This is a genomic window from Paenibacillus sp. P5_B5, from assembly GCF_056400365.1.
On the sequence record NZ_JBFULK010000016.1, the window covers coordinates 1 to 57,671 of the forward strand.

Below are 57,671 nucleotides of genomic sequence, written 5' to 3' on the forward strand. Positions count from 1 at the left end.
CGGTTCGAAAGCCTGACATCACTTCCGCTACCAATTCCTTCTTCGTTGTTACAGGGCACCTAAATCTTCTCTTCATGGACTTCTTCCCCCACTATTATATTGTATCTGAAGTAGATAGAGTGTCCAAGTGGATTAGGGGGCTAAATAGTAATAGCCCCTAGCGGGCTGTTTTCATTCTATTGCGGAACTTTTGGTCACTAGAACGGAACTCGCTTCCGTTCTAGCGTCGTTTTCTTCCGCTTTGTACAAGTTACAGCCTTCTACAGGCTGTTGTTTATATGAGTTGTTTACGAGTTGTTTACAATAGTTAACGAGTTATTTAGTCGGGCTGTTACGTCGGGGGGGGGCTATGTATCTTTATTGTGGAACTTTGATCACATCGGGCCAAATAGCCAAACAGATATTTTCTGGCTGCAGAGATTTCACTAGCAAGATTTTACTAGCAAGATTTTACTAGCAAGATTTTACTAGCAGGATTTCACTAGCAAGATTTCACTAGCAAAATTTCAGTAGCAAGATTTCACTAGCTTGTCGGGGGCTGGGGCACCAACGTCACAAAACAAATCATCTCCTCTTTCAATACTTGATTTTTCAATATTCATCTTTCATTACTCATCTTTCATTACTCATCTTTCATTACTCATCTTTCATTACTCATCTTTCATTACTTATCTTTCATTACTCATCACTCATCTTTCAATACTGACTTATCCCTACCAACAAAAAATAAAAAAAATGCACCTGCCTTCAACAGGCGGTGCATCTTTATTTATTTCGGGCCTCAAAATAATGCCAGATTTGCTCTAAGTCCCGGTGTGCGGGAAAGGATTGTAATTGGCCAATAATCGACCAGGCCGTGTCCATGTATTGCCGGCTGAGTTCAGTCGCTTTATCGATCGCATCACTCTGATTAATTAGCGCTATTATCTCCTCGAACTCGGTCAGTGGAGATTGCGCATTAAGCCTCCGTATACGATCTGCGATCGCCTTATCCTCCATAGCATAGAGCACAGGCAGTGTTGCTTGTCCATTGATTAGATCGCTGCCTGAGGGCTTACCAAGCATCTCTGCAGACTGCGTAAAATCAAGTACATCATCGCGGATCTGAAAAGCCATACCTAAATTTTCTCCGAACGCATATAACAAATCAATAACAGCTTGCTCTGCATTGGCTAATCGTGCCCCCTGCTGTAAACAGGTAGCTATGAGCAAGGCGGTTTTATTTTTCGTTTTAAGTAAGTAAGTATCTAAATTCATGTCATAATTGAACCGATTGTTCAATTGCTGGTATTCGCCTAGACATAATTGAGTCGTAACAATTGTAGTTAAATGAGGCAATAAATGTTCATGTTGTTGATAGTGTACGGTAATTAATTCAACAATTCGTGCCATAATGTAATTCGCTATATGAATAGCAGTCGGTACATCTGTCTTAACATGGAGTGCTGGTTGACTTCTTCTGATCTCGGATTGATCAATAATATCGTCATGGATGAGCGAAGCAACATGTATGAATTCAATCAATGCCGCTAAATGTACTATTTGAGTATGATCCGATTCAGGGCCGAACCTACTGCCTACTTCGACGAGTATCGGTCTTATGCGTTTACCACCCGAATTAACCAATTCAATGACACTTTTCGTGATAAACGAGTTTCTTGGCAAATCAGGATCATATTTCACAACTCGGATAATTTCCTTTTCGATCCGTTTCAGATCAATGTTTAACGCTTCATCTAGCTTCATAAGCCTGATACCTGTCTATATTTACGTGTGATAAATTTGTAAAACTGATTATAAAGCATCCGATCTGGAGCTTTTCCTTCAGCCATTCTTATGTGAATTTGTTTGTTTACAGGCGCTAAATAAGCGACCAGCTCTATTTCATGATTACTAAGAGCAAAGTCATAATACATGCTGTTTAAATAATCACCATCTAGAATTTGTTTGGATAACGCATGATTATCATCCGACAATTCACAGTGTTTCTGTTTTGCAAGCTGTAACAACATGTAACAAGCCAGCAAAACTTTCTGACGCTCACGTTCCACACTATAAGTTTGTAACAGCGTAATCATATCTGTAAATGAGTTCATATCCAAATTAATTTGAATTGCCGCATCAGGGGATAATTTATTTTGGAGCATGTCAATTGTCTCTTGAATTAAAAGGTTGTCCATAAATTCACCTACAAATACGGAGAGAGAGTAATATGCGTTGCTATGCACATTACTCTACTCTGCCAGAATATAATGTTTTATGAATTAGTCATTAAAGATATACCAACGTTTCACAATAGGGATTTTCTTCCAAATTCGCTTCAAACGAGGCAATACATAGTAGTCTGCACCTAGTGTGCTTCCGGAACCGCCAATTAGAGCAATACCAGCTGCTAGGTACCATAACATTTCATATGGAGCCATACCCGATGTCCAGATCATTATGCCCATTCCAACTGTTGCGATTGAGGATAATGCTGTGAACAAACCGATAATTAGCAATGCACCAAATACAATTTCACCCAGAACCATAGCTGTTTGGAAAATAGTTGCCATCGCTGTGTAACCACCGTCAGATGTGTAGAACATAAGATCCATGGACCAGTTTACCATATTGTGGATGAATTCTGGAACCGGCAATGCTTGAATCGCAGTTGATGCTCCTTGTACTGCTGATGCCGCAGAAGAGGCATCTACTGTGCTGTGTACATCAGTAACTGCTTGAGATGCTGCTGAAACGCCATCAACCACTTTAGGTGGGATCAAGAAAATGTTTGAAGGATCTTTCATGACCTTCCCAAATTTATCGAGACCTTGAGTCAACCACATAATACCGACATAAATTCGCAGCGGCGTTAACCAGAAATTCGGGGAACGCTTTGCAAAGTGACCACCTACAAAGCTGCGGTTATTCTTCACATGGAAGAATTCATGCATGCTATAAGAGAATACTTTGTTATATCCTGCTACTTGAACAAGATAGAAGCAATTGATGAAATGCTTGATGAACATTGCGAAGAAGCCGCTCATAGCGAACATTTTACCTGGCATACCTACATTGGCAACACCATAACGACTACCGATACATACCATGCAGCCATGGAAGGTTGGCTTGTACTTCTTATGTGCATTATTGCCTTTAATATCAGCCCAGATGTTGTTTGCAACAACAGGTGCTGCTGCCTCAGCATTCTCAACCATCTGTGGTACAGGACGCTCTTCACCTTCTGGAATATAGAAGATGTTATCCCCTACAACATATACATTTTCATGATCAACGCTTTGAAGCTTATCATTGGTTACAATCCGTTTTCTACCTTGTTGCTCTACATCCAATTTACCAACTAAATCAGAGCCCTCAACACCAGCAGTCCAGATTACAGTTCTAGATGCAATCTCGCCTTTGTCACCAAGAACAACACTTCTAGGTGTTACACCCGTGATTTGTGCGCTTGTTACGATTTCTACACCTAGTTTACCCAAATGCTTCTCAGCTTTTTTAATTAACTTGTCCGGAAGGATTGGTAAAATCTTCGGCGCCATATCTGCTACAACGAGACGAACTTCGGATTCGTCAATATAGTTTTCTTTGCATAGTTCTTGCTTAAACTCAGCTAATTCACCAATCATTTCAATACCTGTAAAGCCAGCGCCAACTACTACAAAAGTTAGCATTTCCTTGCGAATCACAGGATCTGTTTGCTGAACAGCCTTCATGAACATACCGCGAATTTGCTCTTTCAAATGCACCGCATTTTCAAATGACCAAAGCGGGAATGCATTCTCTTCTGCACCTGAAATACCAAAGTAGGATGGTTTACAACCAGTACCGATTACCAAGTAATCATAGTCATAGGTTGATTTCTTAGCGTTAAGTTTTTTACCTTCAAAGTCGATTGTATCTACTTCATCCAGTACAACATTTACATTTCTGCCAGCAAAAATCTTTTTAAGATCAACCTTTATTGAATCCTCTTCTACACGGTTAGCCGCTACTTCATGCAGCTCAGTTAGAAGTGTATGGTAAGGTTTGCGATCGATTAATGTAATTTCAACTTCAGAGCATTTCTTGAACTTCTTGGCAAGCTTTTTAGCTGTTAGAACTCCACCGTATCCTCCGCCTAATACGACAATCTTCTTCATATATTCACCTCTAAGTTAGTTTTGTAATTTATGTTGACCTTAACAGAACTGAATTTTTGTAGTACAAACATGTGTCCCCGCCAGAGTACTGACAGGGACATATGCATAGTTGTTAGACAAGAACAAGGCCTTGCATCTACCTAGGATATAATAATTTTATAAAATTACTTTGCTGTGCTTAGTGCTTCTTCAGCTAAAGTGAAGAAATCAGCTACAGTAATAGATACACCAGAGATTGCATCTGTTTTGCCATCTTCTTTAACTACGATTGCCTTTGGATCTTGTTTCTCAAGTAGAGCTTGTTCAGCTTTGATTGCTTGCTCATGCCATTCAGCTTGTGCTTTGCCTTTTTCTTTCATGCCATATTTACCATCAGCTGAAAGTTTTTTCTTAGTGTCACCACCGTCTTTATTCACAGCATCCCAGCCAGCGGCTACGATTTTACCATTTACTACAGTCAAATCCACTGTATATTTCCAGCCATCTTTAAAATCTTTTTGCTCAGCGTGGTATGCACCATCTTTATAAGGACCTTTAGCTACTGGACCAGCAGCTAGAGCTTTCTCAACTAATTTAGCAAAATCGCTAACTGTAATGGAAACACCGGATACAGCATCCGTTTTACCATCACCTTTGACAGTAAGTGCTTTAATATCTTGTTTCTCGATTAGGAACTTCTCAACTTTCTCAGCTTGCTCATACCATTCTGCTTGAGCTTTTGCTTTTTCTTTCATACCGTACTTGCCTGCTTTATCAAGTGCTTTTTTATCCATACCGCCATTTTTGTTTGCAGCTGTCCAATTGACGTTAGAAACTTTACCATCTTTAACATCAAGTTCAACCATATATTTCCAACCATCTTTAGAGAAAGTGTCTTCTTGAGCAAAGTACGATCCATCAGCAAGTTTACTGTTATCAGTTGAAGTTGTTGCTTCAGGTGTTGTTGTTGGAGCTGGAGTCGTAGTTGCATCTTCTTTGGAACCACATGCTGCTAAAACACCAACTAACATTACTGCAACTAATAACATAGATATTTTTTTCATATAGTGTCTCTCCCCTTATTGAGTCGTTTTTCCTGTTTGCTGAGTCATTATATAACGAAAAAAAAAAGTAGTATGTGAATTGCATCACATTTGATTGTGAATTCCATCACTTTGCATCAAAGACAAACACAACAATAAAGAAGCCATCTCTCCGGTATTATCATACCTTGTGAGACAGCTTCTTCATATTGTAATGATGCCGATAGATGAACGCTGCGTGGACGGATTGTCCTTACGATCGCTGCCCACCCCCAGATTTCTTGATCGTATACCGCTTATAGCGGTAGAAATCCGGTGGCAAAGCATACGCTTACGAAGTAGTTTTCCTTCGGAAAACTTGTAGGCGAACGCTTCGTTTCTCCAGAACAATTCCGTCCCCTCCGCTATTCTGCATATGGTTCTGTCATTAGCAAGCACTGATTATGGTTTAGAGCTTCAACTAAATCACCGTATTTAAAGCTACTTCAATCATTTCATTGAAAGTCGTTTGTCTTTCCTCAGATGTAGTTTCTTCTCCTGTAATAATATGATCACTTACTGTCAGGATAGTCAATGCATTTACACCAAATTTAGCTGCTATTGTATATAGTGCCGCTGCTTCCATTTCCACCGCTAATACACCATAACTCGCAAGCTTAATTGTCATATCTGGCGTATTGGAATAGAACATATCCGAAGATAGAACATTACCTACACGAATGTTTAAACCTTTGGCTATACCAGCCTCATAAGACTTTCGCAACAAGTCAAAATTCGCAATAGGCGAATAATCGAAACCAGGGAAAGTATTTCGATTCATAGATGAATCCGTACAAGCGGCTTGTGCCAATAGAACATCACGAACCTTTACATCCTTTTGGATCGCCCCACAAGTACCAACACGAATTAAATTCTGTACTCCATAGCTGCTAATCAACTCATTTATGTAGATAGAAGCCGAAGGAATCCCCATGCCTGTTCCTTGAACAGATACACGTTTCCCCTGATAAGTTCCGGTATAACCATACATTCCGCGAACTTGATTATAGCACTCGACATTTTCTAAGAAAGTTTCTGCAATGTACTTCGCTCTAAGTGGATCGCCGGGAAGTAGCACCGACTCCGCAATTTGTCCTTCTGTAGCCCCGATATGGACACTCATGAAATGACCCCCATTATAAATTAAGAATCTTAATACCCATTTATATTATACACGTACGTCCATTTTTTACCACGTTATGATTTATCATCATCTTTACTCAGTTCCATTTCTTCACGGGTAATAATTTCATTAATTTGAGTCTTAATGATATCTGATTTTGTACCAAATATCGCTTGTATACTGTTACCGACTTCTAGAACTCCCGATGCGCCTAGCTTCTTCAGTTGTTCCTTACCGACCTGATCCTTATTCTTCACCTGAACACGAAGCCTTGTGATACAAGCATCGAGAGAATCAATATTGTCACGACCACCTAATGCTTGCAATATGTTTCTAGGTAGCTCATCGGCACTCGCCGCTTTATTATGAACCTCTGTAGTAGCTTCTGTTACTTCACGACCAGGGGTTTTGAGATTAAATTTGCGGATTGCGAATCTAAAACCAAAATAGTAGATGACTGCAATTGCAAGCCCTACTGGAATGACGAGCCACCATGCAGTCCGATTCTGGAGTACCCCAAACAAAACATAGTCTATAACTCCCCCTGAGAATGTCATCCCGATCTTCACATTGAGAAGCTGCATTGTCATAAATGATAGTCCTGCAAACACAGCGTGGAATGCAAATAATAGAGGAGCTACGAACAGGAAGGTAAATTCAATTGGCTCCGTAATTCCTGTTAGGAATGATGTTAAAGCAGCTGAACCCATAATCCCTGCCACTACTTTTTTATGCTCCGGCCGCGCTTCATGATACATGGCTAGTGCTGCTGCTGGAAGACCGAACATCATGAACGGGTATTTTCCTGTCATGAAGGTACCTGCAGTTAGCTCTACACCATCTTTTAATTGAGCAAAAAAGATTTTTTGATCTCCACGAACTAACTCGCCTGCCTTGTTCACATATTGCCCAAACTCGAACCAGAAGGGAGAATAGAAAATATGGTGCAATCCAAACGGAATCAGTGAACGTTCAACTACTCCGAATATAAATGCTGCTAGCGTTGGATTTGCATCGACCATTAAGTGAGAGAAGCTATTCATCGCATTCTGAATTGGCGGCCACACAAATACCATGATCACACCAAGCAATAGTGCAGAAACCGCAGTAATGATCGGCACGAATCGTTTGCCTGCAAAAAAGCCCAAATAAGCTGGAAGTTCGATTTTAAAAAACCGTTGGTACAAATATGCAGCGAGTATACCAATAATGATGCCGCCAAACACACCTGTCTGCAGGGTGTTGATACCTAATATGTTGGCATAGGCTACATTAGTTTGTACAAGTTCTGGCGTTACGTTCGCAATTACGCTCATTGTAACGTTCAGGATCAAATACCCAATAATGGCAGCAATACCTGCAACCCCATCTCCACCAGCTAAACCAACCGCAACTCCTACTGCAAAGAGCAGAGAGAGGTTAGTGAAAACAATGTCTCCAGCGCCTTCCATGACGGCTGAAATGAGTCTTACTGTGTCGTTATCTAAGAAAGGCATGAACTGTATCAACATATCATTGTGAAGCACGTTACCAAGCGCGAGGAGAATACCAGCTGCGGGCAGAATAGCAACTGGCACCATGATCGCTTTACCAACCTTTTGCAAGACGGCAAATATTTTTTTGAACATGTCCATATCACCTCTACATTAAGTTCCTTATTGAGAGGTTATTTTGTCCGATACTTTCAATAATCATCCAGTTAGCCCAAGAAGCGGACGTCTCTTGAATAAATTTACATTCATATACAAAAGAACAGTCACACACCAATTTCGGTGGTAACTGTTCCTATTATCATCACTATACACGCGGTATATCGACTTTATTCTTGACGGCCTCGATAATTCGCATCTTGTTATTCCAACATTTCTGACTGAGATCAACAGGGTATTCTGCAGGATTAAGCATCCGTTTATATTCATCCCAGAGTTGTCCTAAGTTATCATGTGCATACGATTGAATATCTGTAATTGAAGGTAATTCATAAACCAATTTACCATCAACGAATATGTCCTGATGTAGTTCTTTAGCTTCAAAATTGGTTACCCATTTAGACAAGTAAGTATGAACCGGATGAAACATTTTGATTCGTTCTTCTGCACTCGGGTTCTCATTTCCAAGTGCAATATAATCCCCTTCAGCTTTTCCATTGATCCGATTTATGATTCGGAATATACGTTTCATTCCAGGTGTAGTAACTTTCTCAGGATTGGCTGATATTTTGATCGTATCCTGCATGTTGCCATTCTCATCTTCAATTGAAACCATCTTGTACACGGCTCCAAGTGCAGCTTGATCATAAGCGGTAATCAGCTTGGTGCCAATTCCCCATGAATCGATTCGTGCTCCCTGGGATTTTAAATTCATAATCGTATATTCATCCAAATCACCTGAAGCAAAGATTTTAGCTTCTGTAAAACCAGCTTCATCTAGCATTCTACGTGCTTCTTTAGACAAATAAGCCAGATCACCGCTATCTAAACGAATGCCAACAAACTGGATTTCACGCCCTAATTCTTGCGCTACTTTAATCGCATTAGGTACTCCTGATTTTAAGGTATCATATGTATCCACGAGGAACACACATTCTTTATGCCGTCTGGCATATTTCTTAAACGCTATATAATCATCTTGGTAGGCTTGGACAAAAGAATGAGCATGTGTCCCTGCAACAGGCATTCCAAAGAGTTTACCGGCTTTCACATTGCTCGTGGCTGCGAATCCACCGATATAAGCGGCTCTTGTGCCCCAAATAGCTGCATCCAGTTCATGAGCTCGACGACTTCCGAACTCTAGTGCTGGATCATTAGGAATAACCTGTTTAATCCTTGCCGCCTTAGTCGCAATCAGAGTCTGATAGTTGACGATATTCAGTAACGCCGTTTCAATTAATTGTGCTTCCGCTAAGTTTGCCTCTACCCGGAGAATAGGTTCATTTCCGAACACTAACTCGCCCTCTATCATTGATCGAATCGTCCCTCTAAAGCGAACCGTTCTCAAATAATCCAAGAAATCTGCTTCATAATGCAGTTCTTCCTTTAAATAAGTCAGGTCACTCTCTGTAAATTGGAAACCCTGTATATACTCAATGATTCTTTCGAGACCAGCAAAAACACCGTAGCCGTTGCCAAATGGTATTTTGCGAAAATACAAATCAAACACAGCTCTTCTATTGTGTATTTGATCTTCCCAATATGACTCTGCCATGTTGATCTGATAAAGGTCCGTATGTAGTGCCAAGCTAGTATCTTGCGCATTAATTATCATGAAGTTCACTTCTTTCTTAGATGATCGTCGCATTTAAACAGCTCGTAAAATGCCCCAATGCCCATTGATGCCCAGCTTGATTAAAGCTAGCCACTGCTTTCTCATGAATAAAGATCTGGAAGCCCTTATTATAAGCATCAACTGCGGTATGTAGAACACAAATATCCGTACATGTACCACATAAATAAATTTCTGTAATTCCACGTTCACGTAATTTAAGCTCTAAGTCTGTTCCTGCAAAAGCACTGTATCTTGTTTTATCCATATAATGTACGTTGGCTTTATCTTTATTTGACTGATACAAACTCTCTAGCTGTCCAAATAACTGGCGACCTTGGGTTCCACGAATATTATGAGGTGGAAATAACTTCGTTTCTGGATGATATGGATCTCCTTCATCATGAACATCCACTGCAATTACAACATAATCACCTGAATCAATTGCTTCCTTCGTAATTCTGCAAATTTCAGACTCGATTAATTGACCTGGTAAACCGCATGTTAATGCACCATTCTCTGCAATAAAATCAATTGTGTAGTCCACATTTATTAGTGCTTTATTGCTCATTTTAATCACCTCTTCAGTATAATATAACGTAAATACGAGCTAAGATTTCATTATTTATTTAGGTAGTTTCAAACATTGTTTTTCTTCCTATAATATGATAAAATGAGTTATTCGTATATATGAAGACCTTAATTCACATATTATAAAGGTCGTACTCTGCTTATGTACCCTTTGTAACGGGTGATATTTTCTTCTAATTAGTATGAGTAATAAATTATTGGAGGTTTTTACGTAATGGAAACAGGTACAGTAAAATGGTTTAACGCAGAAAAAGGATTTGGCTTTATCGAAATCGAAGGTGGCAAAGATGTATTCGTACATTTCTCCGCTATCACTGGCGAAGGCTTCAAATCTTTGGACGAAGGCCAACGCGTTCAATTCAACATCGTTCAAGGCAACCGTGGACCTCAAGCTGAAAACGTTGTAAAACTGTAATTTCAGCTCTTAATAAGAACTGCCCCGGAATGGGCAGTTCTTTTCAATGACTTCACAGGTTCTATGGATGTATCATAGATCATTACAACCAAGGTTATTCACGCTTTACGTTTGAAATATAAGCAGTGCAGAAAGAGGGGTTGCGTTTTGTATTTCTCTAAGAAAAACATGGAACCAATTCAAGAAGAAACAACTTCAGTGTGGATGTGTAGTGAAGAAAAATGTTCTTGCTGGATGAGAGAAAATTTCTCTTTTGAAGAAAGCCCAATTTGTCCAATTTGTAATTCAGTTATGGTCAAAAACACAAAGATGCTTCCTTCTCTGCTCAATAACAACAATAAATAGCGGATGAGCTCCGCGGGTTAAATTTAACCTTCTTGTACGTCAAAACCCGACCTCACGCGGTCGGGTTTTGGCATACCATAGAATAAGGCTGTAGTCTTAACCCTTCAACCTCATTAATCTCCTTTGTTGCAAAAACCTCTATTATCGCTTGCTGCTGTATGGCTGATACGCCAATCAAACTAGCTTGCCCATTTACTACTAGCGCCACTATATCTGGATTGTGCATCAGGTATTGCACCATTTTCCGTAACACACACATTCACCTCAGTAGGTTTGTTTAGGATGCCTTTAGACCAATGTAGCATAATCTGATTGGTGTGACACCGAAAATTTTATTGCGGTACACCGCAATGCCTTGCGGTGTTTATACATAAATATGGAAGTAATAGTTTATTTTGCATGTTACTTTCGATTACATTCGATGTTGCACTGCTTATTGGATTAACGTTATTGGGATTGCTTCCGATATCTTCTTTTGATCGATAAAACGATAAGCGCCATTGTAATGATCCCACCGATAAACCCTCCTAAATGTGCATACAGATCTACTCTAGGTACGATAAAGGAATATATAAAACCAACGACAATAATCGTAATGATCATCTGCTTGGTTTGTTGATCAAAAATATCTTTACGGAATATCGCGAGAAATAAATACGCTGCATAAATACCGTAAATGGCTCCTGATGCTCCCGCTGCGACAAAAGGTTCAGAACTAGGATGTAAGAGTACACTGACAATATTTCCCGAAATACCACTCAATATATAGAGTATTACATACCTTACTTTACCTAACATTCTCTCTAGTGGTGGCGCAAATACAAACAAAGCAAAGCAATTAAAGAACAAATGAGAAAATCCAATATGAAGAAACATCGAAGTAAAATAACGCCAAAATTCTGGCTTCAGATCTCCATATCCGTACATAGCACCAAAATTCAACAATGTATACGTATCTTGAGAAGAACCGAACATTTCCATAAGGCCAACTAAAATAATATTAATGACGATTAAAGCAGTTGTAATCGGGTATAAACGTATATATTGCTTAAAGCTTTCAGTCCGTAGAAACACAGCTTATCTCCTCCTCTTATTAATATGAAATTCAATTTATGAATCCTATACCATATGGCAAAACCAGCATGTTGTTTATTATTTTAACCTATATGAAGCAAAAAGACACCTTTGTAGGTGCCTGATGATAAATAGGGTACTCTAACTATCTATTAATTAATTGATGCTTATACTGATTGCATAGATCGTAAAATTAACTATGCTTACAGCTTAATTAAGTATCTTCCACGCACATTACCTTGTAATATACACTCTACTGCAACTGGAATTTCTTCTAACCCTATTTCTTGGTTAATAACGCATGGTAAATTAGAAATTTTGAGATCCGTTGCTAAACGGGCCCAAATAGCTAATCTAACGTCCATAGGACATTGAACTGAGTCAATACCAAGTACATTAACCCCTCTTAATATAAATGGATATACGGTTGTTGGTACATTACTTCCTCCGGTTAATCCACTAACTGCCACTGAACCACCATATTGTAATTTACTTGTGATCGCAGCGAGTGTCTTCCCACCAACAGGATCAACTGCCCCAGCCCAGCTTTGTTTATCTAACGCACTAAGCTTATCGGAGCAAACCACTTCACGGGAAACAATTTCTTTAGCTCCTAATTCATACAGATAGTCGTGCTCTGATTCCTTGCCTGTACTGGCTACAACATAATATCCAAGCTTAGCTAACATCGCTACTGCTAAGCTACCTACACCACCTGTTGCTCCTGTCACAAGTACCTTGCCTTTATCAGGCGTTAAACCATTCTGTTCCAAACGATGAATTGACAACGCGGCAGTAAAGCCTGCAGTTCCTAAAATCATAGCTTCTTTCAGCGTCAATTGTTCCGGTAGAGGGACGATCCATTCATTAGGTACACAAGCATATTCGCTATATCCACCATAATGGTTGACGCCTAAGCCGTAACTCGTAACAATCACTTGATCACCTGGTTTATATTGGCCATCTTTAGATGACACTACTGTTCCAGCCAAATCGATTCCAGGTACAATAGGAAACGATGATACGACATGACCATCCGGAGTTGCAGCTAAACCGTCCTTATAATTCACACCAGAATAGTTGACTCGAACGAGAACATCACTATCTGGCAAATCATTTAGATTCAAATTAGTTATATCTATGGATAATTGATCTTCTATTTTATTTAATACTACCGCTTTAAAATTTTCACTCATATATAACAACTTCCCTTCATCTATGGATTGTTATCTCCATTAAACTATATCAAATCTATCGTACTTTAAAATGTATCTTCTTTCACTACATTCATTTTTGAAGGCCAGAATACTTTGCCCTTCATTAAATAGAGGAAGCTATCTATTAACTATTTTAAGGGGTTTAAGCTAGTAACAGCTTAAACCCCTTAAATGATACTATTTTTTTCCCGTTTCAGTTTCTGTTTTTGTTTCAGTTTCTGTTTTTTCTTCAGTTTTCACTTCTGCTTCCTTACTCTCTCTTTGCTTTTTCAATTGATCTAACTGCTCCTGTGCTTTTGTATTTATCACTTCAAGCACTTGATCAAGTGTTTTCTTATCATTCAGTAATTCTTCAATTTCTTTATTAGCATCATCGCGGATCACGTACTGAAGCATCCCATTATTATTAGTATCAGATGTTTCATTGCTATTATAAGATAATTGATAGAATGGTTCGAGTGATGTTCCATCCTTGAGCTTCATATAAGCTGGGCGAGACCATAGATCACCTAAAGAAGACTTAGAACGTACTCTCGCTATTTCATCACTGTTCATATATTTAACAAGCTCCCACGCTGCTCTTTGATTAGTAGACTTTGCATTGATTGCGAAAACTTCATTCAGAGTAAAGTTTGTTCTCTGAGTTGCATCTGCATCGCGTGGAGCATTGATAATCTCCCAATTAAATTTTTTATCCTTCTTTACGTCGGCCATTTGGCGTAGATTTTCTATTACATAGGAGGTATCCATCGTCATTGCAGCTCTACCTGCGACGAATTTATTACGCATTAGCCAATCCTCTTGCATCATAGGTGCATTCGAATAATCTGGCTTACTTCCTTTCTCTAGTCCACCATCTTTGATCGCTTTCGTTACCATATCAAAAATATTTTTCCAGCCTGGGGTATTCAATGCCGCTTTGCCTTCATTATCCATAACAAGCCCACTTGCTAGACCAACCATCGCAATAATGCTATATGGATCTGACTTGTATTCTGCATTCGCATAACCATAAATCCTTGTTTTCTCGTCTCCCTCCTTTGGAAAACGCTGAGCGTAACTAAAGAGAGACTCCCAAGTCATGGGTTCATCTGTAAGCTGAACACCATGCTTCTCAAATAAATCTCTATTAATGAATAGTGCTTGATTCTCAAAATTAGGTGACAAGCCATACAATTTACCGCCACCTTTCATTTTCAAATATTCAATTATCTTCGGATGAATGTTTTCTATATCGAATTTATCTTGCGCAATGACAGGTTCAAGATCGTAAAGTAATTGTTCTCCTGCTAACTTCGAGAGTTCATTTACAGGGAGAAGAAGTATATCTGGATTGTGTTCCTCTATAAATTTTTGATACCTCTTCTCAGGGTCTTGTTCCTGTCCTTCTTGATACATACTCCTTGTAGTTACAACTTCAATATCAACATTGGGATATCTGGCCGCGAATAAATTTCCGTAATTCATCATAAACATCTGTTCATCATAGTACATGACTTTAATGGTTGAAATCTTCTTTTCATCAAACTTCTCCAAAACCTGTTTACTATTATCTCCAAGTAAGCTACATCCACTAGTAACTATCATCATGAGTATTATGACTATTACAGAAGACATTTTTATTCTAGATTTCATCTCCAAACCTCACTTTTATGTAATATTATTCAATATTATAAATATTTTAACTTCTATTTTGACATTTGTCTACTAGCCTAAAGTCTAGCAACTTAAAGTCTAGTGACCTAATTTTTAGTCATACTTTCATTAATACAAAAGAAACCCTTCCTGGGTCTTAACCTTGGGAAAGAGCTTCTTATCCAGAAATCTATATTTTAAAGTTTGCTAAATAAAGGCCATATAAATTTCACCATTCTAAATCCAATTCGAATGTTAGACCATATTTTGCCCACAGAACCGAGTCCGCCTCCGCTACTTCTTGTTGCTTTTCCACCTCCACCTCTAAACAAGCCGGCTCCGCCTAACAAAGGTCGAATCATTCCAAAGCCTCCAATAAGATTACCTAATAATCCAGAGACATTGGCATGACCCTTCAATTTTTTTCTCCCCTTTATTCTACGATCCCCTTTGACGCCAGCTAGCACTAATTCACCTTTTTTCACTTCCATTACTTTGCCAACATAATAGCTACCATCCTTATGAGCTACACAAACCAGTTGACCTACCCATTGCCTAGCAGTTCTCTCCATAACAAGCTGACTCTCAGCCATATCTATCACCTCCATGAGCCTATCAACCAAAATGAGATTATAGATCAGCTTATGCATACACCAAATAGATGCTTGGGTTAAATTGCTGTTTAACTTAATTATTGAGAACTGCAAGGTTTTTCATCCAATCAACTTTTTGAACCCGGGCAACTTTTTTGAAAATGAACTAAAACTGTTTCTCTAGACCCACACAAACTCCATACGATAAGATGGTTATAGATAAATTCATCTTAGACTTAATGAAAAGGATTGATTGCCTTGAAGCCTACCAAAATAGCAGGTCTATCGATCGTGAGCAACTTTGTTGTTGTCTCGCTTAAACTAATTGTCGGTGTTCTGACAGGTTCAGTAGCTGTAATCTCCGAAGCCATTCACTCTTCACTCGATTTGATGGCATCTATTATTACATACTTTTCTGTAAGAATTTCATCCAAACCACCAGATAAGGACCACCCCTATGGCCACGGCAAATTCGAGAATGTCGCTGGAACTATTGAAACTTTACTGATTTTTGTAGCCGGTATATGGATTATTTACGAATCTGTTGATAAGCTACTGCATCCTGAGACCATCCGTCTACCAATGCTTGGTGTAGCTGTAATGCTATTCGGTGCAGGAGCCAATCTAGTTGTAGGAAGAATTGTTAAGCGTGCAGGGGAACAAATGAACTCCGTCGCCATGCGTTCCAACGCGCTGCATCTATTGACTGACGTTTATTCATCACTTGGTGTTGCGGTCAGCTTAATCTTAGTCAGCATAACTAATTTCCACATACTCGACCCCTTGATTGGTATTGCGATTGCCATCTATATCATGAAAGAAGCTTATTCACTTGGTAAGGAATCATTTCTCCCTTTACTCGATACTCGGTTAGACAAGGAAGAGGAAAAGCAAGTACGTGAGATTATTGAATCCTACAAGCAAGAGTATCTTGAATATCACGCATTCAGAACAAGAAGATCTGGTCCTGAGGAGTATATTGATTTCCATCTTGTCGTTCCCTCAACTACTAATATCTCAACAGCCCATGACCTATGTGATCGAATAGAGAAAAATATCCAACAGGTGCTAATCCGTGCACATGTATTTATTCATCTTGAGCCAGAACACGAGAGAGTTCTAACGTTAAATGCCAAATAAGAGCGAAAAACGACTTAGCCTCTAACAGAGACTAAGTCGTTCTATATTGTGTATCTATAACCAGCCGAATGATCGGAGTGTATTCAGCCGTTCTACCGTTATATAACCTCGCCACTCTAATTCACACATGGGACTAACTGTAGGCCAACTGATTGTCCAGCCGCCATCTTCATGTTGCCCAAGTACGAGATCATGCAAGTGAAGTTCGAAATCTACCTCCGAAATAAACTTTGCACTGTAACTATCCATTGAAGGAGCCCAGTCCAGAACTTTGTGCACATAGCCTTCTGCCTTCGGGTTACGCTCTATAAGTTCAGGGCCACTTAACCACACATTTATCTGGGATAAGTAGTCCTTACTTTGTACACGATCAGGTGCATTCTCCAGGAATGTAATACCTTGAATCACATCATGATAATCCGAAGCATTAATCTGATCTAAGTGCTCCCAAACAAACTGCTCAGACTGCTTAAACCAATCTTCTTGATAAAAGTTAGATATAGCCTTTTGTTTATATAGTAACCCTAGAATTATACCTGTCGGATTCATCGAAGCGGCCCCATCCTGTTCCGTTGTCCACCATGGCGCATGCGGATAATCATTCAAACTACGTAAAGCCTGTGGAAATCCCCCTGTGTCCGTTATCGTTATTTGCTTTAAATAACGTACGATCCCTTCCATTATAGTGGGATCAAATGCTTGTAGACCCTCCATAATCGTTAAAGCAACTTGCGTTGTAACCGGCTGACTATTAGGACAACGAATGTCTGGTTCTAATGCATTACCAAATCCGCCATCCTCATTCTGGTAGCCTCTAAGTACAGATAGAACTGCCTCTTGCGTACCATTTTCAAAAAAATACTCAAATCTTTTGCGGTCAAGCAGCCTTGCATTCTGATAAATAAATTGTCTAGCACGTTCTAGTACCTCAGAGGATAATTTCATGAGAAGCGCTCCTTTTATTTAACGAATAACCTCATAGCCTTGCATGTTCTCCTATCAGTTCCCTTGTAATTGAAATATTTTTCTAAAAAAAGCCATCGCCTCACTACTTGCATGTTCAGCTAGTTGATCGTGAAGTTTCTGCTTAGCATCCTGAATCCGTATAGGAGTTAAATCCAATCCATTACTAGTCATCCAATGATCCGTTGTTTCAAAAGAAGTGCTGTTCCAACCATTCTGCTCACCAAGTGAATTCGTCCGTTCTTTAATTCCCGAAATCACAATATCCATTGAACCTTGCAGTTCCACTAATGCTTGGTCAAAAGGCTTCTTCTGTTCAACAGCCTTCATTCCCGCTTCTGCACGTAACGCTCGGGTATCAATTCCTTCATCAGCTTGAATAAGCGCAAATAAATGAAGAGCTTCTTTGGAAACTAGCCCCGCCTTATAGCGTTCTTGAAGCGAGCTTGTACTTCCCAATATGGCCTTTGCGTAAGGGAATAATTCATGTGAAATGAGGATAGATTTCTTCTTTATAAACTTCCCATAACCTGCAACGCCATCTGCTGGAAACCGAGTTCGCCATGTCCAAGGATCTGACTCAGCCCCACTATGCCAGCTTTCCTTCGTTGTCACACTCTCTAGTGATGGATAATTTGGAATAAGGGATGATAGAGGAAGAACTCCCATTTTACCAACTAACTGAACTGCTTCTTCATATGTATGAATCATCATAATCATAACTCTCCTTTCGGTAATTCATAATCTTGATATCTACTAGATAATTGCTGCGCCCGTTGATACAGTTCATGACGAAGGGAAGCAGGTTCTAACACTTCTACATTCATCCCAAGTCCAAAGAATAGTTCTACAGCCCATTCATAATCCTCTGCACGACAATTGAATTTCACTTCCCAAACATCATCGGATATCGCCTCAATTAGCTCTCCAATATGTTCATCCTGTTCCACTCTAAGCATAGCTTTATAATTCAGTCTTGCCTGAATAGGGATTGCAGAATCATCTCTATCTAATACATTTATTTTACGAGCAGATTCTGGTTGATCGATTAATTCCAATATATCCATACGGTCCACACGGAATAACCGCTCTTCTTGATGCGTTACCGAATAAGCCTCGCAATACCAAAAACCATGTGCAGTATATACTTTTAAGGGTTGGAGTTGTAACCACCTTACATGTTTCTCTGAGCGATAATATACGTTAACCCATTTGGATTCAGAGGTTATTTCTAGTAACGCTGACAGATGTGGGGTCTTATAATTACGTCTGGGCACTTGCATGGTTAGCTTACTCAGCATCTGTTCAATCTGGCTCAAAGTCTCTGCGGGAAGAATACTTGTAAGTTTATCCATCACCGTAAAGCGTTCTTGATTAAAGGGGGAATCCTGCAGCTGTATTATCGCCTGCAACCCGAATAAGACAGTCATGGCTTCCAGTGTATTAAGCTGTAGAGGAGGGAGCTGATAACCATCCATTAATTGAAAGCCGCCCGCAGGACCTGTCATCGCATAGAGAGGAACTCCCATCTCGGATAATGACTGCATATCACGAAGAATCGTTCTTTTAGAAACCTCTAACTTCTCAGATAATGACTGCGCTGTTTCACGGCGCTGCTGAAGAGCAATCAGGATCGCCATCAATCTATCTGTACGTTTCAAAGTCCTTATCCCCCTACATATTTCATTATAGTAGTTAATTAGTGACATCTTATATGTCACTAATTAACTTGATCAAAAAATATTTTACTTTTCAATAAGTAACGCTTAATATAGTTTACCAATGACAATCATTCTGTTCTAGTGCTACTTCCAACAATTTATTAAGAGAGATGGTATACATGAAAACAACCAACACTACTGCCACACTTCCACAGACTCAGACTCAAACACGAAGCTTTCTGCTCGTGCTGGGAATTGTACTTATTGCTGCAAATCTTCGTTCAGCTATTACTTCCATTGGTCCTTTAGTTGGAATCATTGGAGAAGATACAGGCCTATCAAGCGTCTTTACTGGCCTTCTAACCACCCTCCCATTAATCGCTTTTGCGATCATTTCACCACTAGCACCAAAGATAGCACGTCGATTTGGAATGGAAGCGACCTTATTTGCTAGTTTAATCTTTCTCGCTACTGGTATCTTCATACGTTCAATAACTTCTTCTATTTTGTTGTTATTTACTGGAACTGCCTTAATTGGAGTTACGATCGCCATAGCTAATGTCTTGCTACCAAGTCTTATTAAACGTGATTTCCCGAATAAGATTGGCCTTATGACAGGTGCCTACTCTGTTTCCATGGGGATTTGTGCTTCACTCGCATCTGGTCTTAGCATACCACTTATACAAAATTTAGGGTTCAGTTGGCGAGGTTCCCTTATGTGCTGGGCACTTCTAGCTGTGGCCGGGATATTAGTTTGGTTACCTCAGCTTCGTTCTCATCAACATTCGAGTAATATTCAGGCGAATAAAGCTGTCCCCACTAGTAATCTATGGCGTTCCAAACTCGCATGGCAAGTGACATTATTCATGGGACTGCAATCGTTAGCGTTCTACATAACAATCGCCTGGTTGCCTGAAATTCTTCACGACAGAGGTATGAGTATAGTAAATGCAGGCTGGATGCTCTCCCTTATGCAGTTTGTTAGTCTTCCGGCTACCTTTATCGTACCTGTACTCGCAACGAAACGACCTAGTCAACGTGGACTCGTCGCCATCTTTGCCATTATTAGCTTGATCGGTTATATCGGATTATTGTTCGATAGCACTAATGTATTAGCTGCACTATGGATTATGTTAATTGGTCTTGGACAAGGAGCTCTTATAAGTCTCGCATTAACGTTCTTCGGGCTTCGTACTACTAATGCGGGACAAGCCGCAGCCCTATCAGGCATGGCACAATCCATTGGCTACCTACTCGCGGCAATTGGTCCTATTCTCTTCGGCTTGCTGCATGAAATGACGAATAGCTGGACTACTCCAATCCTCATGGTTATTATTGCAATGGTGTCGCTCCTTGTAGCTGGATTAGGTGCAGGAAGAGGGACTAAAATTACAATGAGATGATAACACAACAATAATCCCTCCCAATATAATGTTTGTAAGATCCAAACAGAAAAAAATCCGAACTACAGTAAAGTAGATCGGAAATTTGGTAACCTTATTATTCAGTTGTTCCAGCTGAATTCAGGATTCAAGCTTGAACTCATACTTTGTTGTAATCATTTGTATGAAGAGCTCAACATACACAGGATCAAACTGTTGTCCCGCACAGCGTCTTAGTTCCACTATCGCTTGATCGAATGTTTTCGTTGTTTGGTAGGGTCTTTCTGTAGTCATTGCGTCGAAGGAATCGATCACACATAATATGCGCGCGAGCTTGGGAATTTCCTCTCCTACTAGACCATGCGGATATCCTTTGCCGTCCACACGTTCATGATGCAGTTCAATAAGCGGAAGGAGCTCATTGTATTTACCGTTTGCAGATACAATATCTTTGCCCCATTCTACATGCTTCTTCACAATATCCCATTCTTCAGCTGTAAGCTTTTCTTTTTTCTGTAAAGTATGCTTAGGTACCTCTAGCTTACCAATATCATGGAATAGTGCACCTAGAATTAATACCTTCTTCTCCGTATCAGTTAAATCAATATAATCACACACATCGATTGCATAACTAAACACTCGTTTACTATGTTGGAACGTATAAATATCTTTGGACAAGAAGATCTTAAGCTGCTGTTCGATCTCTTGAATATCTTGTTCAATATCGATTGTTTTCTGCAGAAGAGACTGTTCATTATAAATATGTACCAGATTTTTACCTTGGGCCTTCGCATGATACATCGCATGATCGGCTTTATCAAGCAGCTGTGACTTATCATAAATACCATCGGTATATTCAACAATTCCTGCTGAGAACGTCAGGCATCCATGTGGTAAAATTTCAACTCCATCAAAATAAGAATCATTTATTCTTTTTCTCATGGAATTAATAATCGAAAATGCTTCTTTCTCCAGTTTACCTGGCATTAAAATCGTAAATTCATCTCCTCCGTGTCTGGCTACTATATAATCGTGTGGTTCACACTCTTGTTTGAGTAATCCCCCAAAAAACTCAAGCAGCTTATCCCCTTTTAAATGTCCAAAGGTATCATTATATTTCTTAAAGCTATCCAGATCCAAAATTACCAGACATAATGGTTGACGGGTTGACTTCGCTTTATTCAATTCTTTCTCGAGCAGCTCTTCAAAGTACCCATGATTATACAAACCTGTTCGCTGATCTCGTGTCGCTTTATCAGAAGCATTCTGGTATAACTGAAATAATTGTTTAAATGAAATCGATAATAATACCGCAACGAACAAGAATAAGAACAATCCAAAGTAAAGATGCTCTTCGAACATGATGACTAGCATCAAGGAAAATAATAATGTACTTATATAGGCTGCAATTGTTTCCTTCACTATCCCCTTAAATAATTGGAACAAACCACCTTTAATTGTTAGCAAATAAAACATCCCAAAAAACAATACATTAATAATAAAATAGGTAGTCATCGCTAAAATATAGGAGTAAATAGTATCAGCATTAATAGGTCCGACCTTACCGCCAGTCTGTACAAACACAAAATAAGCACATGCGATCATTATGCTATAGGAGGAAAAATTCACAAGATGCTTCCACCAAACAATAGATCGAGTGTAAATCGAGTATATAATTGCACTAATAAATAGGACATTTAGCGATAACTCCAAGCCAAACATGAACATACAAGCCAAGTAGATTGACGAATCCATAGATTGTGAATTTCCTTGAGGAGGCAATCGGAATAAAACTTGATTCAATAGTAATACAGAACCAGTTAGTGAATAGATAAGTACCCACTCTGAAGGGCTTGTCGATGGGACTCTAGTATTCAAGATAAAGATAAGAATACCTGCTAAGGATACTCCCGTTAAGTAGAGAGTAGTTGGTGAAACGAAATATGACTTCATCTTGTTAACACGGCTCATCAGAATTCTACCTTTCTTAGAGAGATAAAAAGAAAGAAGTGCAAAAACTCACTTCTTTCTCTACATATAGATGCAATTATTAGCCAAATCTGTATCCTGAAGTTAACGAGATAACCACAGAAGCTACAATTGCTAAATTAAACAAAACACGTTTAACCTTTGTGCTGTTAAATACCAATTTTCTCACCTCCTCCTCAGAGTATTCTATTATTCAGTCTCCTCAGTTAATTTAGATACGACTAATTGTTCTTTTTTCCAAGACATCATTAAATTTAGAATAAAAATAAATATGCCTACGTTCATTATAACATCGCCAATACTAATGACCTGATCCCGTGGGTAGGGCTTGGTGATCGGTATGATATCGCCTAGAAATCCAAACCATGTTGTATCTGTTAACAACTGATGCTTAGCATATACGCCTTCTTGAATGATCTGCGCAAAGTATGGGTCAAGTATGGTAGCAGCCTCAAGTGATACAGGCATTCTCCCGCCATTAACAGCCATAACAATAAAATTCAATAATACGCCAATCATAATTGTAATGAAGCCTGCATGATGTCGATTTACCCACAGAAAATACAATCCAATCACATAAACACCTAAAAAGACATATTCACTAATGGATTCGACCCAAGGAAGCCTCGATTGAAAACTGAAGATGAATATCTGAACAAGAAGGAGTACTGGAAAAATCCAACCATTCTTTAGACGAAGATCAGCAAAACTCCTAAAACTACCGCCACGAATTAAACCAACTATAATTGAGATTACTATCCCGTCGTAAACCATGCACTCTCTCCATCATCTGATATTTTACACTCTAATTCGTCATAATCTTCATAATTCCTTCTATTTATCTATTTTTAATTTAGATAAACCGAGTTTACTGTACTCTTCTTGAATTCGAAGTGGATCAATTCGTTCATATAAAGGTTCAATTGGCTTCAGTTGTAGGTAACTTGAAACCTCAACATAAGTCCATGCCGGCTCTGGTAAAGATAAAAATTCGCGAATCTTATCACAACTAAAAGGAAGGAACGGTTCGAGTAAGTTTGCTAAGTTAGCAATAATTTGCACACATGTATGCAGCGTATTAGCACATCCATTACGATCAGTTTTTAACTGTGCCCAAGGTTTACGATCATCCACATATTTGTTTCCACTACGGATGAAGGAAAAAATGCTTTCTATTGCTTCCTTCAATTTCCCTTGTTCAATTAATGTACCTGTAGTTCCATACAAATTAACCAGTGCAACCTTTATTTCCTGATCCATACTGCCCTCAGGAACTATATCATCAAAGGATTTATGAATAAACGCGAGATTCCGATTAACAAAATTACCGAAGGCCCCTAGTAATTCCCCATTATGACTATGGATAAATTCTCGCCAAGAAAAATCAGCATCTCTCTTCTCTGGCGCATTGATCGTTAGAAAGTAGCGAATCGAATCAGGATGATAATGTTCAAGTATATAAGGAAGCCAGACTGCCCAGTTACGACTTGTGGAAATTTTCTTTCCTTCAAGCGTTAAATATTCGTTAGACACAATATAATCTGGTAAATGCAAGTTCCCCGCACCTAGCAGTAAGGCTGGCAAAATTAACGAATGGAACGGAATATTATCCTTACCATGTACATAGTAGGCTTTGCTATCTTCGGACCAGAACGGTTCCCACTCTTTCTTATTGATTTCAGCCCATTGTTTACTCGCTGACAAATACCCACTTATCGCTTCTATCCATACATAAATCTTCTTGCCTGAACAATCCTCAAGCGGAACATCAACGCCCCAAGGTAAATCCCTCGTTGCAGCTCGATCATGTAATCCTTCCTGAAGATAACGTTCGGAAAGGTGTACTGCATTCTCCCTCCAGAGTGATGCACTATTCTGAACATATTGCTCTAATTGCTGTTGGAATTGAGATAAGGCTAAATAATAATGATCCGAATACCTTAACTCTGGACTCGACCCACACAGCTTACACTTAGCCTCAATGAGATTCACTGGATCTAACAAGCTTGAACAGTAATCGCATTGGTCACCGCGAGCAACCTGACCACAATGTGGACAAGTACCTTCAACATAACGATCAGGTAGAAACTGAACACAAGTGGTACAGAAAACCTGTTCTACAGATTTCATGTAAATATGCCCTTTATCCAGCAATGTAAGAAACAATTCTTGCACGACTTGATGATGGAACGAATCATCAGTTCGCGTGTACAAATCATAAGTGAAGCCTAACTTTTGAAAACAATCCTCAAACTCACGATGATACTTTTCTGCGATTTCCCCTGGAGATACGCCTTCTTGATTCGCTCGAATGGCAATTGGCGTCCCATGACAATCACTTCCGGATACATACAATACCTGTTCACCTTGTTGTCGATAATGCCTAGCTATAATGTCACCAGGGAGCAAGCTAGAAACATGACCTAAATGTAAAGAACCATTAGCATAAGGCCATGCACCACCAATGAAAATAGTCATTTGTTTATCCTCCGTTTCTTTGGCTAAATAACGCAAAAAAACTCCCATCCCAATAAAGGGACGAGAGTCTATCTCACGTGTTACCACCCAAACTTCATCAATGCCTTACAGCACAGACCTTATCAGGTACGACACCTATCGGTGTTTATACCCTAGCACGTTAACGGGTGCAAGTTCCCGGCACAACCTACTCCCTTATGAGGTTTCAATGTGCAGCTCAGAGACCATGTTCATCAGATTTCTCTTAACCCCCTTTCAGCGAACAGGGGCTCTCTGTGTAAGAATCGATCTAACTACTCTTTCTCTTCAACGCTATCGTATATTCCATTAATATCCTATTATACTCACTGTCATAAATAAAGCAATAACTAATTACTTGAATTGTCTAACAGAGAAATTATTTTCAACGTGTTATACTGTCCTTTTTGCAATTATCAAAAATAGCCCTGCTTATTTTAAGATTTAAGGTTACTTTAAGCTAGTTCGTTTAGACTGAACTAAAAAAGTATGAGGAGAGTGATATTGTTTTGGGTCAACAATCTATACAACAGAAGGAGCAGATCAATTACATTTATATTGTCCGTGCATTAGCGATTATAGCGGTTATTCTAGTACATGTCTCTTCCAATCCAGTCGGTGATCTTGGAGATAAATCCTCATTGATGTTTTCTGTCGCCAACTTTGCGAATATTTTTAATAAGTTTGGGACTTCTACATTTATTTTCTTAAGTGCTTTTGTATTATTCTATAGCTATTATGATCGACCTATTAGTCGCAAGCTAATGAGTAATTTCTATAAAAGAAGACTACTATATATCGTTATTCCGTATGCTATTTGCTCAACTGTTTATTATATGATTCAGATGTATTATTCCTATGGGGAATCTTGGACACAATTCGCTCAGTACGCTTCATTTACTAACTTTCTAAGCTTACTCTTCATGGGTAAAGCTTTCTATCACTTATATTTTGTATTTATTAGTATGCAATTCTATATTATATTCCCGCTATTACTTTGGATTTTCCAGCGTAAGCCCCAGATTACAAAGCATCTCATCTGGATCGGAATCGTATTGCAATTAGGGTTTATCCTCTATAATCAATTCAGTTTGCACTATGCAGACAAGGGGCAATTAGCCATTAGTTATATTGCTTATTATTTCCTGGGAGCGTACTTTGGTATTTACTATAACACCATCAAAGAATGGATCATTCTAACCAAAAAAACGTTACTTAGCCGTAAAGGAATTGTTCTAGCTTTGATTTGGATGATCTGGATTGTAGCAAGTTTAGCAGACGTATATTTATGGTATTCAACTAGATCGAATGGAATAGAATATAATGCTTTATCCTATGAGCTTGTATGGTTCATACAGACAATGACTGTACCGCTTGTACTACTTCAAGTATCAAGCTTCCTATACCGTAAGCTACATGTACGTTTGACAAATTTACTTATCCATCTAGGTATTGTCTCTTTTGGGGTCTATATCATTCATGCCGGTATTATTTTCTATTATTTCAAGCTTCCTTCAAGCAATAGTCCGATTAGCTATAGTCTATATGTAGCTGGCGGGTTTATCGTAACACTTCTAGTTTCATGGGGAATTGTTGGACTAGCTATGAAATATATGAAGCATGCATGGGTAATCTTTGGTTCGGCACCTAAGAAAAGCCCTTATATCGAAATCCAGCCTACTATTTCTTCCGGACAAAAGATTAAACAAATGTAAAATGACAGGATACAAGTCTAGTAAATTCGATATTAACTACAATGGTCGTCTAATCCGAATCAGTATCGGACTAGACGACCAATACATTTAAGGGGTAGTGTTCGATTACCAAATTTTATTATGGTATATTATCATCAGAAAACCAAAAGGAGAATGAATATGAACAAATGGTGGAAAACAATTGCAATTCTGCTTGGTACGACTATACTAACTCATTTGATACCGTTCTCATCTTTTTTTCGCAATGTAGATACCTTAATTCACGAATTCGGTCATGCATTAATAACCTTATTACTCTCAGGTAAAGTTCAATTCATCCACCTATTCTCGAATCATAGTGGAGTCACCTATTCATATGTAGCAGAGTCATGGCAGTACATCCCGATTTCATTAGCTGGTTATATGATTTCGGCAATATTCACAGTTATTCTTTTCTACCTCTATAACCGCAATATGCAGCAAACAGGCCTTATTCTATTAACGATTGTAACAGTCCTCTGCGTTATTTTCTTCGTTCGAAATACGTTCGGAGTTGCTTGGTGCATCGGGTTTATTGCTCTGAATGTGGGAGCCTATCTGTTACCTTGGAAGTGGGTACGGGATTTTTATTACTTACTAATTGCTTTTATCTGCTTAGTTGAATCGGTTATTAGCCCAATGTATCTCATATTCAAATCTATTACATCGCCATCCCAAGCAGGTGATGCAGCTAATTTAAGTCAAGCAACCTTTATTCCAGCTATTATATGGTCGCTCCTATTCACAGCCTTTGCAGTCTTGTGTGCAAGTAAATCAATAAGCCTCTTCTTGAATGCTAAACATGAACCAGTAAATCCTAGAAGAGTTGGTAATTAAGTGCATGCCTCCTCTTCTCTCACTTCATTTCGCCGTATCAGTGAATGTATCCTCCCTTGATTCCCCCATAAGTAATCATGTTATAATGTGCAGATGAATAAATCAGCCAATATGACACAGACATTTAATCAAACACCTATAGGAACATCAGGAAAGCCGATCCCGCACGCAGTCGTTTCTACGACGAAAACGAGTAAAGAACTCGTTACAACGAGTGACAAGGATGCAGCTTATTTCCGTCAATTAGAGAGGTACGGCATTGAACTAAATGAACCTCAAATACAAGCTGTTAGGCATCACAAAGGTCCTTTACTAACATTAGCTGGTGCAGGATCAGGTAAAACTTCAGTCTTAGTATGTAGGACAGGCTATCTTATATCTGTTCGAAATGTAGATCCTAATCAGATATTACTTGTCACTTTCTCCAGCAAAGCTGCTAGCGAGATGAGAGAGCGAATTGCTAGACTGCCTGGTATCGAGGAGCGAATTGCACCTAAAATTCAAGCTCGAACCTTTCATTCGCTTTTCTTGCAGTTCATCCGAAGACAAGGTATAGATCAAGAGATTTTGGGCGAAACACTTAAACAACATCTTATACTCAAGCTCATTATGCGAAATATGGGTTTACAAGACTCGTACCAACCTGAGAATCTACTTACTCTACTGTCATCGTATAAGATGAATTTAATAGCTGTTGAAGACTTACCCGAGCGAACAAGCGAAGACAAGGAGCTTAAACAAATATTTACTGCTTATGAGCAGTGGAAGACTGCCAACAGCAAGATCGACTTTGATGATGTACTACTACTTGCATACCGATTGCTCAAACAGGATCCATCCTTACTTCAATCGGTACAGAATCGATTTGAATATGTAATGAACGATGAATTCCAAGATACGAACTACCTCCAATATGAACTGATCCAAATGATCGTCAAACCACACAGTAATTTGATGGTAGTCGGTGATGACGACCAAACAATCTATTCATTTAATGGCGCTCGTAGTGAGTTTATATTAGATTTTGATAAAGTTTATCCGCAAGCTAGAACGATCACTCTCGATATTAACTACCGTTCCACAACGAGTATCGTAGGGCTTGGCAACGAAGTCATTCGTCACAATTTGAAACGGCGTCCCAAGACATTGCAAGCAACCAAACAAAGCATGAATACTCCACAATATATGCGACCAAGTAACGGGGACCACGAAGCAGAATGTATTTTGAAGCATATCCTAGATGAAGTTCAACAAGGGCTAAGGCAATATGGCGATTATGCTATTCTATATCGAACGACAAGCCACAATCGAGCTATTCTAGAGCAGCTTGTTTTGCAGGATATACCTTACATTGATTACGGTGATGGCAAAATGTTATATGAACACTGGTTAGTAAGGCCAGTCATTGATCATTTGCGATTATCCCTGAATCGCCGAGATTTCGAAGCCATGGAGAGTGTATTACCCGCCTTATATATTAACCGTGACAAAGGAATGGCGTATATTCGTCGCCAAGAAGCCAAACAAGCGAAAAAAGGTCCACTCATTCATCTGTTGTCCTATCCCGAGATGAAGGATTTCCAAATAGGTAAAATCAAGGATCGAATTGAGCTCATTCGAAGCTTAGTAGCTATGAAGCCTCTTGATGCGATCAAGCATATTCGTATAAGCTTCTACGATGCATTCATTGAGGCAAACGAACGGAGTCAACTAACAGAACATAAGGAAATGATGAAAGAAACGCTAGATGAATTAGAATCATCCGCTAAGAGATTTAATTCCATTCCTGATTTTCTTGTGTTTATTGATGATGTTACAGAGAAAAGTCACTCGAAGGTTCGAAACAGGCAAGATGAACAAGGAAATCGCATTGCCTTAATGACCATTCATAAATCCAAGGGATTAGAATTTCCGAGCGTGTTCCTGTTAGGTGCATCTGACGGTAGTTTACCTCATAGTTCTGCTATAGAAGCTGACCGGATGAGTCAGGTTAAAGGCAAACAGAAGGACACCCGTCGTAGCATTGCAGCGATTGAAGAGGAACGTCGTCTAGCCTATGTGGCGATTACCCGCGCTCAGGAAGAGCTAACGATCAGTTCACCCATGTATTACCGCGGAAGCAAAGTAGATATCTCAAGATTCATCTCTTCCGTGTTTAAAGAAGATAAACCTAGTAAGCCCACTGAGTCCGTATCAGCCTGGATCTGTACAAGCCCTACTTGCAACGCATGGGCAAGAATCAGCAGTAGTAAAGAAGCTCAATTGAAGTCCAAGGAATGCCCATTATGCAAAGCACAGATGAGCCAAGGAAATAAAATGATACCTAAGTAAGTTTGAAACCAATCTAAAAACGCAGCCATCCAAAAGATGACTGCGTTTTGTATTACAAAGCTTAAGCTTCATTATTAAAATACACCTTATAGTAATGCATTCTCTTCTCTTCGTCGTAACCTCTCTCCAAATATTCAAAGCTCTCATTCTTCACTTTGATTTCAATATCCGTATCGAGCTGAATATCATTCTTGAATTCACGCTTCACCTTTCTCAGCGCTGTGTGTGAGATTGGAAACTCTGACACGATGGGGAGTTCATTCATTTCCTCATAAGATTCCTTATAGGCTTTAAAAATCTGAATCTGCTCCGGCTGTTGAATGACTTTCTCTGTAAAATCATCCGCAACAAATTGTTCATTTCGAGCAAAATATTGAATCGTCTCATTAATAAACATCAGCTTTTCTTTCTTATCGGACTGCTCCGTTGATGGCGCGATTACATCGTCATAGAAGTTAGAGCACATCCGTACATACTGATCGGTTAAATAATTTTCATCTTCAAGCAACTTAACCTTCAGGAAATCATCTTTCCAATACGCTGCTTCTTCATTGCCTTTCTTGACCAAGTCCACAATATTTAGAGCATAGCCTGTATTCGCATTATAATTGAAAATCATACAGCCTTTATCCAGCTTCTTAATATTAATCCCCTGTTCCGATCGAACACTGAACTCCGTAGCCGACAGCTCATCGACTTGCAAGTATATATCTTTATTCTCCGACTTAAAAATTCCAATCGCATCTATACTGAAATTGTTATATACGATATCACTAAAATGAACAATATACAGCTCCCCACCTTTAATTTTGGGGTGACTTGATTGCTCATACAGATGCCTGAGTATATGAGCAGATTGTTCATGAAATGTATCGCTGTCTTTAAAAATCGTACTTGAATACGTATATATTTCATTTAAAGCAAGATCTGCTTCATGATGAAATTTATAGAACGTTTCAAATTTAAACGTCGAGAGAAAATACTTCAAGAGTACTTGATGAATATCATCATTATCTATTTCACATGAATCTTTAGAGACAATAATGCCTTCATCCCTCGCTTTACTCCCTACCTTATGAATAACCATATCTCGAATCCGAACACCCGATAAATCAATCATGAATGTATGCCTACTTTCTATATAATCAAGTCCCTCTATTTTACTTGAAAAGTAAGCAAGAAGAAACGGAGATTTATGGAGTTGTCTAGGCTGAGCGAATATGGCTGATATTCCTGTAAAACTCTAACTCCAGCCCCAGAAGAAACCATCTCTCTCCCAGGCTGCCTTTCCACCATGCATTTTCTTGAATAGCTTTTTGACATCCTTGCCGATCGATTGATTGCCATTCTCATTCACATAAAGAAATTGTTCACCAAAATGGTTGCGTATGTATTCCACTGCTTCACTTTGATAGAGAATACCTGCAGACTTCAATTGATTTAACATCCACTCAGCAACCTCATTTGCTGAAACCGTCATTCAAATCACTCCTGATGTGGTAATATATTTTTGTGACTACAGTTCATTTTACAACAAGAAAGGAATAGTTGAACATCCGATCAGCTAAATATTATATTAACCTTAATTAGCCAGTTAAATCAGAGTCTGAAGTCAGACAAGATTCACACCCTAACAAGCAAAAAACCGCCGAGTCCTAACCTATTTGGTTAGAACTCGGCGGTTCTCTTGATGTTATTAGACATAAAAAAACTGCCTTTAACTAAGTTAAAGGCAGTTTAGGCTAATTACAATTTAACAACGTTCTCAGCTTGAGGACCGCGGTTGCCTTGTACTACGTTGAACTCAACGCGTTGGCCTTCGTCCAAAGATTTGAAGCCTTCACCAGTGATTGCGGAGAAGTGTACGAATACATCGTTTCCACCTTCAACTTCGATAAAACCAAAACCTTTTTCTGCGTTAAACCATTTAACTGTACCTGTTTCCATTTGTAAAACCTCCAAAAATAAATTTAACATGGACTTTTTATTGTAAATCAATAAAACTCACACATTGGAAAAGCAATCATTGAACAAATGATAACCTTTCCAACACATAAGTTCAGGTTTCTTTGCTACATTTGATTTCATTATATCACGGCTAATATAGATATGCAAGCAATTAGGACTCGTTATTTAATATACAAATAATTCCTTTTCATTTCTTTACCCTATTTTATATTACTTTTAAGCTTATTTTAAGGCTAGTCCTCTAAAATTAACCTTATAACTAACTGGAACCTACTTCAATTTATTTCGTAAAAAACAGTATTGGGTACGACTTAATTTGTAATTACATTACATAAATATAATTTGAAATGAGGATCTACTTATGAGCCCGAAACAAATCTTAATGGCCAGCACAATAGCAATTGCTATCACCATCAGTTCTGTGATGTGGAACGACGAAACTAGTACAAGTTCTCTTATGAGCCCAATGGATAAATCAGATACGTATAACAAAAGTGAAGAAAGTAATTTATCTTTGTATCATACTTCAGCTAAAGAGGACCTAATTGAAGTTCTCGGAGTCACTTCAGATGAAGACATTTATGATGCCTTGTTTGAAGGCAAGTCATTAGCTGACATCGCAATCGATAACCAGATGGATATTAAGCAAGTCATCAACCTACAAACGGCTGAATTAACCGAACAGCTTGACTTGCGGCTTGCAAGTGGAAGCATCTCCCCCGAGGTATATGAAGCGCAGAAATCTGAGCTAACAGCAATTATTACCCATAGTGTGTACGGCAAGAACTATTCATAAGAAGTAACACATCCGTAATATCACAAAACCACCTCCACCTTCTCGTAAATTAACGAGTCAGTGGAGGTGGTTTTATTTAGGAGGGGATTATATATTGCTGATATTTTTCCATGTCACTATTCTTACATTCGAGCGTTAGCTTCGTACCTTCATTTTCATATTCAGTAGATGTGATATGAGCATTCTCATTCAAGTATGAAATCAAACTTCCTTGATCATATGGAATTAACATTTCACATTGCACATAATTTTGAAAAATTTGCTTGCGAATCAGTTCAACTAACTCCTCTACGCCAATTCTTTGTTTAGCGGACATATAGACTGACTCACCTTGAACAGACGGAATCTCAAGTTCCATTAAATCTGCCTTATTGTAGGCATAGATGGTAGGAATATTCTCGATACCGATTTCCTTAAGTGTATCCTGCGTAATTTGGATCAACTGTTTGTAGTTTGGATTCGAATAATCCACTACATGAATGAGTAGGTCAGCTTCTGCCACTTCCTCAAGGGTTGAACGAAATGCTTTAACCAGATGGTGAGGCAGCTTACTCACGAACCCAACGGTGTCTGTTAAGAGGAATGATTTATTATCCGATAAATCAATGCTTCTAACTGAAGTTTCGAGTGTTGCAAACAGCATATCCTTTTCAAAAACTTGTTTCGTTACAGACTGATTATAAATTTCCACCATTGCATTCATCACGGTAGACTTACCCGCGTTCGTATACCCTACCAAGGAAACAACTGCCGCCCCACTCTTGCGACGCTGTTTACGTTGTGTTTGGCGATGAGCAACTAAATGCTCCAATTCTTTACTGAGCACACTGATTTTCTCTTCAATTCTTCGGCGATCGAGTTCTAATTTGGTTTCACCCACACCTTTGTTTTTGGTGCCCACACCACCGCTTTGTCGACCTAAAGATTCACGTAGACCAATGAGTCGAGGCAGCATATATTGCAGCTGTGCGACTTCCACTTGGAGCTGTGCTTCTCTTGTTTTAGCTCTTTGGGCAAAGATATCCAGAATTAATATCGTACGATCGATCACTTTGCACTCTAAATCCGCTTCAAGGTTACGAATTTGGGATGGAGATAACTCATCGTTAAAAATAACGATATTCCCATCATTCTCCTCTAGCAGAGCGGCAACCTCTTGTATTTTACCAGTGCCAATATAATGGGAGCCGACCACCTTAGGCAGATTCTGCGTGATTCTTCCGACAACCTCGACATCACAGGCAGCGGTAAGATTCGCTAGCTCCTCCATCGAATACTCGAAATCATAATCATTCTGTTTATTGAGATTAACGCCGACTAATATCGCCTTTTGTTGTTGTTGTTCCATATATAAACCTCCATTTAATCAAACCATTTCCGATATTGTTAAAACAAGAAGAAACGGCTTCACCGTCATAAAAGACGGGGCGTTTCTTAAGGTGATACTTAGAATTTATAAGACGAAAGTAATAAATTCTATATCACACGAAAAAGCATGGATAACAATCCCTTAATCGGTTTTGTTCGTCCATGCCTAATTTATGCTATTCAAACGTACAATTGGAAACACAATAGATCGCGAGTATACTTACGAAGAAACGGTGACAAATCCCATTTGGGATAAACACCCTTCTTATCCGTAAATTACAGAAATCCCGCTGTCCGACACAAAAACAGAATTATCCGTAAGGCAGTACACTTTTCACTCATCGTGGATCATGACGTTTATTGCAATAAACAGGAATAACAAACAAAACCCATAAGAATAAAAACGGCTATGCAGTCCCAGGGACTATCACAAACATGTTTCTTATGGCATAAGAATCGTTTGTTCAAACCCTGATTATCTTAACCGTCCTGAAACCATGCATAGAGCGAAATTAATGTACATGTCGGAGCCTCCTCATCAAATATGCTTTTATTTTACTGTACCGTGTTGCTGATGTCAAAGATTTCTATAATCGGCTTCTCCGTCATTTAAGACTGAGCGTCTCTAGAATAGTGTCACCTTGTTTTGAAAGAAGCTGTCATTAATGACATAGGTCCAGGTTACGGCTTCTGTCTCCTTGACCACTTGATACAAAATAATGATTAATAAGCCAAATATAAATAAAATATCCAAAGATTGAATGGTATGATTTGAAATGCTGCTTAATACGTTTCCTTCAATGAGCAGACGAATCAAGACATAATGAAGCAGAGCTGCTGTATTCTCCATTAACAATAAGAAGCATACTGGAGTCCTTTTTCGATCTAAATAGAAATGATCTAATGAACGATACGGAATTAACATTAGACACCCTAACAAGATCATCAGGCTGTATCCTGCCTCCATGTTTGTACCCACCCTTAATCTATAATTGATTGATTCGATTGAGTCCATTTTATCAAAATTTAAATTATTGGTAAAACTTGACTTTTCTCTACCATCAGGATATATTTGTAAAAATAAATCTTCACACATAGCATACGATGGAAGCACCTCGTAAGAAAGGTAAACTGATACCTTTTTTGCAGGTGCTTTTTTGACGTTGTCTGCTTGTGCAAGAAGTAAAAATGGGAGGTTAACTTTGATATGAAAACAAGATTATTTTCTACCCTCTGTGCAATTGTTATGATCCTCATGATTGTACCCTCAGTATCAGCAGCATCGCTTGAAGTATCCAACACAACCAAGACTGCCCTCACGAACATGATTCAATCTGCTGACTCCACACTAGCGAGTAAAATCACGACTAACTTTGATGATCTCATGTCCATACAGAAGGACAACGAGAAATGGGATGACCTGATCAAAACGTTGAATAACAACAATGATGAGGATTTATCTGCCATCAAGAAGCAAATCAAGCTAATTAACGCAGATAAGCTGAGTAATCTGCAATCTCAATTAAATCAAGCAAAGGAAAAATTAAAGCCATTAAGCATTCTCAGCAAGTCACTAAATGACCAAATTGCTACAGCCAAAAAACTGAAAAACAAAAATCTAACCACTCTGCTTCAAATTCAATCAAACAGTGTTAAGATCGCAATCGAAGTAGCTAAAGTGGACATAAATAATAAGGATAAAACACTTAAAGCGGCTAAAGATGAAACAGCTCAGAAAGTCCAATCTATTCGTAATACGCTAGCAGGCATTGATCCAATTAAAGCCCAGATCAAAACAAAAAAGACCGCAATCAGCGATCTGAATAAGCAAGTTTCTGCGGAGTGGAGCAGCTTTCTTCAAACTGTGAAGAAAGGCACTCCCAAGACTACCTTGGAATCGTTAGCAAGTCTAGTATCTCTGTCTCGTAAGATTAATGATCACAAAAAAGCCATACATCAATATGAGAAACAAATTAATAGTCTGATTCTGAAAGCAAAATCGTAGATTCCTTAAAGTTATGCTGCCAGTCTAGGCTATTCTTTTACCGCTCCAGCGACAATGCCTTTGAAAATATATTTTTGGAATAGAAGGTAGATCAGAATGGTCGGCAGCATGACAAGAATAATCGCAGCGCTTAGATAATCCCAACTACCGAACTTGGAACTGCTAAAATACATGAGTGTTGTCGTCAAAGTACGAAGTGAACTTGATGGCATGTAGAGATAAGGAACATACATATCATTCATGACGTCTACTGCTTTAATGATCGCTAACGTTGCGGTTGCTGGAAGCAGCAGTGGAAAGATCATGCGTATGAAGACACCAAAATATGTACTGCCATCGATCAGTGCACTTTCGTCAAGCTCTTTCGGGATGTTGCGTATAAACTGGGTATAGATGTAGAGCTGCACCAAATTTGTCGCTGCATAGATAACGATTGGCGCCCAAATTGTGTTGTACAAGCCAATATTTTTAATAATCGTAAAGCGTGCAATCTCCGTAATCATCCCTGGCATGATCATCCCAGCAACGAACAACGCCAGAATGATTTTTTTTGAGCGAAATTCAAATCGATTGATTGCATAGGCAGTCATCGTCCCTAGCAGAGCATTAATGATAACACTGAAGCTAACGAGAAGCAGTGAGTTGCCAAAGCCTTTCAAAAACTTCCCCTTTTCAATGACGACTTTATAATTGTCCAAATTCCAACTTTCCGGCAACTTCAATGCGAATTCCATCCCGATCTGTGTCGAGGTCTTGAAGGAGGCGAAGAAAGTGATCAAGAGCGGAATAAAGATAATAACGCAAATGAAAACAAGTGTGGTGTAGATGACAGATTTTTTTAGAAAATTTGGGATAACAATATTCATTCTTCATCCACTCCCTTTAACCCGAACAATTTGTTCTGCACCCAGTTCAAGACAATAACCAGAATCAACATCGTTACTCCCATTGCAGATGCCATGCCAAAGCTGTTGAACTTGAACGCGGTATCAAGTGTATATAGGGTAAAGGTGCTGCTCGCGTAACCTGGTCCCCCTTGTGTCATAATGTAAGGGATATCGAACACCTGCAATGCACCAACAATATTCAAGAATAGAATGACTTCCAATACCTTCTTGACGCCTGGCACAATAATGTACCAGAAGTTCTGTACACTACTCGCTCCATCAATCTTGGCTGCTTCGAACTGTTCTTGCGAGATCGATTGTAAACCTGCAAGGAATAGAATGATATGGAAACCAGAGAATCGCCAGACAGAAACGAAAACTAAGCTTAAATTCACAATGTGCTCATTTGTAAGCCAGCCTTGGATCAAAGACTCCAATCCCAAGAACTCGAGAATACCATTTAGTCCGCCATTGATCGGGCTATAGAAGAAGGCGAACATGTACGATATGGCCACACCGTTAATAATATACGGCATGAAAATAACCGATTTAAAAAATTTACTTGCTCGAATTTTGCTATCCAGTAGTACGGCAATAACCAGTTCTAACGGAATTAAGATCAAGTGTGTGATAAAATAGATGCCATTGTTCCGTAATGAAAGCCATACTTCCGGAGAACCAAACAGCATTTTGGCATAGTTACTAAACCCTGTGTAGATCTGCTCTGGGCTGACTCCGTTCCATTCAGTAAAGCTTAACCGGATAAGCTCAAAAAGCGGGTAGACGACAAACATCAGGAGCAATATGATAGGTACAAACAAAAAGCTGAATAACAGTACGTTCTTTTGTCTGGAAATGGAATTCATTTGCAACCACCCTCCTATACCTTCTTATAAGAAAGGTGGCTGATTACTTGTTCAGCCACCCTACTCTTTCTTCTACTTTTGGTACAATCTTGAGCTTATTTTACCTTTGAACGAGCATCCTTCCAGCTCGCATTCATATCATTCATCATCTTCTTAAAGTCCTTGCCCGCCATCATGTCCTGGCCCATCTTCTTCACATCAAACTTCACAGCAGCTTCGATCTTCTTATACTGCTCATTGCCGCCTTTGTACAAGACATAGTTCAAGTTTGGAATATCAAAGGCTCCTTTGAATACATCACCCAAATCCACCTTAATGTCCTTCATCGTGGATTGAACTTGCGACTCTTGCAAATATTTTGGATACCATGCATCGCTAAAGAACCAGTTCAAGAAGTGTTTGGCTTCTTCTGCATGCTTTGTAGTCTTCGGAATCGTCAAGAACATATCGACCATTGAGATGGTGTTGAACGGCTGATCTACAGAATCACGTACAGGAAGCAAAAATGCACCTAAATCGTTCATATCATCTTTCAGCAACTGCTTTGCATCCGTATTAAACCATTGACCCAAGGCGATCATAGCTGCCTGCTTGGAGCCGAACAGCAGCTTGGATTGATCGAAGCTGACTCCTAGCGGGTCAGGTCCCATCACTTTTGCATCATATAGCTGTTGAATCTTCTTGTAAGCCTCGTAGAATGGTTTGCCCTCAGAGAACGGATCATCCATACCTGCCATCGTGCTCCACATATCTCCGTCTTTAGCAACTAACGAAGGCATAAATTCATTGAATGGATAGTTCGGCCATGCATCTTTACCGCCCATCGCAATCGGGATATACTTGCCGCCTGCTTTGATTTTTTCCGCAGCAGCGATGAATTCACCCCAAGTCTTTGGAATCTGGATGCCGTATTCTTGGAAGACACTCTTCCGGTACCAGACGAATTCGTTAAACTGGCTCTCAGGCACTCCTAGAATATGGCCATCTACCTTGAATTCGGAAGCGAACATATTGTTCTTTGCAGCATCCAGATCATCAAGCGGCGTAATGTTGTCCTTGAAGTTCATTAGCCATACCGACTTCAAAGGCATAATATCCGGAAGCTCGTTCGCTGCATTACGAATTTTCATCGTGTTCTCATATTCCGTGTCTTTCAACAGTTCGAATTCAATCGTGACATTCGGCTTCACTTTTTTGTATGCGTTTACAAGATCAAGTCTGGTAAATAAATCCTCTGTAATTGTCGACCAAATTGGGAATTTAAGCGTAACCGGTTCTTCACTTGGTGCCTTTGAAGCTTCTGGAGTAGGAGCAGGCGTCGAAGTTTGCCCTTGTTTTTGACCCTCTTGTGTAGAATTGTTGGAATTTCCGCATGCAGACATCATTGTCAGCAGCATAATCATCGCTAGCATAATGCTTATCATTTTATAGCGAGACCTTGACATGTGAATTCCTCCTTTATCTATTAGGACTGTATTGTCCTTTGCATTCATCATACCGAACGAAAGTTTTGGCAGGAATGATGTTTTATTCGATATTTTGATTTTATTTACGATTCACAGCAAGAGGAAACGGCTACGCCGTCCTTTAGGGACGGGAGCGTTTCCTAAGGTTAATCAGAGGAAGTATAGTGAAAACTTATACTTTCTGATTAACTTAACGCTTCATATATTGATTTGGGCTGACACCATAGGTCTTCTTAAAAGTTCGGCTGAAATGTTCCGCGCTCGTATAGCCCGTCTTCTCTACGATCTCATAAATTTTCAAATTGGACTGATTGATCAGCTTTATCGCCTGCTCCATCCGCACCCGAGTCAAAAATTCCTTGAATGTCTCTCCAGTATGTTTGGAGAAGAGAAAGCTAAAATGACTTTCGGATAGCTGTACCACTTCAGATATCCGACGAAGTGTAATGTCCTCATGGTAGTGCTGGCGGATATAAGACTGCGCATCCATTACCGATCGATTGGTGGATTGACTCTTGGCATTCAGATGTGAAATAAGACGCTGTACGATTGTGCTGATCCATTTGTTTAAGGAGGTTAACGACTCTACTGTCTGCAATTTGGGATAGCTGTCCGCCTCATCGCCAAGAATCTCGATTGGATCCAGCTGCTGATCCCTTATCTCATTCATCAGGATCATATACAATTCCATGTAACGGATCTTTAAGTGTTCAATCCCTTGACCTGACGCATATTTAATAGTCGAAAAAAGTTCATGAAGTGCAAGCTCAGCAGCAGCAGCATCCCCATTATGTACAGCATGAAGCAGGTGACCTTCCTTACCAATCAGGCTCTTCCCATCCTTCTCTAAGAGCTGCTTGGCAAACTCGGGATAGATGAGCTTCTCCTGATCCCAGATAAAAGCGAGATCCACATGATGCCTTGCTTGTCGATTTAGAAATGGAAGGTCCTCTATTCGTTCTCGAACTTCACTGATTCCCATTCTGACTTTAAGATTCAAGTATTCCTTCAGATAAAAGAGAATATGCTCCAGCATTTTGGTATGCTTCTGTCTGGCGTGGAGATAGCTGCCTTCCTGGTTAAAGAGCAAAATCGCATATTCATGAGGGGTTAAACTAATCACTTCTCCCTCTCCTTCTTCATTCAATACCTGATGAATGGCTTGCAGGACAGATTGCGTGAAAGAACCTAAAGAATGATTATTCCGCTGCTTAATAAGATCAAACTCCTCGATTCGAACAAGCGCAACACTAAGAAGACGAGGAATAGCTCTTAGTTCAAGCTCATCGATACGCGCAGTATCCATTGAGATGCTGCGACCATACTCCAACCATTCATGCAGCACCTGCTGCTTTAGAAGTGCAAGCTCCGCTTGACGTTTCGACAAGGCTTGGCGCTCATGCTGTCGATCCGCCAATAATTTGGCTCGTATACGGTTCATCGTTTGCAGAACAGGTTCTTCATCCAGTTCGGACTTCAAAATATAGTCCTCTACTCGAAACTTCATCGCTTCTCTCGCCATTGCAAAATCATCATACGTACTTAGAATGACAATATGCGGCTGCGGATTTGGCAACTGCTTGATCTCTGCAATAAGCTGAAATCCATCCATCACGGGCATCTTGATATCTGTAATGACAATATCAACGATGGTATGCTCATGAAGATAATCAAGCGCCTGCCTCCCATTACTTGCTTCATAGACAATCCGATATCCATGCTGCTCCCAATTGATTAGCGTCTGCAGCGCCAGCCTCATGATCGATTCATCTTCTACAATCATTACATTAATCAACTTCACTCACCTCTTTAATTTGGGAAGCCACAGCATCACCTTCGTATAGCCTCCAACTTCACTTTCAATAGAGATTCCATAAGGCTCACCATAATTCAACGCGATACGCTTCATTACATTTGCAATCCCCATACCGCTGAATCTTGTATTGTATTCCTGACCCCCGTTATGGTCTAACAAGGTATGTATCTGCTCCTCAGTCATCCCTATGCCGTTATCGGTTATAACAAAACGGATACCATCCTCAAGTAGAGTTCCCTTCACTTCGATCATTCCGTTTCCTTCCTGATTCAAACCATGAAAAATCGAATTTTCCAAAATCGGCTGCAGCAGCATCTTCAACATACGATACTCATATAGCGCTTCATCGATATCGAATTTAACCTCAAAGGTACCGCCATACCGAACCTTCATAATATAAACATAATCCTCAAGTACTTGAATCTCTTGCTTGATTACTGCAAGCTCTCCTGGCGCCCGGAATACATGAGATAACATGCGGGACAAACTTTCAATGACCTTGCGAATATTATCACTCTTCGCGATCATCGCCATAATCCGAATAGAGCTTAAGGTGTTTGCTAGAAAGTGCGGATTAATCTGAGATTGAAGGGCATCAAGCTCTGCCTGACTTCTTGCACGTTCCTTCGCATCTCTCTCCTTAATCAAATAGTTGATTTCATAGACCATACGATTAAAAGAATGACCAAGCCTCTTTAGCTCCCCAATTCCTCTTGGCTCGATACTGACTTCCAATTTTCCCTGCTCCACCTGCTTCATGGCCATAATCAGACGAGAGACGGGTCCTAGTATTCCCGTAAAGAGCCAGCGTAAAAATAATATAAATAAGAGGAAAATTCCGAATGATACAACCAACGTAATCAAAAGGAAACGATCCGCATCCTTCGTAATTTGCTTCTCATCAAGGATATTGACGATGAACCAGTCTGTTTTCTCCAGGGGATACATCTTCACAATTTTCTTCTGACCATCAAGTTCGACCGAGAAATACGGCTTGTTCAACTGCTGCCTAGCGACATCCTGTATGACCGCCAGTTGACTCATTTTTGAAGCAGATTCGATATCATCTTTGAAAATCAGCTGTCCATTTTGATCCACAATGAAACGTTCTAACTTTTCTTTCGATTGGAATATTTCAAATAAATTCGTATGCATCATTAGATAAATCATTTCAACATCGTTATTCAGGGACGGCTTCGGGCTAAGCAAGATGGTGAACATATCCTTCTGATTCAAAGTAACACCACGCAGCGTATTCGCTACAACAGCATTGCCTTGATGATTTAATAGTGCATCTTGATACCATTTCGATGAACGGACATCCGCTTCAGGGACAACGGAAGAATTTTTATAGTAATAATGTCCGCCATCCTTCATATAGAAAATAACTGACTCAATTTCGTTGCTGTAGTTAAAAAGATAGTTGAGAGAGGAATCAATATTTCGAGCAAGATCCACCTTATTATCTGCGCTGTCGGTCTGATGCCACTTCGTCACAGTTTCTGTAATCATTTGTCCGTTGGCATTGTTGATTTGTCCGTTGGCATTGTTGATCGTAGAAATCATCATCATGGCCCGCTTCAGCTCTCGGTTCACACTGCTGGACAGCTGGTTTAAGGGTTCAACCGCCTGAGTGATCGAGCTATTAATTAATGAAGTAGAGTAGATCTGGTAGAATAGTATGACAAATAGAAGAAAAGGAATCATTATTAATAGTGTAAAGGCTTTCATAAATGTATAGTAAATGCTTCTATTTTTTATCATAGCTCGCGCCTCTCCAGTTAACCTATCAAATAATAACTTAATATTAAAGTAATTCATGGATAGCTGTCTATAACGAAGCTCGCTTTATTAGAAACGTAGAAGCACCCTTCAGTCATTACTTGACTTAAAGGGTGCCTCAGCCTCATTATTATTCGCTGACATTCACTTTCATTCGAGCTTTATAAAGATCTTTCTTCTGATCCCGCTCCTCACGTTTATCCTTGAGGGTTCGATGTCCCTCTGAAGTCTCGTAATCATGACGCTTATGAATTCGCTTCAAGCCTTCTGGAACAAGATTAAACTGTTCATCCTTAAGGAGAGCTGCGATTCCTACAGACTCCGGCTGTTTCAGAACTCCATACACCTCGTTAAAATACTCATCTGCACGACCAGGCACATAATTCTTAGGCTCAGGATAAGTAGTGATAACGCCTTCAAAATTACGCAGCACCACTTTGTCTGGACTTTGCGAAATAAGATAATTCGGTGAAAGAGCAATCTTACCTCCGCCGCCAGGTGCATCTACGACAAAGGTTGGAACCGCATATCCTGATGTATGCCCACGAAGACTCTCTATGATTTCAAGTCCCTTCGATACAGGAGCGCGAAAATGACCGATACCCTCTGATAAATCACATTGATAAATATAATAAGGACGTACGCGAATTTTTACTAGATCATGCATAAGCTTCTTCATAATATGCGTGCTGTCATTAATACCAGCAAGAATGACACTTTGATTGCCTAACGGAACACCTGCCATCGACAGCATATCGCATGCTTTGGCTGCTTCCTCTGTAATTTCTAAGGAATGATTGAAATGTGTATTCAGCCAGATCGGATGATATTTTTTCAAAATGTTACACAAATTCTCTGTGATCCGCTGTGGGAACACAACAGGCGCTCTAGTGCCAATCCGAATAATTTCTACATGTGGAATCGCTCTTAAATTGCTAAGAATATACTCTAATGTCACATCATTGATGAGCAAGCCATCACCACCAGAAAGCAGTACATCTCGAACCTCTGGTGTTCTCCGAATATAATCAATTGCATCATCTAGCTGCTTCTTGGGTACGCTCATGCCAACCTGGCCTGAAAAACGACGACGTGTACAATAACGGCAATACATCGAACATTGGTTCGTAACCAGGAACAATACCCGATCTGGATAACGATGCGTCAATCCAGGTGTAGGTGAATCCTCATCCTCCTGCAGCGGGTCTTCCATATCATATCTGGTCTTCAGAATTTCTGCCGATAAAGGTACAGATTGCATTCGAATTGGACACCTTGGATCATCCGGATTCATCAGTGAGGCATAATACGGTGTAATGTTAAGAGGAATCGTTTGTGTTGATATACGGACTCCCTCTTCTTCATCTGGTGTAAGATTAACGACCTGCTTCAGTTCCTCTAGCGAACGAATCGTATTAGACAATTGCCACAACCAGTCATTCCATTTTTCTTCCGGTATGTCCTTCCATAATTCAATTTCTGTATAATGGCGACGCCCGCCAAGGCGCATTTCCTTCTTCAAGCCCTCTTCAGATATAGCCATAGTCATTACCCCTTATCAAAAATATTTTGCAGCTATACCCTTGATATTGAGCAAATTCCGTGCCAATTTATAAATCTTCATTAATCGTTTATTAATAATGTTTTTTAAGCAAAAAGAGAGGATTCCCCTCTCATAAATGCCAAAAATCTGGCAGTATGCCATTTTTTTGCTGCAAAATTTTTGTCATATTTAATCAATTTCGTAATACCTTTAGCTGCTTCAATCGAGGCTATATATAGATCAAAACGGTTTAGTGATGCCATGCTTATTCAATTTATATTGTAACGCTTGTCTTTTAAGGCCGAGTGCTTGAGCAGTTTGACTAATATTCCCTCCATATTGCTCGAAAACAGTCAAGATAACATCCCGTTCAAATTGATCCAGCATGCTTGGCAGCCCTATATCGCAAATAGGTGGTATAGCTGGCTTAAGCCGAGTCAAAGGTGCAGCTGCTTCAGGCTGTAATTCGAACAAAAAATCGGGAAGATGATGCTCCTCTAGCAGATCATAGCCCAGATCTATAATGTTGAATGCCGATTCAATTGCATGCCCGAGCTCTCGAATGCTCCCTGGCCAATTAAATTGCATTATACGTTGCAGAGCTGCATCACTGATACCTCGAACATGGGTGCCAAACAGCTCATTGCATTGCTGAATAAAATGATTTACAAGCAGAGGGATGTCCTCTTTTCTTTCTGCAAGTGCAGGCAATTCAATGTGTACCACATTCAGCCTAAAGAATAAATCAGAGCGAAGAATGCCCTTCTCCAATGCTTCTTGCGGAGGTATGTTCATTGCAGCAATAATTCGTACATCAGCCTTCTGTTCTGTCATTCCACCGATTCGTCTTATTTTGCCATCTTGCAGTACACGGAGCAGCTTAGCTTGTAAAGAAAGATCAAGATTATTTAACTCGTCAAAGAACAACGTTCCCCCATTCGCCTGTTCGAAAATCCCCTGTCGATCAATAGATCCCGTAAATGCCCCTCTGTTCGTACCAAACAATAAGGCTTCCATGAGTTCCTTGGGAACAGCAGCGCAGTTCTGGGCAATGAATGGCCCATTCCGTCTGCTGCTTGCATTATGAATACTTTGCGCCACGAGTTCCTTACCGGTACCTGTTGACCCATATATCAAGACTGGGGATGGCGTTCGTGCAGCCTTTTTTGCAATGGAAATGGCTTTCTGAAAAGATTTATTCTGACCAATCATGTCGCTAAAATGATAATCCGCTGTCCCAACGGACGATTTGTTACGCTGCTTAGAAACAGCTAGCTGCTTGCTCAAATCCAGAATTTGATCATACATGCTCATGACGTTCGATATGTCTTTCGCTATTTCTACAGCCCCAACCATTTCCCCACCCTCGTAGAGAGGATAAGTACTATTTATGGAAGTGATATGCTTACCTTGCATATTCACATAGGTTTGGAGTTTATCTGCAATTTTCGCTCCTGTTTGTAGAACAAGATGCAGGGTACTCGTCTCGTCGGTTAAAGAAGGGAATAGCTCAAATACGTTAAGTCCGAGCACCTTCTCTCTGCTTAAGCCATCTATATTCGCCATCGTTTCATTGTAATATACCGTTACACCTTGACGATCGACCATGTGAACACCTACATCGATCATGCTTAGTATCCATTCAAACTGAGATGCCCAATCCTTCAAATATGTGTTCACCTCCGCTTAAAATTAATGTAAACACTTACAATTGATTATAAACCAAATAATGTATGTCGTTCTATCATAACTTTCTTGATCGAGTCGATTTTTACATTGTGAAAAAAATTACATACTGTTTATTTAAATTAAGATAAATTGTGTTATGGCAAATAATTTATATTTTTTTAAAGTTTTTAATCATTATGTGCACAAAATGTATTAGCAAAAGGGGATCAAGAAGAATGAAGTCAACTAAGAGTAAGATTATGAGTACTGTTATCGCTGCTGCACTTTTATTATCCGTTGTAGGCTGCTCAAGTACGGACAAAGCTGCTCAGCCTGAACAAACACCAGTTCAAACAAGTACCCCAGCACCTTCTGATGCGAATGCAGCTGCTTCAGAGAATGTTGCAGCAACCGCTGTTACCAAGTTAAATTGGAGTGCTCAGCCTCCGCTAGAATTGATCAAAGGCGATTATTACAAAATAGAAGAACGCTTCAGACAAGGTCATCTTGGCACATTAGAAGTTGTTAAGAACGGTGATAAACTGGTTCATATTGAATTTAACGAAATGACTCGTCCTAACTACTACAACCGTTACTATCAGAACGTATCCAAGCGTTTGTCAGCTTATAATTTCAGTATGGGTGCAGCAAAAGGAGCGGCATGGATTCAAGGCGTACAGCTGGTTGAGAAGCAAATGCTCGAAAGACAGCAAATCACAGGTGAATTTGACGCCGTTTCTGGTGCTTCGAACAGTACCGAGCAATCCATGATTCCACTTGCTGAGAAATTAGCTCCATCACTTGAAAAGCCTACTAACGATAAATATTATGGGATTGCAGAAAAGCTTGATGGCGGATTGACAGCACGTCTGCAAATTGTCATCAGCGACAAGAAAATCGCATCTGTTCGCTATGATGAAATTTTCGCTGATTCTCCAGATGAAATCAAAGATCCTAAACTTAAGCGTTTCTATAGACAGTCCAAGTATGAAAGTGTTGATTATGATGAGCCTTCACGAATCGGCTTTAATGTCCAGATGGACTCTCTGAACGAAAAAGTTGTTAAAACACAAAACCTGCTTGATTTAACCGGCTTACCGGCTATTGAAGATTCAGGCGACTATGGCAAAAGCGGGTATACAACTCGCAATACGGCATGGGATAACTATCTGCGCCTTGCTGAAAAGCTTCAGAACGAAATGAAAGCAGATAGAATTATATAATAGCTAAAGCGGAGCTGTCTCTAAAGTGGGTTTTCTACCTTTGAGACAGCTTCTTTACCATATAGTACCGATCCGAGCCCTCGCCATATTCTGAGTGCCTTGTTTCTGCGATATCAAATCCAACCCGTTCATACAATTTTACTGCTGCTACATTACTTGGCTTAACGGTTAAGCAGACCTCTGTAAACTGATCGTTAATCAGCATAGGAAACAAATAATCAAACAGCTCTTTGCCGTATCCTTTGCCTTGTTTATCTGGACGTACATAGTATCCGTAAATATACGCCAAATCAGGCTTACGATAATCACGCAGCAATTCACAGACTGCAACAGGCCTGGCATCCCCTTGCTCATACATCAGCACTAATCGTCCATTGCGAGCGATTGGAACAAGTCCCCATTCATCTACAGCACCATCACTGCCAAATGCTTCTACTTCCAATTGTTTCATTAAGGTTAACATGTCGGTTGTTAAATGATCAGGTGTTTCAAAATAAAATGATTTCGTCATATCCTCTACTCCTTATTCTGTAATGAGTAAGCTGTCGATGTCATCTAAAGGCCATATTGGGCGCGGAATATGATGAAAGGTAAAATGCTTAAATACATTGGAAGCAAGACCAGGGCCATCCATATAAATCACTTGACTTACAATCGGATCGAAAGCTGCTCGAAAATGGTTCTTGACCTTGAGTGCCAGCATCTTATACTTTGTCGGCTCAATGCCAATATGACGGAACAATTCGGTGTCATTAGCCGACAACGCCCTGCCAGTCAGTAAAATATCCAATTTCTGAACGCGAATATGAGCCGCACCCTTCGTATCAATCAGCAGTCCTGTATTCATCGGCCCCGTGTTCCTGAACTTACCATCCGTAAGCTTGATCACATCAGCTATTACCTCAACAGGCTCACCATACTCTGGAGATAGCTTACCTCCCAGACGTAACTTGACCGCAGTTCCTTCACCCGCATCGAAGCAGGTTTGTAAGGATTCTGGATCATAAAGAGCTCCGAACAAGACATGATCAATGTCCCGCTCCAGCAGCTCACGCAGCAGTCCAGTTGTATCTCCCGTTCCACCGCTTAGCGGATTATCCGCAATATCTGCAAGAGCAATAGGCTTATCTGCATCGATCTCCAGAGCTAGTGTAATTGCTTCAGAGATAGATGGCAATTGAATCACGAATCGATCCCGAGCAGCCCACAACTGTTCAGCCAATCCTTGCGCAACAGCATCACCTTTACTTGGTTCTGTCGAAACCACAATAACACTGGCTCCTACTTCTGGAATATCACAGTAAGGGAAGCCTCCAAGTACGGTTGCGCTGATAATCTGCAGATCACATTCAGCCTCGATCGCTGCCTGGACAAGGTCTGCCATCGGACCTTCCTCTGTGCGCATATTAACACTAGGCGGCATCATCGCCAATTTTCTAAATGAAGCATACATAGGTTGTTTTGTCACCATGTGCATTAACAAGGTTTGGGCTGCGCGAACCCCTTGCTCATACATATCAATATGCGGATAGGTTTTGAAGCCAAAAAACAAAGGTGTATAGGATAGCATACGCTTGCTCACATTCGCATGCATATCGAGCGTAACCGAAATCGGAATGTTCGCTCCAATGAGTTGTCTAATCTCGGATAACAATTCACTTTCTGGATCACTGACTCCCTGAACCACCATCGCCCCGTGAAGCGCAAGGAGCAGGCCATCCATTGAACCTGCTTCGGCAATAGCTTGCAGCATAGACGATTTAATTTCCTCGTATGCTGAGAAAGTAACCATTCCCGATGGAATTGCTGCTGCGCAAACAAGCGGAACAATCGTCTGATTAGCTTGCTGAAGCACATCTATAAACCCGCCAACCTCCGTCTTGGTTCCTTGGTAGGCTTGCAGGATTGCATCCCCTTTATAATAACCTTCTTCATAGAAAGATTGAATCCCCGTTCGGACAGGACTGAATGTGTGTGACTCATGATAAAAGAATGCAATACCAATTCGATTTGTCATATATGCTCCTTTCAGATGACCGCTACACGAACGGATTGTCCTTACGATTAAATCCTATATAATCATGCTTCATAAACCATGCTTCATGTTAGTCATGCTTTATCGCTGACTTTTAGTAATTCGTATAAATGGTCTTCCACTCAGTCATGACATCAAATGCTTGATAAGACACTTCACGATGTCCGTTGCCTGAATTCTTCATACCTCCAAATGCTAGCCCAATTTCAGCATTGGAAGTTCCATTATTAATATAGACAAGACCTGACTCAAGCTCTTTGGCTGCACGATTCGCATCATGTAAACTCCTCGTATAAATAGAGCTAGATAAGCCATATTCCGTATCATTATTAATCTCTATCGCTTCTTCAAAGCTTGCTGCTGTTAGAATAGCAAGTACAGGTCCAAACACTTCTTCCTTAGCTATACGATGATGTCTGAGGACACCAGTTATAACCGTAGGCATATAATACAACCCGCCCTTACTCGTCGTATGACCACCACATAGAATTTCGCCACCTTGTTGATGAGCTAGTTCCACATATTGCTCTACCGTTCGTAGCTGCTTAGCATTCGCTAATGGTCCCATATCGGTACCTGGTTCAAGTCCATCACCTACTTGAAGCTTCTGTGTTAACTCCACGATTCGCTCCTCAAGCTCAGCTTGTACGGATGCTTCAACAATAACGCGACTTGCAGACGTGCAACGCTGTCCCGAGGTAGCAAAGGCGGAACGAACAATCCCAGCAGCTGCTAAATCTAGATCCGCATCCTTAAGGACAATAACCGAATTCTTACCACCAAGCTCTAATGAAATTCGCTTCAGGTTCCGTCCTGCGATTTCAGCAAGTTTCTTGCCTACTTCAGTCGAGCCTGTAAACGCGATTACATTGACATCAGGGTGTTCCGCTAGCTTATTGCCTACTTGGCTTCCAGAGCCAAACACTAGATTAAAGACACCATCAGGCAGTCCTACTTCTTGTAGTGCTTCCATGAACAGCTTGGCGCATAGCGATACATCAGAAGCTGGTTTCCATACGATTGTGTTGCCTGCCACAAGTGCAGCAAAAATTTTATAAGCTGCAAGTGCAAGCGGGAAATTCCATGGCGTAATACAAGCGACTACACCAACTGGCTCGCGAATCGTCATTACGATGCGGTCTGGTGCACCAGAAGGTACAGTCTGACCGAACATTCTCCTGCCCTCACCCGCCATATATTTACAGAAGGAAATGACAGTATCCACTTCCCCATAAGACTCTGCAATTACCTTTCCCATTTCGAGGGTCATCATCGTAGCTAACTCAGATTTACGCGCCTGTAGTACTTCAGCCAGCTTCCACAAATATTCCGCACGCTGAGGTGCTGGAACTTGACGCCATGTGCGAAATGCCATCTGCGCTGCTTGCACCGCTTCAGAAATATCCTCCTGCGTTGACATCACACATGAACCGATAACTTGCTGCGTTGCTGGATTGGTACTGTCAAATACTTCTCTATCTTCAGCTGTCTTCCACTGACCGTTTATATAGTTACCTGTTACCACCTAGTAGTCACCATCCTCTCAATTATCGAACATTGAATAAATAGCATTCACCAAGATGGACAGCCCTTCATCTAGTACCGTTTCGTCAATATTCAATGGAAGCATCAATCGAATCGTTTGCCCATATACCCCACAGCTAGTTACGAGCAATTGCTTCTTTAAGGCTTCTGACCGAATCCTAGCTACCGCAGCTGCAGGTGTTAAGGTCGAATCGCCCTTAAATTCGATGCCAATCATCAGACCAATACCTCGAATTTCGGCAATCTGTGGCAATTGTCCTATTTGCTCCTGAAGCTGCTGTACAATACGCTTTCCTAAAGTACTTGAGCGTTCTACAAGCTTCTCACGTTCAATTACACGAATACTCGCAAGTGCAGCCGCACAGGAAACAGGATTACCACCAAATGTTGAGCCATGTGAGCCCGTCTCCCATTTCTCATGAAGCTCTCTGCGAGCAATGATAGCCCCAAGAGGCATCCCTGAAGATAAGGCTTTAGCCATGACCATAATGTCAGGTATAACACCGGAATGTTCAGAGGCAAACATGGTCCCCGTCCGACCAAATCCAGTTTGAATTTCATCAAAAACAAGCAAAATACCATGCTGATCCGCAATTTTGCGCAGTTCTTGAAGAAAAGCTGGTGGTGACGGAACATATCCTCCTTCGCCTAACACTGGCTCAATGACAATTGCTGCAACCTGTGATGGATCAACTTGGAGTTCAAATAGCTTACGTAAGCGCTTAAGGCAATACTGCACCGCTTCTTCATCTGTTTCTAAATCTAATTGATGCGTATATGGGTAAGGAACATGATACACACCACCAACGAGAGGTTCATAATATTTGCGATATTTAGAACTCGAAGCGGTTATGGATGTTGCGCCTAATGTTCGACCATGGAAGGAACCTTCAAAAGCAATAATATTAGGTCTCTTTGTTGTACCACGTGCGAGCTTGATTGCTCCTTCAATCGCCTCTGTTCCCGAATTACTGAAGAAAACGGTATCTAAATTTCCTGGAGTGATTTCAGCAAGCTTATGAGCAAGTCTAACAGTGCTTTCAAAATAACCGTAATTTAGACCGAGATGAATCAATTCACTCGATTGTTTATGAATCGCTGCAACTACTTCAGGGTGTGTATGTCCGACTGCATTAACCGCTACGCCTGAGACGAAGTCGATGTATTTCGTTCCATCTGCTGTCCAGAAATTAGCTCCATGCGCTTTCTCAATAACTAAATCTGTTATCCGTGTCATCACTGGTGATAGGTGTTTAAGTGCCAACTCGTGTAACTCCATTACTTTCCCTTGCTCTATCATAGTCAGTTTTCGTCTCCTTCGAAATTGAAATTAGTTGTATTTGTTTCCGTAGTTGTTTCCGTAATCGCATTCGTATTCGTATTCATATTCATATTGGAATCCTATCGCTCAAATTCAATCAAAGCTTGATCTAATAGATGAATTAACTCATCGACTTCAGATTGACTAATCGTTAAAGGAGGAGCGATAAGGAAATGATCTCCCCGAAACCCATCAATCGTGCCTGATCCGGGGTAAAACACAGCCCCTAATCTCATTGCTATTCGATTCAGTAGCTCTGACGCCTCTACTTCAGGTGGGTAGAAAGTATCTGATTCTCGATCCTTCATAAGCTCAAAACCAACGAGAAGACCACGTCCACGAATCTGCCCAATGCTCTGGTGCTTAGATTGCAGCTCAATTAATTTATGCCGTAAGTAGTCACCCTGAGCTTTACAATTGTCCAGCAGCTTATGTTTATGATAGTACCGGATTGCAGCTAGACCAGCTGCTACCGATACTGGATGACCGCTAAATGTGAAGCCATGTATAAAGCGACCCTTACCATTCTGCTTCAGACTATCAATTACCCTGCCTGAAACGATCATGCCAGCAAGCGGAGCATATCCACCCGACACCCCCTTGCCAAATGTAAGAATGTCTGGCGTGGCATCAAATTGCTCCACCGCAAAGTGAGTGCCTGTTCTTCCAAAACCAGTCATCACTTCATCAACAATCAACAGTATGTCGTATTGATCACAAATCGCTTTAACTTGCTTCAAATAGGACGCTGGTGGAACAACTGCACCTTGCTGACTTCCAACAATCGGTTCACAGATGAAAGAGGATATAAATTCAGGGCCAATTTCCACAATCAATCGTTCCAAATCACTCACACAATAAAGCTTCTCCCTTTTACTACACTGTTCTTCCGTCTGATGATAAGGACAACGATGGCAATAGGGGGAATACACATGATCTGTTTTAATTAGGCTTGGGGTATAGGGTTGTCGCCTCTTCACATCACCACCAGCAGAGAGAGAACCCATCGTATTCCCATGATACGATTGCCATCGCCCTATGTTCAGATGCTTTTCTTTATTTCCACGATCACGGTGATATTGACGTGCAAGCTTCATTGCACTTTCATTCGCCTCTGAACCACCAGATGTAAAATAGACATGATTCATCGTCACTGGAGCAATCGCGCTTATTTCTTCTGCAAGATCATGCTGAACCTGTGTCTCGAACCTTAAGGTGTGGACAAAGGCGGCTTTCCTTGCTTGCTCAGCCATGGCATCAGCAATTTCCATAACCCCATGACCTAAATTGGCAGCCACTGCGCCAGAGGATGCATCCAAGTATTTCTTACCAGTCGTATCTACTAAATAAACCCCTGCACCATAGGCAATGATCGGATAGGATTTAGTAAAATCTCGATGAAATACGTGATTGTTTATGGTTTCCATCGTTCCACCACCGTAGCTATACCTTGACCACCTGCAATACATAATGTGGCAAGTCCGAATTGTACTTCTTGTTTATGCATTTCGTGAACAAGCGTTGTCAGTATTCTTGCACCTGTAGAGCCCAGTGGATGTCCCAAGGCAATCGCTCCACCATTTACATTAATACGCTCTTCCGTAATCCCCCATTCTCTTATAACAGCAAGGCTCTGTGCAGCAAAGGCTTCATTGAGTTCAATGAGCCCGATATCACTCAGCTCTAAACCACATGCCTTAAGGGCTTTTCGTGATGCAGGCACTGGACCTAGCCCCATTTCCATTGGATGTAGACCGGCAGCCCCTATCGCTCGAATCGAAGCTAATGGCGTTAATCCTAATTCATTCGCCTTCGCTTCACTCATCATGAGCAGCATCGATGCACCGTCATTTCTACCTGTAGCATTGCCAGCAGTTACCGTCCCCCCTTGCTTGAAAGCAGGAGATAACTTAGCAAGCTTATCTATACTTGTTTCACGAGGAAATTCATCACTACCAAATAACCGAACATTGTTCTTGCCTTCCTTAATCTCTAGCGGAACAATCTCATCATGAAATTTACCCGCCTCAATAGCCTGTTTAGCTTTCAGTTGGCTATAATAAGCAAACTCATCTTGCGCTTCTCGATTTATATCATATTGATCAGCCAAATATTCCGCTGTCTCACCCATTCCGAATGCACCATACTTATCGATTGGCTGTGATCGAGGCTGACTCTCCGTATTAGAGTCATAGACTGTTAGATTACCTGGGGGCATCCCAAATCGCCCACCCACCATGTAATATGGAGCCTGTGACATACTCTCTACACCACCAGCGAGTACGACTTCCGATTGACCAGTAAGAATAGCTAAGTAAGCATTATGAACAGCCTGCATCCCAGAACCACACTGCCTATGAACTGTATAGGCACCCACTTGCTCAGGAATCCGTGCCATAAGGGAAGCAACTCTAGCAATATTGGGCGTATGTGCACTTTGCTTGGTCTGACCCATAATAACTTCATCCACCATATCAGGGCGTAAGCCCGATAGAGCAAGATTATTTCGCATCACAGTAGCTGCCATTTCCTCTGCTGATACCCCAGATAACGCACCACCATATTTGCCAATTGCCGTCCGTAGCGCATTCACAATAACTACCACTGCTTAAGTTCACCTCCAATTTGAAATGATGCTGCTGTCTTAGCGTGTACTTCCTCTATACTTACTGACGGGGATAATTCAACTAACACTAGTCCAGTGTCTGTAGCTTCAAATACAGCAAGCTCGGTGACAATTAAATCGACTCTTCTTAATGAGGTTAGAGGGTACTCGGTATGCTTCAGCAGCTTAGGCTGACCTTCTTTGGTACAGTGTGTGGTTGCAACGATGATCTTCTTTGACCCTTCCAGTAAATCCATTGCTCCCCCAACACCTAGAACATTTCTACCAGGAACAGCCCAGTTCGCAATACGACCTTGTTCATCTACTTGCAGTGCACCAAGAATAGATACATCTATATGACCACCACGGATCATTGCAAAAGAAGAAGCACTATCGAAGAAAGAGGCGCCTGACAGGACAGTCACAGGAAGCTTGCCTGCATTTACCAAATCACGGTCTTGTTCATGAGGAGCAGGTGTTGGTCCCACCCCAAGGATGCCATTCTCTGAATGAATATAAACCGTTACATCACGAGGCAAATAATCAACAACCAACGTCGGTATGCCAATCCCAAGGTTTACAATGTCGCCGTCCCTCAGCTCCCGAGCAATACGCGAAGCAATAAACTGCTTATCATCCATGTGAGTAGACCTCCGATAAAGTAAAGTAATCGACAAACAAGTGCGGAGTTACGATTTCCTCTGGAGATAATTCGCCAACCTCTACAATCTCATCCACTTCCGCTATCACAACCTCTGCAGCTGTAGCCATATTCGGATTAAAATTACGAGCTGACTTACGATAGATTAAGTTGCCTAACTTATCTGCTTTATGGGCTTTAATTAAAGCAACATCTGCCCGAAGCGAAGGCTCGAACAAATACGTCTTCCCATGAATAACTTTCGTTTCCTTCCCGAGTTCAAGCTCTGTACCTACACCAGCTAGAACGTAAATCCCCCCTATCCCTGCTCCACCTGCACGAATAGCTTCCGAAAGCGTCCCTTGTGGAATTAACTCAATTTCGATTTCCTTCGCTTGGTAAGCCTTCACTACATCAGGATTAGAAGTGAAGAAGGAACCGATCGCTTTACTCACTCGTTTCTCCAGTAATAGCCTACCAAGTCCTTTGCCAGGCTCACCCAAATTGTTGCTTATAATCGTTAGATCTTTAACGGACGTATTTAATAGCTCCTGAATGAGTGACAATGGGCAGCCAACCAATCCGAAACCACCAACCATAATTCGATTCCCATCTTGAATGACTGAAACAGCTTCCTTAGCTGAAATGTACATACCCCGCACGCCCCCTCAATTACATGTATATTCAATTCATTCAGTCGAACTTGCCTTCTGCCAAATAATAAAGAACCTAGCATGATCAACGGAACAAGAATAACAGCGTTATTCCTTACTTCATTGAGATACTAGGTTCTAATGGGTCCATGGAGAGAGGCCGTCTCTCCATATCATCTTAACCATAGTTATTTATTTTTGTTAATATCCCAGTACCTCTGCACAGCCGACTGTAAGGCGACAATAATCGCTTGCTGTGACGGCGCATAGTAATGGTCTTGAATACGTGTAATGAGTAACTCTATCCCTTCGGATAAATTGTAGCCAACAACCAGTCTTCGAAAATAATCCTTCGTTAGCTGTGCAACAAACGTAAATTCAGCATTCACAATTGTATGCGTTTCCATATCAATCTCTAGAACAATCCCCGCATGCTTGAACATCTCATACATCGAGGTTCCTTGTGGTGCCTTAGAATATCCAGTAACGAGTACTGACCTTAAGTCTTCCATTGGTAAACTATCCTTTTATTAGAAATATGTGTAAAATAATTATAATTGTTAACCAATGGTTAGTCAATTAGTTATTTGAATAAATATATAACCCAATCCCCAATAAATCTTATTCTGAGATTCATACGGATGTTCATTTGTTATATATCTATCGCTAACTTCTCATTGTGAATCTCTTCGTTTGATTTTATGTGCCTTTTATTTATTAAAATTAGAATCAAAATTGCTATTTCAATAAGTACTATAATAAAAAAGAATGGACTTGTGGTCGCTTCTACTAAATACCATATAACTCCTAATGCCGATGTTCCGATTCCCCAACCTATTGCCCACTTTCTTAACATCCATAGTCCAATTGCAATCGCGAATGAAGCGATGATCCAGACCAAATTCCATCCAACTAATATGGCCATTTCGATTGTATTTTCATATAACAAAAAATTAATGATTTGGAACAACCAAATAATTGACCATATACCTGAATTAACATATTGAAAAATGGAGGCTAACCTTATTCCAGTACGAACACTATCAGGGACTTGGATTTCAATTGGACTAATTTGAGTATGCCGGTCTCCTGGAAAGATCGGTGGAACTCCTTTAAATAAGCCATCTACTTCGTATGCAGGAACCCAATTTTGAATACCAAATCTCCAAACATAATCATTTGCTTGAATAATTTCTTGAGCTACTAGCTTCTTAATTTCATCACTTTTTAGGGGACCAAACTGCTGACCATCTTTTCTGTAATACCATAAAGCTAGTTCTATCCCTCTCGTCAATAATTCATCCTTGGCAATTGTTACGGCAGAATAGGTGTAGTCCATAAACTGTTCTTTGACAATACTGATCAATTCTTCATCAGATAATTTTTTCATTCTTTCATGCAAAGGCCGTGTTGTTACAGTTTCTTCATTATCAAATGTATCATTCTTAAACATTTAACATCTCCTAATAATTGAATTACATTGTATCAATTTATA

53 protein-coding genes and 1 other annotated feature (1 of these 54 running past the window's edge) are annotated in these 57,671 nt (G+C 40.2%); of the genes, 10 read left to right on the plus strand and 43 right to left on the minus strand.

The genetic code is table 11. The features are described from left to right. Positions 1–765: 765 nt before the first annotated feature. From AC1DOK_RS19160 to AC1DOK_RS19200, 9 genes are all read right to left on the minus strand, one after another. Positions 766–1,746, minus strand: coding sequence for a polyprenyl synthetase family protein (locus AC1DOK_RS19160; RefSeq protein WP_477555924.1), 981 nt, complete (start codon positions 1,744–1,746; stop codon positions 766–768). Continuing rightward, positions 1,743–2,147, minus strand: a complete 405-nt coding sequence (locus AC1DOK_RS19165; protein WP_477555925.1) for a hypothetical protein — start codon at positions 2,145–2,147, stop codon at positions 1,743–1,745. Before AC1DOK_RS19165 ends, AC1DOK_RS19160 begins: the two co-directional genes overlap by 4 nt. A gap of 117 nt (positions 2,148–2,264) precedes the next feature. Then, on the minus strand, positions 2,265–4,142 hold the full coding sequence (locus tag AC1DOK_RS19170) for an FAD-dependent oxidoreductase (protein ID WP_477555926.1): 1,878 nt from the start codon (positions 4,140–4,142) through the stop codon (positions 2,265–2,267). Positions 4,143–4,306: 164 nt separating this feature from the next. Next, positions 4,307–5,185 carry an FMN-binding protein gene (locus tag AC1DOK_RS19175; RefSeq protein ID WP_477555927.1) on the minus strand — a complete coding sequence of 293 codons (879 nt, stop codon included), beginning with the start codon at positions 5,183–5,185 and terminating at the stop codon, positions 4,307–4,309. A gap of 183 nt (positions 5,186–5,368) precedes the next feature. Next, positions 5,369–5,554, minus strand: a complete 186-nt coding sequence (locus AC1DOK_RS19180; RefSeq protein ID WP_477555928.1) for a hypothetical protein — start codon at positions 5,552–5,554, stop codon at positions 5,369–5,371. A 70-nt stretch (positions 5,555–5,624) separates the two neighbouring features. Continuing rightward, positions 5,625–6,326 (minus strand): purine-nucleoside phosphorylase, encoded by a 702-nt coding sequence (gene deoD / locus AC1DOK_RS19185; RefSeq protein ID WP_477555929.1) that lies wholly within the window; start codon positions 6,324–6,326, stop codon positions 5,625–5,627. Between the two features lie 74 nt (positions 6,327–6,400). After that, positions 6,401–7,954, minus strand: a complete 1,554-nt coding sequence (gene ptsG, locus AC1DOK_RS19190; protein WP_477555930.1) for a glucose-specific PTS transporter subunit IIBC — start codon at positions 7,952–7,954, stop codon at positions 6,401–6,403. Positions 7,955–8,123: 169 nt separating this feature from the next. Beyond that, positions 8,124–9,623 (minus strand): nicotinate phosphoribosyltransferase, encoded by a 1,500-nt coding sequence (locus AC1DOK_RS19195; RefSeq protein WP_477555931.1) that lies wholly within the window; start codon positions 9,621–9,623, stop codon positions 8,124–8,126. Further along, on the minus strand, positions 9,607–10,158 hold the full coding sequence (locus AC1DOK_RS19200) for a cysteine hydrolase family protein (protein ID WP_477555932.1): 552 nt from the start codon (positions 10,156–10,158) through the stop codon (positions 9,607–9,609). Before AC1DOK_RS19200 ends, AC1DOK_RS19195 begins: the two co-directional genes overlap by 17 nt. A 234-nt stretch (positions 10,159–10,392) precedes the next feature. On the opposite strand from AC1DOK_RS19200, the gene AC1DOK_RS19205 reads away from it, so the two are divergent. Then, a complete protein-coding gene (locus AC1DOK_RS19205) occupies positions 10,393–10,593 on the plus strand; it encodes a cold-shock protein (RefSeq protein WP_477555933.1) in 201 nt (66 codons plus the stop codon). 147 nt (positions 10,594–10,740) lie between these two features. After that, entirely contained in the window at positions 10,741–10,938 is a 198-nt protein-coding gene (locus AC1DOK_RS19210; protein ID WP_477555934.1) for a cold-shock protein, read from the plus strand. Between the two features lie 52 nt (positions 10,939–10,990). Here AC1DOK_RS19210 and comX read toward each other — a convergent pair whose 3' ends face one another. The 5 genes from comX to AC1DOK_RS19235 form a co-directional block, all read right to left on the minus strand. Then, a complete protein-coding gene (gene comX, locus AC1DOK_RS19215; RefSeq protein WP_477555935.1) occupies positions 10,991–11,191 on the minus strand; it encodes a competence pheromone ComX in 201 nt (66 codons plus the stop codon). Between the two features lie 194 nt (positions 11,192–11,385). Next, positions 11,386–12,012, minus strand: coding sequence for a rhomboid family intramembrane serine protease (locus AC1DOK_RS19220; protein WP_477555936.1), 627 nt, complete (start codon positions 12,010–12,012; stop codon positions 11,386–11,388). A 203-nt stretch (positions 12,013–12,215) separates the two neighbouring features. Beyond that, entirely contained in the window at positions 12,216–13,208 is a 993-nt protein-coding gene (locus AC1DOK_RS19225; protein WP_477555937.1) for an NADPH:quinone oxidoreductase family protein, read from the minus strand. Positions 13,209–13,406: 198 nt separating this feature from the next. Next, positions 13,407–14,864 (minus strand): ABC transporter substrate-binding protein, encoded by a 1,458-nt coding sequence (locus AC1DOK_RS19230; protein ID WP_477555938.1) that lies wholly within the window; start codon positions 14,862–14,864, stop codon positions 13,407–13,409. 197 nt (positions 14,865–15,061) lie between these two features. Then, on the minus strand, positions 15,062–15,457 hold the full coding sequence (locus AC1DOK_RS19235; protein WP_477555939.1) for a hypothetical protein: 396 nt from the start codon (positions 15,455–15,457) through the stop codon (positions 15,062–15,064). Between the two features lie 258 nt (positions 15,458–15,715). Between AC1DOK_RS19235 and AC1DOK_RS19240 the strand changes: the two genes are divergently transcribed. Next, on the plus strand, positions 15,716–16,597 hold the full coding sequence (locus tag AC1DOK_RS19240; RefSeq protein ID WP_477555940.1) for a cation diffusion facilitator family transporter: 882 nt from the start codon (positions 15,716–15,718) through the stop codon (positions 16,595–16,597). Between the two features lie 54 nt (positions 16,598–16,651). On the opposite strand, the gene AC1DOK_RS19245 is transcribed toward AC1DOK_RS19240, so the two are convergent. From AC1DOK_RS19245 to AC1DOK_RS19255, 3 genes are read right to left on the minus strand one after another with little or no spacing between them, the layout of a single operon-like run. Further along, complete coding sequence (locus AC1DOK_RS19245) at positions 16,652–17,542, minus strand: hypothetical protein (protein WP_477555941.1); 891 nt, start codon at positions 17,540–17,542, stop codon at positions 16,652–16,654. 54 nt (positions 17,543–17,596) lie between these two features. Continuing rightward, complete coding sequence (locus AC1DOK_RS19250; protein WP_477555942.1) at positions 17,597–18,274, minus strand: AlkZ-related protein; 678 nt, start codon at positions 18,272–18,274, stop codon at positions 17,597–17,599. 2 nt (positions 18,275–18,276) lie between these two features. Continuing rightward, the gene (locus AC1DOK_RS19255) at positions 18,277–19,221 is read right to left on the minus strand and encodes a helix-turn-helix transcriptional regulator (protein ID WP_477555943.1); all 945 of its coding nucleotides are present in this window, start codon (positions 19,219–19,221) and stop codon (positions 18,277–18,279) included. A 179-nt stretch (positions 19,222–19,400) separates the two neighbouring features. Between AC1DOK_RS19255 and AC1DOK_RS19260 the strand changes: the two genes are divergently transcribed. Beyond that, on the plus strand, positions 19,401–20,624 hold the full coding sequence (locus tag AC1DOK_RS19260) for a CynX/NimT family MFS transporter (RefSeq protein ID WP_477555944.1): 1,224 nt from the start codon (positions 19,401–19,403) through the stop codon (positions 20,622–20,624). A gap of 120 nt (positions 20,625–20,744) precedes the next feature. Here the strand turns inward: AC1DOK_RS19260 and AC1DOK_RS19265 are convergent, their stop codons facing one another. From AC1DOK_RS19265 to metG, 3 genes are all read right to left on the minus strand, one after another. After that, entirely contained in the window at positions 20,745–22,574 is a 1,830-nt protein-coding gene (locus AC1DOK_RS19265; protein ID WP_477555945.1) for a bifunctional diguanylate cyclase/phosphohydrolase, read from the minus strand. A 207-nt stretch (positions 22,575–22,781) separates the two neighbouring features. After that, complete coding sequence (locus AC1DOK_RS19270; RefSeq protein WP_477555946.1) at positions 22,782–23,366, minus strand: DUF5317 domain-containing protein; 585 nt, start codon at positions 23,364–23,366, stop codon at positions 22,782–22,784. Positions 23,367–23,426: 60 nt separating this feature from the next. Continuing rightward, entirely contained in the window at positions 23,427–25,118 is a 1,692-nt protein-coding gene (gene metG / locus AC1DOK_RS19275) for a methionine--tRNA ligase (RefSeq protein WP_477555947.1), read from the minus strand. Between the two features lie 5 nt (positions 25,119–25,123). Further along, positions 25,124–25,389: a binding site (T-box leader), on the minus strand. 208 nt (positions 25,390–25,597) lie between these two features. On the opposite strand from metG, the gene AC1DOK_RS19280 reads away from it, so the two are divergent. The 3 genes from AC1DOK_RS19280 (at position 25,598) to AC1DOK_RS19290 (ending at position 29,989) form a co-directional block, all read left to right on the plus strand. Beyond that, positions 25,598–26,803 (plus strand): acyltransferase, encoded by a 1,206-nt coding sequence (locus tag AC1DOK_RS19280; RefSeq protein ID WP_477555948.1) that lies wholly within the window; start codon positions 25,598–25,600, stop codon positions 26,801–26,803. Between the two features lie 159 nt (positions 26,804–26,962). Then, positions 26,963–27,658, plus strand: coding sequence for a M50 family metallopeptidase (locus AC1DOK_RS19285; RefSeq protein WP_477555949.1), 696 nt, complete (start codon positions 26,963–26,965; stop codon positions 27,656–27,658). A 111-nt stretch (positions 27,659–27,769) separates the two neighbouring features. Beyond that, positions 27,770–29,989, plus strand: a complete 2,220-nt coding sequence (locus AC1DOK_RS19290; protein ID WP_477555950.1) for a UvrD-helicase domain-containing protein — start codon at positions 27,770–27,772, stop codon at positions 29,987–29,989. A gap of 61 nt (positions 29,990–30,050) precedes the next feature. On the opposite strand, the gene AC1DOK_RS19295 is transcribed toward AC1DOK_RS19290, so the two are convergent. The 3 genes from AC1DOK_RS19295 to AC1DOK_RS19305 form a co-directional block, all read right to left on the minus strand. Next, complete coding sequence (locus AC1DOK_RS19295) at positions 30,051–31,109, minus strand: nucleoid-associated protein (protein ID WP_477555951.1); 1,059 nt, start codon at positions 31,107–31,109, stop codon at positions 30,051–30,053. A 123-nt stretch (positions 31,110–31,232) separates the two neighbouring features. Beyond that, a complete protein-coding gene (locus tag AC1DOK_RS19300) occupies positions 31,233–31,469 on the minus strand; it encodes a DUF6953 family protein (protein ID WP_477555952.1) in 237 nt (78 codons plus the stop codon). A gap of 266 nt (positions 31,470–31,735) precedes the next feature. Then, positions 31,736–31,936, minus strand: a complete 201-nt coding sequence (locus AC1DOK_RS19305; protein ID WP_477555953.1) for a cold-shock protein — start codon at positions 31,934–31,936, stop codon at positions 31,736–31,738. A gap of 382 nt (positions 31,937–32,318) precedes the next feature. Between AC1DOK_RS19305 and AC1DOK_RS19310 the strand changes: the two genes are divergently transcribed. Further along, positions 32,319–32,753: a hypothetical protein gene (locus AC1DOK_RS19310; RefSeq protein WP_477555954.1), complete on the plus strand. Its 435-nt coding sequence runs from the start codon at positions 32,319–32,321 to the stop codon at positions 32,751–32,753. A gap of 76 nt (positions 32,754–32,829) precedes the next feature. Here the strand turns inward: AC1DOK_RS19310 and hflX are convergent, their stop codons facing one another. After that, complete coding sequence (gene hflX / locus AC1DOK_RS19315; protein ID WP_477555955.1) at positions 32,830–34,101, minus strand: GTPase HflX; 1,272 nt, start codon at positions 34,099–34,101, stop codon at positions 32,830–32,832. Positions 34,102–34,746: 645 nt separating this feature from the next. Beyond that, positions 34,747–35,088, minus strand: coding sequence for a hypothetical protein (locus tag AC1DOK_RS19320; RefSeq protein WP_477555956.1), 342 nt, complete (start codon positions 35,086–35,088; stop codon positions 34,747–34,749). Between the two features lie 240 nt (positions 35,089–35,328). Here AC1DOK_RS19320 and AC1DOK_RS19325 point away from each other — a divergent pair, with 240 nt between their 5' ends. Continuing rightward, positions 35,329–36,126 (plus strand): hypothetical protein, encoded by a 798-nt coding sequence (locus AC1DOK_RS19325; RefSeq protein ID WP_477555957.1) that lies wholly within the window; start codon positions 35,329–35,331, stop codon positions 36,124–36,126. Positions 36,127–36,155: 29 nt separating this feature from the next. Here the strand turns inward: AC1DOK_RS19325 and AC1DOK_RS19330 are convergent, their stop codons facing one another. The 7 genes from AC1DOK_RS19330 to AC1DOK_RS19360 all read right to left on the minus strand — a co-directional run bounded on the left by AC1DOK_RS19330 (position 36,156) and on the right by AC1DOK_RS19360 (position 46,154). Then, positions 36,156–36,992 carry a carbohydrate ABC transporter permease gene (locus AC1DOK_RS19330; RefSeq protein ID WP_477555958.1) on the minus strand — a complete coding sequence of 279 codons (837 nt, stop codon included), beginning with the start codon at positions 36,990–36,992 and terminating at the stop codon, positions 36,156–36,158. Then, positions 36,989–37,879, minus strand: coding sequence for a carbohydrate ABC transporter permease (locus AC1DOK_RS19335; protein WP_477555959.1), 891 nt, complete (start codon positions 37,877–37,879; stop codon positions 36,989–36,991). Before AC1DOK_RS19335 ends, AC1DOK_RS19330 begins: the two co-directional genes overlap by 4 nt. Before the next feature lie 95 nt (positions 37,880–37,974). Then, positions 37,975–39,324 (minus strand): ABC transporter substrate-binding protein, encoded by a 1,350-nt coding sequence (locus AC1DOK_RS19340; RefSeq protein ID WP_477555960.1) that lies wholly within the window; start codon positions 39,322–39,324, stop codon positions 37,975–37,977. A gap of 211 nt (positions 39,325–39,535) precedes the next feature. Continuing rightward, complete coding sequence (locus AC1DOK_RS19345; RefSeq protein WP_477555961.1) at positions 39,536–41,140, minus strand: response regulator; 1,605 nt, start codon at positions 41,138–41,140, stop codon at positions 39,536–39,538. Positions 41,141–41,146: 6 nt separating this feature from the next. Continuing rightward, entirely contained in the window at positions 41,147–42,925 is a 1,779-nt protein-coding gene (locus tag AC1DOK_RS19350; protein WP_477555962.1) for a sensor histidine kinase, read from the minus strand. Positions 42,926–43,073: 148 nt separating this feature from the next. After that, positions 43,074–44,453 (minus strand): lysine 2,3-aminomutase, encoded by a 1,380-nt coding sequence (gene kamA / locus AC1DOK_RS19355; protein ID WP_477556017.1) that lies wholly within the window; start codon positions 44,451–44,453, stop codon positions 43,074–43,076. Between the two features lie 273 nt (positions 44,454–44,726). Then, positions 44,727–46,154 (minus strand): sigma-54 interaction domain-containing protein, encoded by a 1,428-nt coding sequence (locus AC1DOK_RS19360; RefSeq protein ID WP_477555963.1) that lies wholly within the window; start codon positions 46,152–46,154, stop codon positions 44,727–44,729. A 236-nt stretch (positions 46,155–46,390) separates the two neighbouring features. On the opposite strand from AC1DOK_RS19360, the gene AC1DOK_RS19365 reads away from it, so the two are divergent. Next, complete coding sequence (locus AC1DOK_RS19365; RefSeq protein ID WP_477555964.1) at positions 46,391–47,377, plus strand: hypothetical protein; 987 nt, start codon at positions 46,391–46,393, stop codon at positions 47,375–47,377. A 34-nt stretch (positions 47,378–47,411) separates the two neighbouring features. Here the strand turns inward: AC1DOK_RS19365 and AC1DOK_RS19370 are convergent, their stop codons facing one another. From AC1DOK_RS19370 to AC1DOK_RS19420, 11 genes are all read right to left on the minus strand, one after another. Next, on the minus strand, positions 47,412–47,888 hold the full coding sequence (locus AC1DOK_RS19370) for a GNAT family N-acetyltransferase (RefSeq protein ID WP_477555965.1): 477 nt from the start codon (positions 47,886–47,888) through the stop codon (positions 47,412–47,414). A gap of 12 nt (positions 47,889–47,900) precedes the next feature. Then, positions 47,901–49,394 (minus strand): M81 family metallopeptidase, encoded by a 1,494-nt coding sequence (locus AC1DOK_RS19375; protein WP_477555966.1) that lies wholly within the window; start codon positions 49,392–49,394, stop codon positions 47,901–47,903. A 112-nt stretch (positions 49,395–49,506) separates the two neighbouring features. Next, positions 49,507–50,937: an aldehyde dehydrogenase family protein gene (locus AC1DOK_RS19380; protein ID WP_477555967.1), complete on the minus strand. Its 1,431-nt coding sequence runs from the start codon at positions 50,935–50,937 to the stop codon at positions 49,507–49,509. A gap of 18 nt (positions 50,938–50,955) precedes the next feature. After that, entirely contained in the window at positions 50,956–52,257 is a 1,302-nt protein-coding gene (locus AC1DOK_RS19385; RefSeq protein ID WP_477555968.1) for an aminotransferase class III-fold pyridoxal phosphate-dependent enzyme, read from the minus strand. Positions 52,258–52,358: 101 nt separating this feature from the next. Next, positions 52,359–53,705, minus strand: coding sequence for an aminotransferase family protein (locus tag AC1DOK_RS19390; RefSeq protein WP_477555969.1), 1,347 nt, complete (start codon positions 53,703–53,705; stop codon positions 52,359–52,361). Next, positions 53,693–54,883: a thiolase family protein gene (locus tag AC1DOK_RS19395; protein WP_477555970.1), complete on the minus strand. Its 1,191-nt coding sequence runs from the start codon at positions 54,881–54,883 to the stop codon at positions 53,693–53,695. The genes AC1DOK_RS19390 and AC1DOK_RS19395 overlap by 13 nt, the downstream gene beginning before the upstream one ends. Continuing rightward, the gene (locus AC1DOK_RS19400) at positions 54,877–55,524 is read right to left on the minus strand and encodes a 3-oxoacid CoA-transferase subunit B (RefSeq protein WP_477555971.1); all 648 of its coding nucleotides are present in this window, start codon (positions 55,522–55,524) and stop codon (positions 54,877–54,879) included. The genes AC1DOK_RS19395 and AC1DOK_RS19400 overlap by 7 nt, the downstream gene beginning before the upstream one ends. Continuing rightward, positions 55,517–56,176 (minus strand): CoA transferase subunit A, encoded by a 660-nt coding sequence (locus tag AC1DOK_RS19405; RefSeq protein WP_477555972.1) that lies wholly within the window; start codon positions 56,174–56,176, stop codon positions 55,517–55,519. The genes AC1DOK_RS19400 and AC1DOK_RS19405 overlap by 8 nt, the downstream gene beginning before the upstream one ends. A 188-nt stretch (positions 56,177–56,364) precedes the next feature. Further along, entirely contained in the window at positions 56,365–56,688 is a 324-nt protein-coding gene (locus AC1DOK_RS19410; RefSeq protein WP_477555973.1) for a DUF3870 domain-containing protein, read from the minus strand. 140 nt (positions 56,689–56,828) lie between these two features. Next, positions 56,829–57,629, minus strand: coding sequence for a DUF4339 domain-containing protein (locus tag AC1DOK_RS19415; RefSeq protein WP_477555974.1), 801 nt, complete (start codon positions 57,627–57,629; stop codon positions 56,829–56,831). 37 nt (positions 57,630–57,666) lie between these two features. Next, positions 57,667–57,671: the final stretch of a hypothetical protein gene (locus AC1DOK_RS19420; RefSeq protein ID WP_477556018.1), read on the minus strand. 79 nt of this gene lie beyond the right edge of the window; the window shows 5 of its 84 coding nt (coding positions 80–84); the start codon falls outside the window, past its right edge — the gene reads right to left on this strand; it ends in the stop codon at positions 57,667–57,669.

Bases quoted from the DNA above. Each gene is read 5' to 3' on its own strand.
- AC1DOK_RS19310 (WP_477555954.1), top strand. From the start codon at position 32,319: ATGAGCCCGAAACAAATCTTAATGGCCAGCACAATAGCAATTGCTATC.
- AC1DOK_RS19385 (WP_477555968.1), bottom strand. From the start codon at position 52,257: ATGATAGAGCAAGGGAAAGTAATGGAGTTACACGAGTTGGCACTTAAA.
- AC1DOK_RS19290 (WP_477555950.1), top strand. From the start codon at position 27,770: ATGACACAGACATTTAATCAAACACCTATAGGAACATCAGGAAAGCCG.
- AC1DOK_RS19235 (WP_477555939.1), bottom strand. From the start codon at position 15,457: ATGGCTGAGAGTCAGCTTGTTATGGAGAGAACTGCTAGGCAATGGGTA.
- AC1DOK_RS19170 (WP_477555926.1), bottom strand. From the start codon at position 4,142: ATGAAGAAGATTGTCGTATTAGGCGGAGGATACGGTGGAGTTCTAACA.
- metG (WP_477555947.1), bottom strand. From the start codon at position 25,118: ATGGGAGTTTTTTTGCGTTATTTAGCCAAAGAAACGGAGGATAAACAA.
- AC1DOK_RS19245 (WP_477555941.1), bottom strand. From the start codon at position 17,542: ATGAAATTATCCTCTGAGGTACTAGAACGTGCTAGACAATTTATTTAT.
- AC1DOK_RS19300 (WP_477555952.1), bottom strand. From the start codon at position 31,469: ATGACGGTTTCAGCAAATGAGGTTGCTGAGTGGATGTTAAATCAATTG.
- AC1DOK_RS19390 (WP_477555969.1), bottom strand. From the start codon at position 53,705: ATGGAAACCATAAACAATCACGTATTTCATCGAGATTTTACTAAATCC.
- AC1DOK_RS19270 (WP_477555946.1), bottom strand. From the start codon at position 23,366: ATGGTTTACGACGGGATAGTAATCTCAATTATAGTTGGTTTAATTCGT.
- AC1DOK_RS19365 (WP_477555964.1), top strand. From the start codon at position 46,391: ATGAAGTCAACTAAGAGTAAGATTATGAGTACTGTTATCGCTGCTGCA.
- hflX (WP_477555955.1), bottom strand. From the start codon at position 34,101: ATGGAACAACAACAACAAAAGGCGATATTAGTCGGCGTTAATCTCAAT.
- AC1DOK_RS19225 (WP_477555937.1), bottom strand. From the start codon at position 13,208: ATGAGTGAAAATTTTAAAGCGGTAGTATTAAATAAAATAGAAGATCAA.
- AC1DOK_RS19230 (WP_477555938.1), bottom strand. From the start codon at position 14,864: ATGAAATCTAGAATAAAAATGTCTTCTGTAATAGTCATAATACTCATG.
- AC1DOK_RS19405 (WP_477555972.1), bottom strand. From the start codon at position 56,176: ATGTACATTTCAGCTAAGGAAGCTGTTTCAGTCATTCAAGATGGGAAT.
- AC1DOK_RS19295 (WP_477555951.1), bottom strand. From the start codon at position 31,109: ATGATTGATTTATCGGGTGTTCGGATTCGAGATATGGTTATTCATAAG.
- AC1DOK_RS19265 (WP_477555945.1), bottom strand. From the start codon at position 22,574: ATGAGCCGTGTTAACAAGATGAAGTCATATTTCGTTTCACCAACTACT.
- AC1DOK_RS19335 (WP_477555959.1), bottom strand. From the start codon at position 37,879: ATGAATTCCATTTCCAGACAAAAGAACGTACTGTTATTCAGCTTTTTG.
- AC1DOK_RS19320 (WP_477555956.1), bottom strand. From the start codon at position 35,088: ATGGAGGCAGGATACAGCCTGATGATCTTGTTAGGGTGTCTAATGTTA.
- AC1DOK_RS19205 (WP_477555933.1), top strand. From the start codon at position 10,393: ATGGAAACAGGTACAGTAAAATGGTTTAACGCAGAAAAAGGATTTGGC.
- deoD (WP_477555929.1), bottom strand. From the start codon at position 6,326: ATGAGTGTCCATATCGGGGCTACAGAAGGACAAATTGCGGAGTCGGTG.
- AC1DOK_RS19415 (WP_477555974.1), bottom strand. From the start codon at position 57,629: ATGTTTAAGAATGATACATTTGATAATGAAGAAACTGTAACAACACGG.
- AC1DOK_RS19250 (WP_477555942.1), bottom strand. From the start codon at position 18,274: ATGATGATTCATACATATGAAGAAGCAGTTCAGTTAGTTGGTAAAATG.
- AC1DOK_RS19340 (WP_477555960.1), bottom strand. From the start codon at position 39,324: ATGTCAAGGTCTCGCTATAAAATGATAAGCATTATGCTAGCGATGATT.
- AC1DOK_RS19200 (WP_477555932.1), bottom strand. From the start codon at position 10,158: ATGAGCAATAAAGCACTAATAAATGTGGACTACACAATTGATTTTATT.
- AC1DOK_RS19160 (WP_477555924.1), bottom strand. From the start codon at position 1,746: ATGAAGCTAGATGAAGCGTTAAACATTGATCTGAAACGGATCGAAAAG.
- kamA (WP_477556017.1), bottom strand. From the start codon at position 44,453: ATGCGCCTTGGCGGGCGTCGCCATTATACAGAAATTGAATTATGGAAG.
- AC1DOK_RS19285 (WP_477555949.1), top strand. From the start codon at position 26,963: ATGAACAAATGGTGGAAAACAATTGCAATTCTGCTTGGTACGACTATA.
- AC1DOK_RS19195 (WP_477555931.1), bottom strand. From the start codon at position 9,623: ATGCGACGATCATCTAAGAAAGAAGTGAACTTCATGATAATTAATGCG.
- AC1DOK_RS19305 (WP_477555953.1), bottom strand. From the start codon at position 31,936: ATGGAAACAGGTACAGTTAAATGGTTTAACGCAGAAAAAGGTTTTGGT.
- ptsG (WP_477555930.1), bottom strand. From the start codon at position 7,954: ATGTTCAAAAAAATATTTGCCGTCTTGCAAAAGGTTGGTAAAGCGATC.
- AC1DOK_RS19175 (WP_477555927.1), bottom strand. From the start codon at position 5,185: ATGAAAAAAATATCTATGTTATTAGTTGCAGTAATGTTAGTTGGTGTT.
- AC1DOK_RS19330 (WP_477555958.1), bottom strand. From the start codon at position 36,992: ATGAATATTGTTATCCCAAATTTTCTAAAAAAATCTGTCATCTACACC.
- AC1DOK_RS19410 (WP_477555973.1), bottom strand. From the start codon at position 56,688: ATGGAAGACTTAAGGTCAGTACTCGTTACTGGATATTCTAAGGCACCA.
- AC1DOK_RS19260 (WP_477555944.1), top strand. From the start codon at position 19,401: ATGAAAACAACCAACACTACTGCCACACTTCCACAGACTCAGACTCAA.
- AC1DOK_RS19350 (WP_477555962.1), bottom strand. From the start codon at position 42,925: ATGATAAAAAATAGAAGCATTTACTATACATTTATGAAAGCCTTTACA.
- AC1DOK_RS19370 (WP_477555965.1), bottom strand. From the start codon at position 47,888: ATGACGAAATCATTTTATTTTGAAACACCTGATCATTTAACAACCGAC.
- AC1DOK_RS19325 (WP_477555957.1), top strand. From the start codon at position 35,329: ATGAAAACAAGATTATTTTCTACCCTCTGTGCAATTGTTATGATCCTC.
- AC1DOK_RS19375 (WP_477555966.1), bottom strand. From the start codon at position 49,394: ATGACAAATCGAATTGGTATTGCATTCTTTTATCATGAGTCACACACA.
- AC1DOK_RS19400 (WP_477555971.1), bottom strand. From the start codon at position 55,524: ATGGATGATAAGCAGTTTATTGCTTCGCGTATTGCTCGGGAGCTGAGG.
- AC1DOK_RS19165 (WP_477555925.1), bottom strand. From the start codon at position 2,147: ATGCTCCAAAATAAATTATCCCCTGATGCGGCAATTCAAATTAATTTG.